37 protein-coding genes and 1 other annotated feature (1 of these 38 only partly in view) are annotated in these 44,522 nt (G+C 44.2%); of the genes, 16 read left to right on the top strand and 21 right to left on the bottom strand.

From position 1 onward, the window contains the following. Window positions 1-341 precede the first annotated feature (341 nt). The 3 genes from clpB to rluD all read right to left on the bottom strand — a co-directional run bounded on the left by clpB (window position 342) and on the right by rluD (window position 4,775). Window positions 342-2,915, bottom strand: coding sequence for an ATP-dependent chaperone ClpB (gene clpB, locus AB4585_RS02140; RefSeq protein ID WP_017062851.1), 2,574 nt, complete (start codon window positions 2,913-2,915; stop codon window positions 342-344). A gap of 142 nt (window positions 2,916-3,057) precedes the next feature. Next, window positions 3,058-3,798, bottom strand: a complete 741-nt coding sequence (pgeF, locus tag AB4585_RS02135; RefSeq protein WP_372169283.1) for a peptidoglycan editing factor PgeF — start codon at window positions 3,796-3,798, stop codon at window positions 3,058-3,060. 2 nt (window positions 3,799-3,800) lie between these two features. Then, window positions 3,801-4,775, bottom strand: coding sequence for a 23S rRNA pseudouridine(1911/1915/1917) synthase RluD (gene rluD, locus AB4585_RS02130; protein WP_017059364.1), 975 nt, complete (start codon window positions 4,773-4,775; stop codon window positions 3,801-3,803). A gap of 137 nt (window positions 4,776-4,912) precedes the next feature. Between rluD and AB4585_RS02125 the strand changes: the two genes are divergently transcribed. The 6 genes from AB4585_RS02125 (at window position 4,913) to yjjX (ending at window position 12,582) form a co-directional block, all read left to right on the top strand. Next, window positions 4,913-5,641 carry an outer membrane protein assembly factor BamD gene (locus AB4585_RS02125; RefSeq protein WP_017059363.1) on the top strand — a complete coding sequence of 243 codons (729 nt, stop codon included), beginning with the start codon at window positions 4,913-4,915 and terminating at the stop codon, window positions 5,639-5,641. A gap of 140 nt (window positions 5,642-5,781) precedes the next feature. Further along, window positions 5,782-7,206, top strand: a complete 1,425-nt coding sequence (locus AB4585_RS02120; RefSeq protein ID WP_372169282.1) for a transporter substrate-binding domain-containing protein — start codon at window positions 5,782-5,784, stop codon at window positions 7,204-7,206. A gap of 424 nt (window positions 7,207-7,630) precedes the next feature. Continuing rightward, entirely contained in the window at window positions 7,631-7,966 is a 336-nt protein-coding gene (gene hpf, locus AB4585_RS02115; RefSeq protein WP_004735034.1) for a ribosome hibernation-promoting factor, HPF/YfiA family, read from the top strand. Between the two features lie 110 nt (window positions 7,967-8,076). Further along, window positions 8,077-8,198: a sequence feature (Phe leader region), on the top strand. A 12-nt stretch (window positions 8,199-8,210) separates the two neighbouring features. Further along, window positions 8,211-9,386 (top strand): prephenate dehydratase, encoded by a 1,176-nt coding sequence (gene pheA / locus AB4585_RS02110; protein ID WP_372169281.1) that lies wholly within the window; start codon window positions 8,211-8,213, stop codon window positions 9,384-9,386. A 333-nt stretch (window positions 9,387-9,719) separates the two neighbouring features. Beyond that, window positions 9,720-12,098: a bifunctional diguanylate cyclase/phosphodiesterase gene (locus AB4585_RS02105; RefSeq protein WP_017059360.1), complete on the top strand. Its 2,379-nt coding sequence runs from the start codon at window positions 9,720-9,722 to the stop codon at window positions 12,096-12,098. Beyond that, window positions 12,061-12,582, top strand: a complete 522-nt coding sequence (gene yjjX / locus AB4585_RS02100) for an inosine/xanthosine triphosphatase (protein ID WP_017059359.1) — start codon at window positions 12,061-12,063, stop codon at window positions 12,580-12,582. Before AB4585_RS02105 ends, yjjX begins: the two co-directional genes overlap by 38 nt. Before the next feature lie 128 nt (window positions 12,583-12,710). On the opposite strand, the gene trpR is transcribed toward yjjX, so the two are convergent. Together trpR and sltY are read right to left on the bottom strand one after the other, a co-directional pair. Next, on the bottom strand, window positions 12,711-13,004 hold the full coding sequence (trpR, locus tag AB4585_RS02095; RefSeq protein WP_017059358.1) for a trp operon repressor: 294 nt from the start codon (window positions 13,002-13,004) through the stop codon (window positions 12,711-12,713). A gap of 172 nt (window positions 13,005-13,176) precedes the next feature. Beyond that, entirely contained in the window at window positions 13,177-15,126 is a 1,950-nt protein-coding gene (gene sltY / locus AB4585_RS02090; protein ID WP_372169280.1) for a murein transglycosylase, read from the bottom strand. Window positions 15,127-15,389: 263 nt separating this feature from the next. Between sltY and ettA the strand changes: the two genes are divergently transcribed. From ettA to AB4585_RS02075, 3 genes are all read left to right on the top strand, one after another. After that, entirely contained in the window at window positions 15,390-17,057 is a 1,668-nt protein-coding gene (ettA, locus tag AB4585_RS02085; RefSeq protein WP_017056147.1) for an energy-dependent translational throttle protein EttA, read from the top strand. A 90-nt stretch (window positions 17,058-17,147) separates the two neighbouring features. After that, entirely contained in the window at window positions 17,148-17,516 is a 369-nt protein-coding gene (locus AB4585_RS02080; RefSeq protein WP_372169279.1) for a PilZ domain-containing protein, read from the top strand. A gap of 49 nt (window positions 17,517-17,565) precedes the next feature. Beyond that, window positions 17,566-18,597 (top strand): M23 family metallopeptidase, encoded by a 1,032-nt coding sequence (locus AB4585_RS02075; protein WP_372169278.1) that lies wholly within the window; start codon window positions 17,566-17,568, stop codon window positions 18,595-18,597. A gap of 129 nt (window positions 18,598-18,726) precedes the next feature. On the opposite strand, the gene tyrA is transcribed toward AB4585_RS02075, so the two are convergent. From tyrA to nagZ, 3 genes are all read right to left on the bottom strand, one after another. Continuing rightward, complete coding sequence (gene tyrA / locus AB4585_RS02070) at window positions 18,727-19,854, bottom strand: bifunctional chorismate mutase/prephenate dehydrogenase (RefSeq protein ID WP_017056144.1); 1,128 nt, start codon at window positions 19,852-19,854, stop codon at window positions 18,727-18,729. 118 nt (window positions 19,855-19,972) lie between these two features. Beyond that, on the bottom strand, window positions 19,973-21,046 hold the full coding sequence (locus AB4585_RS02065) for a 3-deoxy-7-phosphoheptulonate synthase (RefSeq protein ID WP_017059354.1): 1,074 nt from the start codon (window positions 21,044-21,046) through the stop codon (window positions 19,973-19,975). A 246-nt stretch (window positions 21,047-21,292) separates the two neighbouring features. After that, on the bottom strand, window positions 21,293-22,282 hold the full coding sequence (nagZ, locus tag AB4585_RS02060) for a beta-N-acetylhexosaminidase (RefSeq protein WP_372074527.1): 990 nt from the start codon (window positions 22,280-22,282) through the stop codon (window positions 21,293-21,295). A gap of 121 nt (window positions 22,283-22,403) precedes the next feature. Here nagZ and AB4585_RS02055 point away from each other — a divergent pair, with 121 nt between their 5' ends. Together AB4585_RS02055 and murQ are read left to right on the top strand one after the other, a co-directional pair. After that, window positions 22,404-23,519: an anhydro-N-acetylmuramic acid kinase gene (locus tag AB4585_RS02055; RefSeq protein ID WP_372169277.1), complete on the top strand. Its 1,116-nt coding sequence runs from the start codon at window positions 22,404-22,406 to the stop codon at window positions 23,517-23,519. A gap of 45 nt (window positions 23,520-23,564) precedes the next feature. After that, window positions 23,565-24,485, top strand: a complete 921-nt coding sequence (murQ, locus tag AB4585_RS02050; protein WP_032546754.1) for an N-acetylmuramic acid 6-phosphate etherase — start codon at window positions 23,565-23,567, stop codon at window positions 24,483-24,485. A 117-nt stretch (window positions 24,486-24,602) separates the two neighbouring features. On the opposite strand, the gene AB4585_RS02045 is transcribed toward murQ, so the two are convergent. After that, window positions 24,603-24,953 carry a DUF2799 domain-containing protein gene (locus AB4585_RS02045; protein ID WP_017059350.1) on the bottom strand — a complete coding sequence of 117 codons (351 nt, stop codon included), beginning with the start codon at window positions 24,951-24,953 and terminating at the stop codon, window positions 24,603-24,605. 354 nt (window positions 24,954-25,307) lie between these two features. On the opposite strand from AB4585_RS02045, the gene AB4585_RS02040 reads away from it, so the two are divergent. The 3 genes from AB4585_RS02040 to btsR all read left to right on the top strand — a co-directional run bounded on the left by AB4585_RS02040 (window position 25,308) and on the right by btsR (window position 29,557). Then, complete coding sequence (locus tag AB4585_RS02040; RefSeq protein ID WP_372169276.1) at window positions 25,308-26,798, top strand: carbon starvation protein A; 1,491 nt, start codon at window positions 25,308-25,310, stop codon at window positions 26,796-26,798. Between the two features lie 264 nt (window positions 26,799-27,062). Continuing rightward, window positions 27,063-28,733: a sensor histidine kinase gene (locus AB4585_RS02035; protein WP_017070062.1), complete on the top strand. Its 1,671-nt coding sequence runs from the start codon at window positions 27,063-27,065 to the stop codon at window positions 28,731-28,733. 92 nt (window positions 28,734-28,825) lie between these two features. Then, a complete protein-coding gene (btsR, locus tag AB4585_RS02030) occupies window positions 28,826-29,557 on the top strand; it encodes a two-component system response regulator BtsR (RefSeq protein WP_132744213.1) in 732 nt (243 codons plus the stop codon). Between the two features lie 132 nt (window positions 29,558-29,689). Here the strand turns inward: btsR and ispH are convergent, their stop codons facing one another. The 6 genes from ispH to murJ form a co-directional block, all read right to left on the bottom strand. Then, complete coding sequence (ispH, locus tag AB4585_RS02025) at window positions 29,690-30,646, bottom strand: 4-hydroxy-3-methylbut-2-enyl diphosphate reductase (RefSeq protein ID WP_029235087.1); 957 nt, start codon at window positions 30,644-30,646, stop codon at window positions 29,690-29,692. Between the two features lie 188 nt (window positions 30,647-30,834). After that, a complete protein-coding gene (gene fkpB / locus AB4585_RS02020; RefSeq protein WP_017062866.1) occupies window positions 30,835-31,266 on the bottom strand; it encodes an FKBP-type peptidyl-prolyl cis-trans isomerase in 432 nt (143 codons plus the stop codon). 149 nt (window positions 31,267-31,415) lie between these two features. After that, a complete protein-coding gene (gene lspA / locus AB4585_RS02015) occupies window positions 31,416-31,916 on the bottom strand; it encodes a signal peptidase II (protein WP_004739521.1) in 501 nt (166 codons plus the stop codon). 157 nt (window positions 31,917-32,073) lie between these two features. Continuing rightward, entirely contained in the window at window positions 32,074-34,950 is a 2,877-nt protein-coding gene (ileS, locus tag AB4585_RS02010) for an isoleucine--tRNA ligase (protein WP_017059344.1), read from the bottom strand. Window positions 34,951-35,013: 63 nt separating this feature from the next. Beyond that, window positions 35,014-35,949, bottom strand: a complete 936-nt coding sequence (ribF, locus tag AB4585_RS02005) for a bifunctional riboflavin kinase/FAD synthetase (protein ID WP_017062867.1) — start codon at window positions 35,947-35,949, stop codon at window positions 35,014-35,016. 70 nt (window positions 35,950-36,019) lie between these two features. Further along, entirely contained in the window at window positions 36,020-37,582 is a 1,563-nt protein-coding gene (murJ, locus tag AB4585_RS02000) for a murein biosynthesis integral membrane protein MurJ (protein WP_372169275.1), read from the bottom strand. A 251-nt stretch (window positions 37,583-37,833) separates the two neighbouring features. On the opposite strand from murJ, the gene rpsT reads away from it, so the two are divergent. Continuing rightward, on the top strand, window positions 37,834-38,094 hold the full coding sequence (rpsT, locus tag AB4585_RS01995) for a 30S ribosomal protein S20 (protein WP_004739529.1): 261 nt from the start codon (window positions 37,834-37,836) through the stop codon (window positions 38,092-38,094). Between the two features lie 297 nt (window positions 38,095-38,391). On the opposite strand, the gene AB4585_RS01990 is transcribed toward rpsT, so the two are convergent. Beyond that, on the bottom strand, window positions 38,392-38,685 hold the full coding sequence (locus tag AB4585_RS01990; protein WP_004735028.1) for a metalloregulator ArsR/SmtB family transcription factor: 294 nt from the start codon (window positions 38,683-38,685) through the stop codon (window positions 38,392-38,394). Window positions 38,686-38,785: 100 nt separating this feature from the next. Next, a complete protein-coding gene (nhaR, locus tag AB4585_RS01985; RefSeq protein ID WP_017070067.1) occupies window positions 38,786-39,676 on the bottom strand; it encodes a transcriptional activator NhaR in 891 nt (296 codons plus the stop codon). 389 nt (window positions 39,677-40,065) lie between these two features. On the opposite strand from nhaR, the gene AB4585_RS01980 reads away from it, so the two are divergent. Next, window positions 40,066-41,211, top strand: a complete 1,146-nt coding sequence (locus AB4585_RS01980; RefSeq protein WP_017059340.1) for a Na/Pi symporter — start codon at window positions 40,066-40,068, stop codon at window positions 41,209-41,211. Window positions 41,212-41,766: 555 nt separating this feature from the next. On the opposite strand, the gene AB4585_RS01975 is transcribed toward AB4585_RS01980, so the two are convergent. The 4 genes in view from AB4585_RS01975 to ptsP are tightly spaced (at most 57 nt apart) and all read right to left on the bottom strand, a layout consistent with a single transcriptional unit that may run on beyond the window. Then, window positions 41,767-42,618, bottom strand: coding sequence for a thymidylate synthase (locus AB4585_RS01975; RefSeq protein ID WP_017059339.1), 852 nt, complete (start codon window positions 42,616-42,618; stop codon window positions 41,767-41,769). A 9-nt stretch (window positions 42,619-42,627) separates the two neighbouring features. Next, window positions 42,628-43,449: a prolipoprotein diacylglyceryl transferase gene (gene lgt / locus AB4585_RS01970; protein WP_017059338.1), complete on the bottom strand. Its 822-nt coding sequence runs from the start codon at window positions 43,447-43,449 to the stop codon at window positions 42,628-42,630. Window positions 43,450-43,506: 57 nt separating this feature from the next. After that, on the bottom strand, window positions 43,507-44,298 hold the full coding sequence (locus AB4585_RS01965; RefSeq protein ID WP_017059337.1) for a sulfite exporter TauE/SafE family protein: 792 nt from the start codon (window positions 44,296-44,298) through the stop codon (window positions 43,507-43,509). An 8-nt stretch (window positions 44,299-44,306) separates the two neighbouring features. Beyond that, on the bottom strand, window positions 44,307-44,522 hold the end of the coding sequence (gene ptsP, locus AB4585_RS01960) for a phosphoenolpyruvate--protein phosphotransferase (RefSeq protein WP_017059336.1). Its footprint extends 2,034 nt past the window's final position; 216 of the gene's 2,250 nt are visible here — the last part of the coding sequence; the start codon falls outside the window, past its right edge — the gene reads right to left on this strand; the stop codon is at window positions 44,307-44,309.

The raw sequence follows: 44,522 nt of genomic DNA, 5'->3' as shown, positions 1-44,522 counted from the left end.
TTAAATTGTTAAAGAGCTTTACTTGTTGAGCCTTCCTTTTAGTAAGGAGCCTCTCGAAGTGGACGGCCATTCTAGCGGATTAGATTCCAGTGTCAAACACTTTTTCCAGCTAATTTTTCAAAGCATCTTAAATGCTTATCACCGTCTTGTTACTCAGTTCAAACCGCTTGGTTATCCTTGGCAACGGAGGCGCATTATAGAGAGAATAATCCTTTATACAAGGCTAAAAACGAAAAAAAGCCGCCACCGGCGACCGTTCGAACACTATTCACACAAAGCGTTTAAAATAGGTACGATTAAGCCTTAATTTCGGCCAATCGTACCTACCGTTCTTACTTCAACTATTGGTGAGCAATAATGCGGTCGTTGTTTACTAATAGCTGCACTTTCTTATCTGGATTAATTTTTCCTGCCAGTATCGCTTTCGCTAACGGGTTCTCGACACTTTGTTGAATCGCTCTTTTCAAAGGTCGTGCACCATATACTGGATCAAAACCAACTTGAGAAATTAACTTGAGTGCTTTATCCGAAACTTCAAGCTCATAACCATTGTCTTCCATTCTCTTCTTAAGGTGCTCAAGCTGAATAGCGGCTATCGACTGAATGTGCTCTTGACCCAATGGATGGAACACCACGCTTTCATCAACTCGGTTCAAAAACTCAGGACGGAAATGTTTACCTACCACTTCCATCACTTCATTCTTTATTCCTTGGTAGTCGAGCGTATTGAAGTTCTCTTGAATTCTCGAAGAGCCAAGGTTGGATGTCATGATCACTACCGTGTTTCTAAAATCGACTGTACGACCTTGTCCATCAGTTAAGCGTCCATCATCAAGCACCTGCAATAAGATATTGAAAACATCAGGATGCGCTTTCTCTACTTCATCTAGCAAAATCACTGAATAAGGCTTGCGACGCACTGCTTCTGTTAAGTAACCACCTTCTTCATATCCAACGTAACCCGGAGGAGCACCAACCAAACGAGCAACAGAGTGTTTCTCCATAAACTCAGACATGTCGATACGCACCATTGCATCGTCACTATCAAACATGAAGTTCGCGAGTGTTTTACACAACTCCGTTTTACCAACGCCAGTTGGACCAAGGAATAAGAAAGATCCAATCGGCTTGTTTGGATCAGATAAACCTGCACGGCTACGACGAATCGCATTCGATACCACTTCGACTGCTTCCGCTTGGCCAATAACTCGCTTATGTAGAACACCTTCCATGTTAAGAAGCTTCTCTTTCTCGGCTTCTAGCATTTTAGAAACAGGTATGCCTGTTTGCTTCGATAGCACGTCTGCAATTTCTGCATCAGTGACCTTATTACGCAGCAGCGTCATTTCTTGCATTTCAGCTTGAGTCGCAAGATCTAACTGCTTCTCTAATTCTGGGATTCGACCGTATTGCAATTCAGACATTCGGTTAAGATCACCAGCACGTCTCGCAAAATCCATATCCATACGAGCTTGTTCTAGCTCTGACTTGATGTGTTGCGTGCCAGAAAGCGCGGCTTTCTCTGCATTCCACACTTCTTCAAGCTCTGCGAAATCTCGTTCTTTGTCAGAAAGCTCTTCTTGTAATGTTCGAAGGCGTTTTTCACTGGCTTCATCATTTTCATTGGTAAGAGCTTGCTGCTCGATCTTCAATTGAATGATTTTACGCTCGAGCTTATCTAGCGACTCAGGTTTTGAGTCGATCTGCATACGGATACTCGAAGCCGCTTCATCAATCAGATCAATCGCTTTATCCGGCAGTTGACGATCAGAAACGTATCGATGAGATAGTGTTGCTGCAGCCACGATTGCTGGGTCGGTAATTTCTACATGATGATGAAGTTCATAGCGCTCTTTCAAACCACGAAGAATCGCCACCGTGTCTTCAACCGTTGGTTCATCGACAAGCACTTTTTGGAAGCGGCGCTCTAACGCTGGATCTTTCTCTATGTATTGACGGTATTCATCAAGAGTCGTTGCGCCAACACAGTGGAGTTCACCACGAGCCAACGCTGGTTTTAGCATGTTACCGGCATCCATAGAGCCTTCACCTTTACCAGCGCCGACCATAGTATGAATTTCATCGATGAAGAGAATGATATTGCCCTCTTCTTTAGACAATTCATTGAGGACTGACTTCAAACGCTCTTCAAACTCACCACGATATTTAGCGCCAGCTACCAAAGCACCCATGTCTAATGAAAGTACGCGTCGGCCTCTTAAACCTTCTGGCACTTCATTGTTAATAATGCGCTGAGCCAAACCTTCAACGATAGCTGTCTTACCAACACCAGGTTCACCGATAATGACTGGGTTGTTCTTAGTACGACGCTGAAGTACTTGGATAGTACGGCGGATTTCGTCATCTCGGCCAATTACCGGATCCAGCTTGCCTTGCTCCGCTCTTTCAGTCAGATCGATGGTGAACTTCTCTAACGCTTGGCGTCGGTCTTCGGCATTTGGGTCATCAACTTTTTGACCGCCACGAACCTGCTCGATAGCTTGAGATAATTTTTGCTCAGTAAGACCTAGCTCTTTAAGCAGGTTACCTAAAGGGCCTTTATCTTCAATTGCGGCAAGTAGGAAGACTTCCGAAGAAATGTATGTGTCTTGACGCTTTTGTGCGACCTTGTCACATAGGTTGAACAAAGTACCCATTGCATTCGACAGTTGAACATCACCACCGATACCACTTACTTTCGGTACACGGTCTAATATTTCGCTTAGCTTTGAACGCAATTGAACCACATCAATATTCAGCATGGTGAGCAATGGACGAATTGCACTACCATCTTGATTAAGCAAAGACACCATTAGGTGCACAGGCTCTATATATTGGTGATCACGACCTAATGCGAGCGACTGAGCATCAGATATCGCAATTTGGAATTTACTAGTGAATCGATCGAGACGCATGCCAACCTTCCTACTCTTAGATATGTTTATCTTATGGTTAGAAGATGGATACGGTAACGCGGATTTTCAAGGGATAAGAATGAAGAATAGAGCTGTTATAAAAATATAAATGAGCTGGATGACTGGTTGCACTAGTTAAAGGTTACTCTAACCAAATAAAAGTAGCTTGGCGTCCAGTAATACCATCACGACGATAAGAATAGAACGCATCGGCATCAGCGAAGGTACATAGATTAGAGTCTGTCACAGAAGTTACACCAACTTTGTTCAGTCGTTGCGTTGCAAGCTGATACATATTCGCTAGCCATTTGCCTGGTTCAGCTTTGGCTTCAAATGCGAGCTTAGCTTGAGAGTCAAAACTAACGAAAGCTTCCAACACATCATCGCCTACTTCAAAAGCTTGTTTGCCTATTGCAGGACCAAGCCAAGCAATGATCTTATTCTCTGAACCTAAGTTTGAAAACTTTGCGACGGCATTTTCAAGAATGCCACCAGCAAGACCACGCCAACCAGCATGAACTGCAGCAACTTGAGTGCCTTTGGTATCAGTAAGGATTACAGGTAAGCAATCGGCTGTCATCGCAGAACAAACAACATCTTTAGCTGTGGTAAATGCACCGTCAGCATCAAGAATATCTGCCGTAGGGTGTAAAACCGTAACGACATCTGTTGAGTGAGTTTGATGTAGCCATACCGGAGCGGCAGGCATATTAGCGTGTTGCTTGAGCCAGGCTCTGTTGTTTTCAACAAGCGAAGCATCATCCCCAACATGCGTACCTAGGTTTAATCCTTGATACGCACCAGTAGAAAAACCATCAAAACGTGTCGAAGCAAATGCTTTCACGTTTTTTGGTGCATTCCAGTTAGGGATGATCATCGACATGATTAAATGTCGTCTTCCAAGTTTTCGCGCGCATCAACACGTAACGCTTCAGCCATCACGACCATGTCATTTGGCACAGGAGCGTGGAACTCAACTTCTTCACCTGTAATTGGGTGAACAAATTTAAGCATAACGGCGTGCAGTGCTTGGCGATCAAAAGAACGAATCATTGTTGTTAGTTCTTCAGATGCACCTTTTGGAATACGAGCACGACCACCGTATGCAACGTCACCTAGCAGCGGATGCTGAAGGTATGACATGTGAACACGAATTTGGTGAGTACGACCCGTTTCTAGGCGTAGACGAATACGAGTATGCTCGCGGAAGTGCTCAGCAACACGGTAGTGAGTTACCGCTGGCTTTCCTAATTCATTTACATCCATCAAGGTACGCTTAGTTGCATGACGGCTAATGCCTTTCTCTACCACACCACCAGCGGTCATTTTGCCAATTGCAATTGCTTCATATTCACGAGTAATACGACGCTTAGCAAGAGCACGCACAAGACGAGTTTGAGCTGGAACCGTTTTAGCCACAACCATAAGACCTGTTGTGTCTTTATCAAGACGGTGCACAATACCTGCACGAGGCACTTCTGCAATCTGTGGGTAATGGAAAAGCAATGCGTTTAGTATGGTTCCATCCGGTGTGCCTGCGCCTGGGTGTACAACCAGATCGCGAGGCTTATTGATAACCAATAAGTCATCATCTTCGTAGACAATGTTTAGAGGAATATCTTGTGCTTCCCAGCGCTCTTCATCTGCAAGTTCAGCTTGCAAGATGATCTCTTCACCGCCCAAAACCTTAACGCGCGGCTTTGTAATAACTTCGCCATCCACTTGGATTTTGCCGTCAAGAAGCCACTCTTTAATGCGAGAGCGAGAAAAATCGGTAAATAGTTCAGCGACAGCTTGGTCTAAACGTTGACCTAACTGGCTGCTTTTTACTGTGTCTGTTAATGTGATCTGCTGAGCCATATCGAACTTTTTTAAAAACCGTGAGACTAATACCCATTAGTATGGATAAAATAGAATAATTGCATCATTGTATCTGTTACTGGTTAGAAAGTAACGGAAGCTTACGAAATATTTAATTCAAGGAATCGACGCCTGACATGAAACACCTTACTTTATCGGGTCTATTAGCCGTATCACTCTTGGTTGGTTGTTCAAGTAGTGAAGAGATAGTGCCAGATGTACCACCATCGGTTCTCTACTCTGACGCTCAAGAATCACTGCAGAGCGGTAGCTGGCTTTCAGCAATAGAAAAGCTAGAAGCCCTAGACTCACGTTACCCATTCGGCGCCTATTCTGAGCAAGTACAGCTCGATCTGATTTACGCTTACTACAAAAATGATGACTTGGCACTTGGCCTCGCTACCATTTCACGTTTCCTACGTTTGAACCCAACGCATGAGAAACAAGACTGGGTTCTTTACATGCGCGGCTTAACGCACATGGCGCAAGACCGAAACTTCATGCACGATATTTTTAATATCGACCGTAGTGACCGAGATCCTGAACCAGTGAAACTTGCGTTTGCTGACTTCAAGCGACTACTCGAACGTTTCCCTAGTAGCCCTTATGCTGAAGATGCACAAAAACGCATGTTCGCACTTAAGAACCGCCTAGCAGAGTATGACTTAGCAACCGCTGATTTCTACCTACGCCGCGAAGCTTGGATTGCTGCGATCAACAGAACGCAAGAGCTGCAAAAAACTTACCCAGACACCATTGCTGCGCGTAAGTCTTTAGATATCCAGCTAAAAGCTTATCAACAACTCGGCCTAGATGACGCTGTGTTAAGAACAGAAAAGTTGATTGAGTTAAACCCACTACCTTAATCAAACCTCTTACATCTCAATCCTAAAAGCGCGCTAATTTACTAGCGCGCTTTTTTTCATCTACATATTGCAAACTTGATGGATCGCATAATACACGGTATCTTCAAAAGATAACTTTTAACAAAACATCAACATGGAGTGTGGATGTGAGTAGGTTGTTATTATTTATCTGGATATCGCTATTTAGCCACTTATCCTACGCATTAGAACTGTCTCCATTAAGCAATAAGCCTTACATGGGTGACTTGGATGTGCTCAAAACCAAAGGAACGGTTAGAGTGCTAGTGTCTGCCGATCTTGGTTTCTATTACATCGAGGATGGCAAGCCAAAAGGCATCGTGGCAGAAATGCTCTACCACTTTGAGAAAAGCCTTCGTAAGAAACATCCCTATCTCAATGTTCAAATCATCCCCGTGCAACGAGATGATCTACTTCCCTCTTTAGAGTCTGGCTATGGTGATGTCGCTGTCGCTAACCTAACGATCACCGATAAACGATTACGAACCATCGATTTTTCGGATCCGATGATTAAAGATGGTAAAGAACTCATTATCACAGGGAAAAAGGCCGAACCTATCACCGAAATCAAGCAATTGAGTGGCAAAGAGGTGTGGATACGAGCAAGCTCGAGTTACTTCGAGAGTGTACAAAGAGTTAATAAGGAGCTTAACGAGCTAGGTTTACCACCACTGCATGTCCACTTTATCGAGGAGTCATTACAAGACTACGAGCTGATAGAACTGGTTAACCAAGGTTATATACAAGGCACAATTCTGGATAACCATAAAGCCAAGCTCTGGATCGATGTAATGGAAAACATTCAGGTCCATAACGACTTACCTTTACGAGAAAATGGTCGTATTGCTTGGGCTTTAAGAAAAGACAGCCCTCAACTGAAGAAAGAGATAAACAAATACGTCAAGACCGCACGAACAGGCACCCTGCTTGGGAATGTCATCTACCAGAAATACATCGACAATACTCGCTGGTTAGGCCGAGCACTCAACCCCAATAAAGTAGACCGAGTAGCTAAACTCTCAGATGTCTTTGAAAAGTATTCGAGCAAGTATGAATTTGATCCTTTGATGATGTCAGCTCAAGGTTTCCAAGAATCAGGACTGGATCAGAGCCGGATTTCTCATCGCGGGGCTATTGGTGTGATGCAGGTATTACCGAGTACCGCCAAAGATAAAAACGTCAACATCAAGAACATCCATAAGGTGGATAACAACATCCATGCGGGTGTGAAGTATATGCGCTTTATCAAAGACCGATATTTTGACGACCCGGCAATATCACCCGACAATCAAATCTACTTTACCTTGGCTTCTTACAACGCTGGTCCTGCTAAGATCAGAAAGATGAGGAGCATTGCCAAGCACAAAGGTTACAACCCAAACATCTGGTTTAAAAACGTAGAAATCATCACTCGCAAATACGTGAGTAAAGAACCCGTAACCTATGTTGCCAACATCAATCGTTACTTCGTAATCTATAAACAATTACAAGCTATCAATGCTATCCGAGAGGACGGCACAGCGAGATTACTGAACACTAACGACTAGGATCGCCTCCATCCCAGAGCTGGGGAGCCAAAGGTATTAGGTAAAGCTAAAAAACACAAAAGCCGCATAAGAATACTTATGCGGCTTTTGTTTATCTAATTCTGAAGAAGCTTATGTAGCGACCTATATTACAAGACCTATATCACAAAACACTATTGAGTAAATTTCAATCAAGCACTTTCCATAGGCTGTAGGACGCCCCTAAAAACTGATTTAATTTTTAGCGAAGCCTTGCCTCCAAGTTATCGTTTTTCATAAGGATAACAAGCATTTTTCGCCAAAAAGATACTAAGACTTGCGTAAGATCACATTTGATTTTAATGCTTATCCCACCCAACCAAAACAAGATCTAGATCACATTCTTTATTCCTAAAAGTCGTAATCTGAAGTTAACCCATGAGGGATACAACAGAGGAAAACTTCTATGAAAATGAACATCACTGGTAAAAACATCGACATTACCTCTGCAATCCGTGATCACATAGAAAGCAAATTTAAAAAGCTAGATAAATGGCAAGTAGACATCATTGGCTGCCAAGCGAGCTTTAGCGAAGAACCAAACAAGAAGAAGAAATTTGAAGCGGTACTAACCGTACCAAAAGGCCAACTTGTTGCTTCATCAATCCATGACGACCTCTACGTAGCGATCAACGAAGTAGAACAAAAACTAGAGCGTCAACTCAACAAGCTACGCCATAAACCAGAAGCGCGCCGCGCTGAAAAGCCTGAAATCGAAGAGCTAGAAGCTGAAGTAGAATAAGGAAAGAGAACAGATTAAAAAATAGCGCCTCAGGGCGCTATTTTTTTGCTTGACGCTCGTAGCTCGCTTGCTTATTGTGTTTAAACATTCATAAAACAATCACTTTTTATGCACACTCAATCTTTGTTTATTTTTGACTTCTTTTTTCTTCCGTAAATCGGAGGCTAAGTCGTTTTAGAAAAACAAGTCAAAAACGAACAAGAAGCCTCCCACACTAGGGAGGCTTTTTTATAAGGACACATTTATGACTGACCGCTCAATTTCACTGGATGATATCCGCCTTCGTCTTAATGATTTAGACGACGAACTCCTGAAGTTACTTTCAGAGCGTCGCAAGCTAAGTATCGAAGTCGCTAAAAGCAAAGTAGAGACATCAAAACCAGTTCGTGATGCAGTACGAGAACAACAACTATTAGTTAAGCTGATCAACAACGGCAAAGATAAATACGAACTTGATGCGCAGTACATTACCAAGCTGTTTCACACCATCATCGAAGATTCCGTTTTACTACAACAGTCATACTTACAAAACCTAGCGAACCCGCAAAGCCGTAAACCATTGGCTCGCGTTGCATTCTTAGGTTCTAAGGGATCGTATTCTCACCTTGCGAGCCGCGAATACTTCAGCCGCAAGAATATGGAATTGATTGAGCTGAACTGTAATCACTTCAAAGAAGTCGCATCAACAGTAGAGTCTGGCCATGCCGACTACGGTGTCCTGCCGATTGAGAACACCAGCTCAGGTTCGATTAACGAAGTGTATGACCTACTTCAACACACAACGCTTTACATCGTTGGTGAGCTTTCTCAACCAATCGAACACTGCCTAGTGGCGAAAAGTGATATCCGTTTAGAAGACATCAAAACACTTTACTCGCACCCACAACCACATCAGCAGTGCAGCGAGTTCTTGAGCCGTCTTAAAGATGTAACCCTTGAGTCTTGTGCCAGCACAGCTGACGCTATGAAGAAGGTGAAAGATCTGGACGGTAATGACGTAGCTGCTATTGGTAATGCATCGAGCGGCAAGCTTTATGGACTTCAGCCAATTCAGGGTAACATTGCAAACCAAACAGAGAACCACACTCGTTTCATCGTTGTGGCGCGTAAGCCTGTTGAAGTATCGACTCAAATACCAGCGAAAACAACGCTCATCATGTCGACATCTCAAGAGGCGGGTTCTTTGGTAGAAACACTACTGATCCTGCAACGCTTAGGCATCAACATGACTAAGCTAGAATCTCGTCCTATCATGGGTAACCCTTGGGAAGAGATGTTCTATGTCGATTTAGAGGCGCATCTGGATTCAGATAATATGCAACAAGCGATAACGGAACTAACAGCCATTACTCGCCACCTTAAGGTGTTGGGTTGCTACCCAAGTGAGAACATCAAAGCGACTCAAGTTAAGTTGTCATAGCTGAAAGTGAGTATCAGCTTTTAGCTAACATAAGTATTTGGCCTACAGCAGGCCAAATACTTAAATCACCCTCTAGTCGAGTACTATTCTCGCTAAGAAAACTCACCCTAGCATGCCTGAAACACAATTCACTTGTTTCGCACATTCGGCACGCTTACTCTCTCCACTACTTGAGCCTTTCTAACAAAAACTCATTAGTGGCTTTTTTTATCAATAAAGACAAAACCTTACCCCCTTCACAGGAAATCATCGAACTACGTATAATTAATAGCGAGTAAGCATTAAGTAACATAAACTTATGCGCTTAATTTATAAATAGTGTTGTCATTAACTATGAAGCTAAGTACTAAAATCTTACTACTAATAGCCCCTGTGATACTGATCAGTACCGCGGCTTCTAGCTATATTATTTATTCGACGCAAAAAAGCAGTTTCATCAAACGCGAAGACAACGCACTTCAACTGAACATGGAAAAACTAGCCGGATACTTTCGCCAATCTCGTTCGTTCCTCAATAGCTACTCTTACACCTTGACCCAGAGTGATATGGTGAAGCGTTATTTTCTCACTGATCAAAATCTATCTCGCGATCTTGAACTGGTCAGTAATCTTCGAGAAGCCATTCATTTCCTGCAAGATGACGATGAAAGCTATACAGGTTTAGCGCTTCTTAATGGTGATCGAAAACTGCGTTATTACGCGGATAATAGCAATGACTCACGCACTCAGATTGACAGTAAGATATTGGAGTATGTTGACCTGCACTATCAAGACACCTTAGCAACATCGAGTACCAACTATATTCAAAACTCCCAAGGCGAAGGGATGTTGGTTCACTATGACAAGGTAGATAGAAAAGCGATTTTCCCAACCGTTAACAATCAACCCGACGATGTGTTCTTTGTTGTTGTCTCTGTCTCTCTCGACAAATTTAATGCGCTGAGAAAACAGATAGAGTTCGACTACCAAACCAGTTTATTCTTCACATCCATAGCGGTTTCTTTGGAAAATGATGTTACTCACTCAGTCAAGCTTGCACCAGAACTGTACGCCACGGTCGATCCGGCGCAATTCCTGTTGGAAAACAAGCTCGATTCAATTTGGAACAAGCTGAGTTTGTCGTTTGCACTGTCTGCGTTTGTAACTGTCGCTCTGCTACTCATGCTTCTGTCTCGCACTGTGATTACTCCAATAACACGGCTCGATCGACAGCTACAGCAAGTCGAAAAAAAACAACGTAAGAACATTGAACGCTTAGGCACTCGTGACGAGCTTGGCCGCCTATCACAGCGTTTTTATGACATGTATCAAGAGCTAGACAACACCTACCAGCAAACCAAGCTCTTGGCCGAAAATGATCAGTTAACTCAAATAGCCAATAGGCATCAGTTTCAAACCTTCGTTCAGCAATCGTTGCCAAAACCGAGTTCGAATACCGAAACCTGGGTTCTCTATTTTGACTTGGACAACTTCAAGTTTGTGAACGACAAATACGGGCATCAAATCGGCGACTCGATTCTGGTTTCTTTTGCTCAGCGTATTTCAGATATTTGTCGTCATTATAAAGAGGAATTCGACGCTCATTGTATGCCAGCCCGACTTTCTGGAGACGAGTTCGTTGTCTACATTAACGCTCCTAGTCACCGAGGAAATGTCGCGCATCGATTCTCGAACGATTTGCTCACTCCACTGCAAAAAGGCTTTGTCACCGAATCAGGCAGCTTTCCGATCACGGTCAGTATTGGTATTGCGACCTACCCTAATGATGGCAACTCAATCGAGAAGCTTCTGTCCAACGCGGATACCGCGATGTACCAAGCCAAGCGTGCCGGTAAAAACCAATTTGCTGACTATTCACGGGATTTAGACAAAGCCATTCAGCGCCAAGCAGACATTGAACGTGCGCTTAGAGGTAAGAATTTTGATGATGAATTCAGGCTCGTTTACATGCCCTACATGGATTCTACCGGGACTGATGTTATTGGCGTTGAGGTGTTATTACGTTGGAATTCAAAGCAACTTGGTTTGGTTCCACCGGATGAGTTCATTCCAATAGCCGAACAAACCGGGCTGTTCGAACATGTTGACCGCTGGGTAATACAGAATGCGTTTGCTTCATTCCATCGACTTCAGACTCAATTTGATCACTCGATTCAATTGTCGATCAACTTATCTTCTGCTGGCATTGAAACCACTCACCTTGCGGGTTTCATTAAAGAACACGCGGAGTTAAATCGAATTCCACCAAGCCTAATCGATTTTGAAATCACTGAAACCTTTTACTCAAACTCAGAAGGCTTCCCATTGCTGAATGAGCTGTCATGCATGGGTTATCGACTGGCGATTGATGACTTTGGTTCCGGTTACACCTCTATCACTCAACTGGTGCAGTATCCAACTCAGAAAATTAAATTGGATAAAGCGTTTTTGGATACCTTAATTGAAACCGATAACCAGAACATCGTAAAACCAGTTATCGGGTTGTGTCATGCTCAGGGGAAAAAGGTCACCGCCGAAGGGATTGAAACTCAAGACATGCACCAGTGGTTACAGGATGCACAGTGCGATATGCTGCAAGGCTATTACTTTGGTAAACCCATGCCACTAGAAGAGTTGAGTGACTGGTACCGACAACATCAACTCAATCTAATCGACAACAAAAAGAATCCGACACATGAAATCTGTAATCATCGCATCGCTGAACCCAGCTAAAATAAACGCCGTTAAAAGTGCGTTCTTATCTGCTTTTCCTGATACTGAATTTGATTTCAAAGGCATCAGCGTCCCTAGTGGTGTCGCCGATCAACCGATGAGCAATGATGAAACCTATCAAGGTGCCGTGAATCGAGTTCACAACGCAACTCAAGCTCAGCCTGATGCAGACTTCTATGTTGGTCTAGAAGCGGGAATAGAAACAAACGTCACCTTTGCCTGGATGGTGATCGAAACGAATGGCCAACGTGGCGAGTCTCGTTCAGCAAGTCTGATGCTGCCACCAGCCGTGCTTGAGAAACTAGAGCATGCAAACGAGTTAGGGGATGTGATGGATGAAGTGTTTGGTACCGACAATATCAAACAGAAAGGTGGTGCCATTGGCCTACTGACACATAACCAATTGTCACGCAGTTCGGTCTATCATCAAGCTTTAATTTTGGCTCTGATCCCATTTGTGAATCCTGAACACTTTCCTATTTAGTATTTGAGGCTTCCTTAAACTTCAAAAGATTCCAAGAACAATCTTCAGAAACAAAAAACGCTAACATCCAGTTAGCGTTTTTTATCGAATTCGTATTCATACTATCGCGTGATAGCTTAATTCCATTATTACTTTAGCAATAGGTCGGCGATCACGACTTTCTCTTGCTCAGATTTGGCCTTTAGCTCATTTGAGCCTCTGGTTATCGTCGCTACGCCTACGCCCAGCATTTGACTCACCTGTCGTTGAGACATATCGCCTTTCATCAGCTCACAGAAGATATTAATTCGAGCAACCAGAGCATCTCGCTCGTCTGGTGTCATCATCATAGTCAACAACAGCTCGTGCTGATCTTTTTCGACAGCCGTCTTTACCAAGTCCATCAGTTGTTGCCAATTATCATATTCAGGTTGTGATGCCATATCTCTACACTTACTTTTAAATTCTGACTTTAAAGAGTCGCTTAACGATTGAAAGCGTTTAACACTTTATACCGAAACACTTGATGCGATCCAATGTAAAAAGGCAGTAAGTGGAAATGGTTCGCACTCACTGCCTTTATTCTTACTCAGTTTCGGGCCAAATGCCGAAGGCTTAGTATTTCGTTTTTGCCTCATGGGGCGCTAAAAACGTCCCTTTCTCACCCAAGATATCTCGATAGTAGGTCTCAAACATCAAGATATTCTGAACGTAGCCACGTGTCTCTTTGAATGGGATCATTTCGATAAATGCAAAGGCATCGAGCTTTTCACCGCTGCGTGAACGCCACTGTTTCACACGGCTAGGTCCAGCATTATAAGCCGCAAACGCAAAGATACGGTTGTCATCATATTGAGCGAGTAAACCATCTAAGTAGTGACTGCCAATCTCAATGTTTTTGCCGACATCATAAAGATCATCGCTGCCCTGATACTTAATCTTATGTTTGTTCGCTGTGTATTGCGCCGTCTTGGGCATAATTTGCATAATGCCACGCGCGCCAACTGGAGAGCGAGCTTCTGAATCCATCGCACTCTCTTGTCTTGCTAAAGACATCAAAGTGATTGGATCGAGATCGTGCTTTTCAGCGTAGAAGTTAAACCACCACTTATGAGCAACAGGGAAGCGCAGCGCAATGTTATCCCACATCTTCGCAGAGATACTCGCTGTTACGGTAAAGTGATTCCAACGCTGTGTCGCAGCGTAAGCGGCAAGCATCTCTTTTTGCTCTTTATCTGCATTGGTCAGTAACCAGCGCCATTCACTTTTCGCTGCCGCAATTTTGTCTCGGTCAATCAGTTCACCAATACGCACCAAAGAGGTGTCGAATGGCTTCACTGTTTCAGCATTGTATTTAAGTGTCGATGTTGGATATTGAACTGGCTTACCTAACTGCTTAGCCGCAGCCACACTGTAGAAATTACGCTGACCCAAGATATCTGACAGTCGCTTATTGCCTTTGTCAGTATCGCCCGTCGCGATTTCAGCTCTGCCCTGCCAATATTGCCAACGAAGCGAAGCCTGATGTTTATCATCCAAGCGCGCTATCCACTCTTTCAAACCCGTCCAATCGGCATGTTGAATTGCTAAGCGAGCACGTCGTTCCAGCAGAACTTGCTTTGATGAACTCGCGAGCATTTTGTCGCGCCACACCATTAACTCTTCAGAGTCGGTGTTGATCAGACGAAACGTTAGGTAATCAGCGAGCTCTTGAGATTTCTCTTTCGAAAACTTCTGAGCCTTGATGACATCATCAAACACCTTTTGAGCACTGCTTGATGATTTCCTTGCTAGCTTCTCGAAAGCAAACTCGGTTTGAGCTTGGTAGAATTCATTCGCTGGATGTTTTTTAGCAAACGCGAGTACATTTTCAGGCTTGTTGTACAACGCCTTCATCTGCTTCGCTTGAGCAATTGACTCATCATGATCCAATTGCTTAATCAGATAGCTCATTAACTTACCGTTACGGCCCTCGAACGCTAGCAGCATTCTATCCAGAATCAGCTCATCAGTTCTTAGCCCAGCTTGATCCCAGCTTTTAAATAAAGGGTCACAAGCGTCATCAACACCACTACCACTCAACCAAAGTTGTTTAGCTCCTTTAAAGGCAAGCTCTTGGTTACCTTGCTCGTAATGCGCTCGATAATAAATACATTGGTATTTTTCACCGACAGGCTCTTTGGTTTGAAACTCAAGGATCGTCTTCCACTGTTTTTGAGAAGCCAATGAGTCCAAATAAGGTGCGCGCATTCGATTGGAGAAAGGCAATGCCTTGTTCTCTTCAATGAAAGCATCGACCTCAGCAGGTGTGCGATCACCTAAGCCAATCAGAAAGGCCCGATAATCTGTGTAAGGTGTTAAAGGGTATGTTTGAATTTTGTTACGCAGCGCGGAGTAAGCTTTTAGATCACGGCTGTCTAAAACATCTTGCGCTTTATCATAAACGTCACGCTGCATTTCAAGCTCGGATGCATTGCTAGCCATAGCGACCGGAGCCAGTGAAACCGAAGACAAAATTGCCGATGCAGCCACAGCAATTTTCGTATTACCAATGCGGAAAAACATTCGCTCTTTCCTTAGTGCGTGTATGAATACGTGAAGTCTATTTACGCCCGACATCACATCAAATGTAAAGGATTTGAGTGTAAATATTATTAATATTTAACACTTCGCCTCAGAAGCCCATTAAATATAGTTTTAATGACCAATGTGACAATAATAGGTAAGGATTAGTTCAAGAGTGGCTTTTCTGCCCTAGGAGTAACATCTTTGAGGATATTGGTATAAAATAGCAGACAATTTTGAACAATAATTAGGATCGATCGGCAATGGCTGAATACGTATATACCATGTCTCGGGTGAGCAAAACTGTTCCACCTAAGCGTCAAATTCTTAAAGACATTTCTCTTAGCTTTTTTCCTGGCGCTAAAATCGGTGTTTTGGGTCTAAATGGTTCAGGTAAATCTACCCTACTACGTATCATGGCTGGTATTGATACTGATATTGATGGTGAAGCACGTGCACAACAAGGCCTTAAAGTAGGTTATCTACCACAAGAGCCTGTGCTAGACGAATCAAAAACTGTTCGTGAAATCGTAGAAGAAGCGGTTTCTGACGTTGCTGACGCACTTAAGCGTATTGATGCGGTTTACGCAGCTTACGCAGAACCAGATGCAGACTTCGATGCACTGGCAAAAGAGCAAGGCGAACTAGAAGCTCTGATTCAAGCAAAAGACGGTCACAACTTAGAGACTGCTCTAGAGCGTGCTGCTGATGCACTTCGTCTTCCTGAGTGGGATGCGAAAATTGAATTCCTATCAGGTGGTGAGCGTCGTCGTGTTGCTATCTGTCGTCTACTTCTTGAAAAGCCAGACATGCTGCTTCTTGATGAACCAACCAACCACTTGGATGCAGAATCAGTAGCATGGCTTGAGCACTTCCTTGTTGATTACAGTGGTACTGTTGTGGCGATTACCCACGACCGTTACTTCCTAGACAACGCAGCTGGCTGGATTCTAGAACTTGACCGTGGTGAAGGTATCCCATGGGAAGGTAACTACACGTCTTGGCTAGAGCAAAAAGACGAGCGTCTTAAGCAAGAAAAAGCGGGCGAAAGCGCACGTCAAAAGACAATCGAGAAAGAACTTGAATGGGTTCGTCAAAACCCTAAAGGCCGTCAAGCTAAGTCTAAAGCTCGTATGGCTCGTTTTGAAGAATTGACAACTGGCCAATACCAGAAGCGTAACGAAACCAACGAACTGTTCATCCCGCCAGGTGAGCGTCTAGGTGATAAAGTTCTTGAAGTGAACAACCTGACTAAATCGTTTGGTGATCGCGTTCTTATCGACGACCTATCGTTCAGCATGCCTAAGGGCGCAATCGTCGGTATCGTTGGTGCCAACGGTGCAGGTAAATCAACACTATTCAAGATGCTAAGCGGTGCAGAACAGCCAGATTCAGGTACAGTTGAACTAGGCGAAACCGTTAAGCTTGCTTCTGTTGATCAGTTCCGTGACAGCATGGACGACACTAAGACAGTATTCCAAGAGATCTCTGAAGGCGCTGATATCATTAAGATCAACAACTTCGAAATCCCTGCGCGTGCTTACTGTTCTCGTTTCAACTTTAAAGGCAACGACCAACAGAAGATCATCGGTGAGCTTTCTGGTGGTGAACGTAACCGTGTTCACTTAGCGAAACTGCTAAAAGCGGGCGGTAACGTACTGCTACTCGATGAGCCTACCAACGACCTTGACGTTGAAACGCTACGTGCTCTTGAAGAAGCACTGCTTGAATTCCCGGGCTGTGCAATGGTTATCTCGCATGACCGTTGGTTCCTTGACCGTATTGCGACCCATATCTTAGACTACCGTGATGAAGGTCAAGTTAACTTCTACGAAGGTAACTATACTGAGTACACTGAGTGGCTTAAGCAGACTCTAGGCGCACAAGCGGCAGAGCCGCACCGTATCAAGTACAAGCGTATAGCTAAGTAAATAAGCTTGTATTTTGAACAAAGGCCGCGATAATAGCGGCCTTTGATATATCTGGCTTACGTGTAATGCATCGATATAGAGAGATTACTTATGGTTGAAAGACGTCAATTTTCACGAGTTATTTATCAAGTCCCGACTGAGATCTCACAAGGACACGTAAATGTATCAGGCTCAGTGCAAGACTTATCACTCCATGGTTTACTCATTCAATGCAATGAATCAAAACAACTTAGCCATGATGTCCCTGTTCAAGTGAGCTTTAAACTCGAAAACAGTGATATCAATATTCAGTTAGAAGCAACGATAGTCTCTACCATCAATACCTCAATGCGTTTACGCATAGAGCATTTAGATATTGATAGTATCAGCCACCTTAAGCGCCTTGTTGAGCTTAATGTTGGTGACGATGACCTGCTTTATAGAGAGATCGAACACCTTACCGACTTAGGCAAGGAATAATATCTCCATTACCCTTTTTCTATTAGAAGCATTTAGTTAATACAGAACCATGTCTAAAAAAGTGTCCATTACTATTCCCTCCAGTCAGGGGGAACAGACGTTTTACTTCGGCCGTAAAGCCGTGCTCATTTGCACTACTGCCATTTTTTCAGTACCGCTATTGATTGGCGGAGCGGCGTACATGCACTTCGAGAGTAAACAAGAACTCGCACTGCAAGCGGGTGATGCCCAACAGTTGATTGAAACACTGATTGTTGAAAAAGAACAAACAGAATTTCTTTATGCTGAGCAAGTAGAAACCAACCATTCGCTATCGCAAACACTGACCGAGAAAGAAGGCACGATTCAACTGCTTGGTAAGCGTGTATTCGATGTGGAATCAGTACTGGGGCTTGCTGATGAAGATCTGCTTACCGATGATATTTCTTTAGAAGATCGCATTGATGCGGCTGCAGTCGATTCAGCAGTAAGAGCCACAATGTTCCGCTTGATTCCAAACGACAGTCCGATGGCTTATCAACGTATATCTTCTTCTTATGGTAGCCGCACTAACCCTATTTCAGGGAAACGCCATGTACATACTGGTATCGATTTAACGTGTAAGCGTGGTGAAGATATCTTAGCACCAGCAGATGGTGTGATTGAAACCGTACGCCCAAGCAAGAAAGGCTTTGGTAACTTTATCACCATGCGCCATTCATTTGGCTTCATGAGCTCTTACGCGCATCTGCAAAAATTCAAAGTTCGCAGCGGTCAGTTTGTCAGTAAAGGTGATGTGATTGCGAGCTGTGGTAACTCAGGTAACTCAACTGGGCCACATCTGCATTATGAAGTACGCTTCCTTGGTCGCTCATTGAACCCTCAATACTTGATGGATTGGACACCAGAAAACTTCAATTACGTGTTTGAGAAAGAGAAAAAGGTGAAATGGGGCCCACTCGTTCAGCTGATTGATAACGTGGTTCGCTTGCAGATCAACCTAACTAACGTGCCTTACATCAGTTCAACTATCGACACAGTATCCAGCGATGATAACCGAGTATCGAACGAGAATAACAAAGAGCCTATCGTGACTAACTAGGTTTGTTCGTTTGGCCCATGATGATCCAAATGCATTTCGCCTACTATAGGCCAGATGCAATATCGGCATTCAACACAAACAAAAAGAGCGACCAAATGGTCGCTCTTTTTTATTTTTCAAACCACACTATTAACCGCGATGAATCGAGTCATGTGCTTGTTTTAACAGGCTTTGGCTCTCTTGTAAAAATTGTTGTGAGTAGTCACCAAACCAATCACTCACTTGGTTGAAGCTCTCAACAAACTTAGCCTTATCTTTGCCATCTAGAATTTCTAACGCTTCTCCGAAACAGCTATGGAAGCGTCGGATCATCTCAATATTCTCATCCGAAGAAAGAATGATATCGCCGTACAAGTTCGGGTCTTGAGCAAACAGACGACCAACCATCGCAATCTCAAGTCGGTAGATTGGCGAGCTTAGTTTCAGAAGTTGATCAATGTTCGGGTTCTCTTTACTCAGGTGCAAGCCGTAAGCAAAAGAGGTGAAGTGACGAAGTGCTTGAATCAAGGTCATGCCGTGATCGTGTTCAGCTGCATCCATCTGGCAAAGGCTCGCGCCCCAAATACCAAATTGATTCAGTAGCCATTGGTAACTTTCAGAACCACGACCATCACTGTAAACAATCACCTGCTTAGCAAGGCTAGGAACATCAGGGCCAAACATTGGGTGCAATCCAACTACTGGGCCTTGATGCATGTTCATCATTGCTTGTAGAGGTTTAGATTTAATTGACGTCAAATCACATAGAATACAATCGCTTGGTAGATTACCTAGCTTCGCAATCACACCTTCCGTTAGGTGAATTGGAACCGTAACAACCACAAGCCCAGCATTATCTAAGATTTCGTCGGCCTTATCCCAATCTTGGCTGCCAAGGATTTTTACTTCGTAGCCAGACAGTTTGAACATACGACCAAACAAGCCACCAAGTTGACCATTACCACCAACGATAACCACTGAACGTAACTCTGGGTTAAGACACTTAAAGCCAGAATCTTTCTCGCTGGCATAAGACTCACGCATAGTACGACGCAAAATATCTTCGATTAACTGTGGTGGAACCCCTATTTTCTCAGCTTCTTGACGACGAGATGCCAGCATCGCAGCTTCACGCTCTGGTACATAAATAGGTAAACCATGTTCACTTTTTACTTCGCCTACTTTCTCTACTAGAGCAAGGCGTTGAGCCAGTAAATCCAACATTTGTTTATCGACAGCATCGATTTGGTCGCGTAATTCGTTCAGTTCAACGGCCATTTTATTCCTTACTAATCTATAAGCCCGTGCCAATCTATAAGCCCACAATCACGTAGGTTCGCTAGCAACAGATCTTAAAATGCCCCATTAGATGAGGCACTTAAATTTAAAACTCTGACTAACCTTTCAAGCGGTTCTCTAAGAACGGGACTAATTCCGTATGTGCATGTTTCAATAGTGCCTCAGTTGAATCCCAATTGATACACGCGTCGGTAATAGAAACGCCGTATTTCATCTCATTGAGAGGTATATCCGAAGATTGGTTTCCTTCGTTAATATGGCTTTCAATCATCAGGCCGATAATCGACTTGTTGCCTTCACGAATTTGGTGAATCACATCTTCTGCAACTAAAGGTTGGCGACGGAAATCTTTACGAGAGTTCGCGTGGCTACAGTCGACCATTAGCGCTGCCTCTAAACCAGATTTACCCAGCTCTTGCTCACATTCGTGTACCGATACTGAATCGTAGTTCGTCTGCTTACCGCCACGTAAAATCACGTGACCATTTGGGTTACCTTGCGTTGTTAGTAGTGCAACCTGACCTTCGCGGCTGATACCCATGAAACGGTGGCTAGAAGAAGCCGCCTGCATTGCGTTGATTGCAGTGCCTAGGTTGCCATCGGTGCCGTTTTTAAAACCGATTGGCATTGAAAGACCACTTGCCATCTCACGGTGAGTTTGAGATTCAGTCGTACGAGCGCCAATAGCCGCCCAGCTGAAGGTATCTGCTAGGTATTGCGGGCTAATTGGGTCTAATGCTTCAGTCGCTAGTGGGATTTCCATCTCAGCGAGTTCAACAAGTAGTTCACGACCAACATGCAGACCATGCTCAATATCGAAAGTGCCGTCTAGATGTGGGTCATTGATCAAACCTTTCCAACCGACAGTGGTACGAGGTTTCTCAAAGTAAACACGCATAACAATATACAGTTGATCGCTAAGTTGCTCAGATAAGGCTTTTAGGCGTTTCGCGTACTCTTTCGCAGCTTCAATGTCATGGATAGAACATGGGCCACATACAACAAGCATGCGATGATCTTTCTTATGAATGATGTTTGCGATAGTTTGACGAGACTCTTGAATGAAACGACGAGCATTATCACTCAAAGGCAGTTTTGCTTTTAACTCCTCAGGAGTAATCAGTACCTGTTCGTCGATGATATTGACATTGCTTAATTCACTTTTCTGCATAACTCAACCTGTATATTTATTTTTACACCCAACATTTCCATTTGGGCTAACAATCTTTAAAAACACAATAACAGCTAAAAAAACGATTGCAAGTGTAAACAATAAAAAACATTAACTGTAAATTTTATATTACACATTAAATTTGGCTCACTCTAAGAGATAAATAGGTTTAAACCATGGATCACACATACAAAAAAGGCGATATTTATCATATCGCCTTATCTAAAATTATTATGTGTTTATTTATCACTCACTGCCTAGCATTCGCTTAATCGTCTCTGAGGTCCCTTTCCACCTAGCATCCGAGTGAAGTGTCGACAAATCAAAGCTGTGTTTTTTAAGCAATGAGTTGGCTAAAGGCACCTCTTGAATCGCTAAGTTATCCAGAGCTTCAATTTGTGCATCTCGTTTATTACACATCAACACCATGTCACAACCTGCATTCAAGGCCGCTTTCGCTCTGTCGGCTGGTCCACCCATTATGGCAGCGCCTTCCATCGTTAAATCATCAGAGAACACCAAGCCTTTAAACCCAAGCTGCTGCTTCAATACTTTCTGCAGCCAATACTGTGAACCGCTCGCAGGTTGATCATCATAGTGAGAGAAAACCACGTGAGCTGGCATCATGGCATCCAATATTCCAGCTTCAATTTGCGCCTTGAAGATTGCCATGTCTGTTTCAAAGATGTCGTCTCTAGGGTCATATGGCGTCTCTAAGTGTGAGTCAGCAATCACGCCACCGTGTCCAGGGAAGTGCTTGCCTGTCGTCGCCATGCCAACCGACTTCATGCCTTTGATGAAAGCGCTGCTATGACGAACAATAGTATCAATATCTTCGCCAAACGCTCGGCTACCAATCGCTTTACAGTCATGGCCTTTGTCTAATACTGGCGCAAAGCTCAGATCGATATCGTGGGCAATCAATTCTGCCGCCATCAGCCAGCCAGCCTGTTCTGCTAAATGTTCACCGTTATTCTTAGTCGCGAATTCTTGAGCAGCTGGGATAATTGAAAAGCCATCGCGGAAGCGCTGAACTCGACCACCTTCTTGGTCAACACCAATCAAAATAGGACGTTTCGCTACCTTACGAATTTCTTTGTTTAACGCCGATAACTGTTTGCTATCGTGGTAGTTTCGAGCAAATAAGATGAGACCACCAACAGTTGGGTGCTCTAAAATTTCTTTGTCTTCCGCAGTCAGTTCGTAGCCTGCAACATCAACCCACAACGGTCCCATATTTATCCCTTATTAAACCTAATTTCATAAACTTCCCGAGGTTATTCTCTTTAAATTTGCTTTACAATGTTTTTAAACCAATCTGTGGAAGACTTTAAGAATGCAGTGCAAGAGCTTAGGAATGGATCATAAAGAACTGTATATCGGTGTGATGTCAGGGACGAGTATGGACGGTGTTGATACGGCCTTAGTGTCGATTGAAGATACACGTATAATATTGCTTGCTCATGATGAGTTCCCAATGCCTGATGATCTCAAAGCGCGTCTACTTGAAGTCTGTATTGGTCAGAAAACCGATTTGATTGCCATTGGCGAACTCGACCACCAGCTTGGCCATCTGTTTGCTGATGCGGTTCTGCAACTTCTCGAAAAGTCAGGCACACCAGCACCTTCTGTAACTGCGATAGGTAATCATGGTCAAACAGTGTTCCACCAGCCAACAGGCGATTCGCCATTTACCATGCAGTTGGGTGATGCCAACATCATTGCCGCTAAAACACAGATTCAAACGGTTGCCGATTTTCGACGTAAAGACATGGCATTAGGCGGACAAGGTGCGCCATTAGTCCCTGCCTTCCACCATACTATTTTCCAGCCACAAGACAGCTCAGTTGTGGTGTTGAATATTGGTGGTATCTCGAATATTTCAGTGCTGCGCCCTAATCAGCCAACACTTGGTTATGATACTGGCCCGGGCAATATGTTGATGGACGCTTGGGTTGATAAACACACGGGCGATAAGTTTGACCGTGATGCCCAATTTGCGCTTAAAGGTCAGCTCAATCAAGCCTTTCTCGAACAGTTGTTAAATGAATCTTATCTATCTCAAATACCACCGAAAAGTACTGGTAGAGAACTATTCAACCTACCTTGGCTAGAGCAACAATTAACAGAATTTAAAGATCTTGCAGTAGAAGATGTTCAGCGCACGCTTTGTGAATACACCGCATTGACGATAGCCAATGAAGTGGAGACTTATCGCTTGGGTGACCAGCCTGCACTGTATGTGTGTGGCGGTGGTACACGAAATCCATTGTTGATGAAGAGGCTGTCTGAACTGCTTCCAAGTTGGGAGGTTGACTCAACCACCAGTAAAGGCGTGGACGCCGATTACATGGAAGCGATGGCTTTTGCGTGGCTTGCTCAACGTCATATTCATCAACTGCCAAGCAATTTACCAGAAGTGACTGGCGCAAGCAGAGCGGCCTCTCTAGGCGTTCTCTATCGTGCTGACTAAACAACTTTAGAACCATCATTTTAGAATCACCATTTAAGGATCATTATGAGTAACGACGCTCTCATATCAGCGCTCTCGCACCTCGTTTCGGAGGGGAGAAACCCTGACACTATGGATATTGATCTGCTCACCTCTCTCGAAGTGGTTGAAAAGATTAACCAACAAGACAAGCAAGTCCCGCTGGCGATTGAAGCGGAACTGCCACAGATCGCGAAAGCGGTCGATAAAATTGCTCATGTCTTTCAAAACGGTGGTCGACTGATTTATATGGGCGCAGGCACCAGTGGTCGATTAGGTGTGTTAGACGCCTCAGAATGCCCACCGACTTTCGGTGTTTCGGACAAAATGGTTATCGGCTTAATTGCAGGCGGACCAGAGGCGATTTTAAAAGCCAAAGAAGGTGCAGAAGACTCGCTAACTCTCGGCATTGAAGATCTGAAAGCGATTCAGTTTTCAGAAAATGATATCGTGGTAGGTATTGCTGCGAGCGGTCGCACACCTTACGTGATTGGTGCACTCAACTATGCCAATCAGCTTGGCGCAGTAACGGTTGCATTATCTTGTAACCCTGACTCTCCAATTGCTGAAATCGCTCAAATCGCAATTAGCCCGGTGGTTGGCCCAGAAGCATTGACTGGTTCAACACGACTCAAATCAGGTACAGCACAAAAGCTGGTGCTTAATATGCTGACCACTGCCAGCATGATTCGCATTGGTAAGAGCTACCAAAACCTTATGGTCGACGTAAAAGCGACCAATGAAAAGTTGGTTGCCCGCGCCGCTCGTATCGTTATCCAAGCAACGGAGTGCGATAAAGCACTGGCGGTGTCGACACTTAAAGCGACTGATTACGATGTGAAGTTATCTATTTTGATGATTCTAACAGGGCTAGATTTAGAGTTAGCCAAGGCTCAGCTTGATAAGCAAAATGGCTTCTTGAGAAAAGCCGTCGAGAATAATCAGTAATCTTAATTTGGCTTGTAGCTTCTCATTTAGACAGCTACTTCAACGACATACAAAAAGACCAGCACACACGCGGTACTGGTCTTTTTTTAGTTTTAATTTTTTATGGCTAGCTTGGGCTTAATAGTCGTTTGAGAACTCGTCCCAGCCGCGTTGCCATTCCATACGGAAACGTTGAGCGTCTTCCGTACCAGAACACACGCCTTCATACACCTGACCAGATAAACCAATCTGATAAGCATGGTTCGGATTACAATATTCAGTCACACCTAGGTGATAACCTTCTGTGTAACTCGCTTGATCGACTGCGCCAAGCTCAGTCATCTCTGAATACGAACGCTGAGTGTGGCCTTTGATACCATCACGATAGCCAATCTCTTGCCAATTGCCTTCAGCTGCTAAATCTTGAACATTGGCGCTGCATCCTGCAAGGCTAAATGCCACGGCGAATAGTACGATTATTTTTTTCATTTCAATCCTTTATATTGTTACTTCACCACTTTCTGACGAAGCGCTGCCTTTGTGGTGATTCTCCACTGAACGCCTATCGATGTCCACTTATTGTCTAATGTTCGCCACTTTAGGTTCATTCCGACCACTCAGAATCAATAGTCGCCGTTAAGCCAACTCAAACAACCTCTCTATAGAGCTAATAGGCCTCTCGATAGAAATATCGGCCACTCAGCACAGTGAACAAACCACTAAATCAGTTATAACACCGCTAAATTGGCTATTCGACCACTCACTCTCGTAGCGGAAGTTTCTTCTCATCGACTCCTTTAATATACACCCTGACTTAATTAATACATTCAGGGATAACAAATTATGATGTGGTTTCTTACCTGTGTCGCAGCACTCATTGGTGGCTACTTTATTTACGGTACCTTTATCGAGAAGATTTTCGGTATCAATGAAAAACGCCAAACACCTGCTCACACTAAGCAAGATGGCGTGGACTACGTTCCAATGTCGACACCAAAGGTTTACCTAGTTCAGCTGCTTAACATCGCAGGTGTAGGTCCAATCTTCGGCCCTATCATGGGTGCCCTTTATGGTCCAGCAGCAATGCTTTGGATCGTTCTAGGTTGTATCTTCGCAGGTGCAGTACACGACTACTTCTCAGGTATGTTATCTATCCGTAATGGCGGAGCTTCGGTTCCAACCATCACTGGACGTTACCTAGGCAATGGCGCAAAACACTTTATGAACATCTTTGCCATTGTTCTACTGCTTCTTGTTGGTGTGGTATTCGTATCTGCTCCAGCAGGTATGATCACTAACCTAGTGAACGACCAAACTGATTTCGCGATGTCTGCAACTACGATGGTTGTTATCATCTTTGCTTACTACATCATCGCAACGATTGTCCCTGTCGATAAAATCATTGGTCGCTTCTACCCACTGTTCGGTGCACTGCTTATCTTTATGTCTGTTGGCCTAATCACTGCGATTGGTCTATCTGACGAACACCAAATCATGGGGGGCTTTGAGATCAGCGACATGTTCACCAACATGAACCCGAATGACCTATCACTTTGGCCTGCTCTCTTCATCACTATCGCATGTGGTGCTATCTCTGGCTTCCACGCCACTCAGTCTCCTCTGATGGCGCGTTGTATGGAAAACGAGAAGAACGGTCGCTTCGTATTCTACGGCGCAATGATTGGTGAAGGCATCATCGCTCTAATCTGGTGTGCACTTGCTCTGTCTTTCTTCGGTTCGGTTGAGTCTCTGTCTGACGCAATTGCAAACGGCGGCCCAGGTAACGTGGTATACAGCGCTTCATTTGGTCTACTGGGTGTATTTGGCGGTATCCTTGCTTTCCTTGGCGTGGTTATCCTACCAATCACTTCTGGTGACACAGCGTTCCGTTCAAGCCGTCTTATCCTTGCTGAATACTTCAACATGGAACAGAAAACACTGCGTAACCGTCTACTAATGGCGTTACCACTGTTCGTTATCGGTGGCATCCTGACTCAAGTTGATTTCGGTATCATCTGGCGCTACTTCGGTTTTGCTAACCAATCAACAGCCGTAATGATGCTGTGGACAGCTTCAGCTTACCTACTTCGCCACAACAAACTGCACTGGGTAACAACAGTTCCAGCTATCTTCATGACGTCTGTGTGTATCACATTCATCCTGAACAACAGCCAACTGGGCTTCGGTCTACCAATGCAAATCTCAACCATCATTGGTGTGGTGAGTGCGCTAGGTGTTGCGGCTTACGTTATTAAAATTTCAAAAGGCAAAGGCGATATCGACCTAGCTGATGAAGAAGAGAAAGAAGCAAAAGGCGTCACCAAAACAGCCTAGTTCTTTAAGGCTCTTGGGAACAAGAGACCAATCTTCATAGAAAGAGATAAAAGAACAGCCAAACACAACTTCGCTTGCTCCCGTAATCACTCAGTGATTCGTGGAACCTAAGACTAAAGCCCGTCCACTGTGATGGGCTTTATTGTTTGTAGGCGTTAGTGCTTTCGACTCTGGGAAGCGAATATAGGCTACTAAAACACAAGCAAAGCTACCGTTACCAAGCAATGAGCTTTACACTTAACAAGCGTCTCAATAGGTGAAAATATGGAACTCATTCTCTCTCTGCTGCAACAAACCTGCGTCTACTTAGTGATTGCTTACATGCTGAGTAAAACCCCACTGATTCTCCCTTTGTTGAGCATCTCTTCACGCTTAGGCCATAAGATCAGCTGCTACGTTCTGTTCTCCCTATTCTGTATTATGGGCACCTATTTCGGACTGCAAATCAATGATGCCATCGCCAACACGCGAGCGATGGGCGCGGTAATGGGCGGTTTGTTTGGTGGTCCTGTAGTTGGCTTTGCGGTCGGCTTTACTGGCGGGATTCATCGCTATTCATTGGGTGGATTTACGGACTTAGCTTGTGCTATCTCAACCACAGCAGAAGGCTTGATTGGTGGCCTGCTGCATGTGTACTTAGTCAGAAAGAACAAAGCCAGTCAGCTGTTTAATCCGCTGGTAGTGTTCTCTGTCACCCTATTTGCAGAAATTATTCAAATGTTGATTCTGCTCGCAGTCGCCAAACCATTTGAGCAGTCCTACGCGCTTGTTTCCGATATTGCCGCGCCAATGATCATTGCCAACTCTGTGGGTGCAGCACTGTTCATGAGCATCATCCAAGACAGAAAGACCATCTTCGAGAAATACTCCGCCACCTTCTCACGCCGCGCACTGACCATTGCCGAACGTTCGGTGGGTATTTTGCATGGTGGGTTCAATTCCGATAACGCACAAAAAATCGTACGTATCGTTTATGAAGAGACCAACGTAGGGGCGGTAGCGATTACCGACCGAGAGAAAATCCTCGCGTTCGTTGGTATTGGTGATGAACACCATATTCCGAACACCCCGATTTCATCGCAAAGCACGCTCACTTCGATGGAACAGAACGACATCATCTACCTTGATGGCAAAGAGAACCCATACCAATGCTCCTTGTCGCAGGATTGTAAATTGGGTTCTGCGTTGATTATTCCATTGCGCGCGGGTAACGAAGTGGTCGGCACCATCAAGCTCTATGAGCCAAAGCTGAAACTATTCTCAACTATCAATATGTCGATGGGTGAAGGTATCGCTCAACTATTATCGAGCCAGATCCTATTTAGCAACTACCAGCAGCAGCAAACGCTACTGACACAAGCAGAAATCAAACTGCTGCACGCTCAAGTGAACCCGCACTTCTTGTTCAATGCGCTTAATACTATCAGCGCAGTAACACGTCGTGACCCAGATAAAGCTCGAGAGTTGATTCAACACCTGTCTCACTTCTTTAGAAGCAACCTAAAGCAGAACATCAACACCGTGAAGCTCAAAGACGAACTGGCACACGTCAACGCTTACCTGACCATAGAGAAAGCACGCTTTACCGATCGACTAGAAGTGGAATGGGATATCGACCCGCAGTTATATGAATCTCAATTGCCGAGCTTTACCCTGCAACCGCTGGTAGAAAACGCCATCAAACATGGGATATCTAATATGTTGGAAGGTGGCACAGTAAAGATCTACAGCGAACCTTTCGGAGGTGGATTCAAACTGATCGTCGAAGACAATGCAGGCAACTATCAGAAACCATCTCAAGATCATGTCGGATTAGGTATGGAGATTGTTGATAAACGACTCACTAATTTCTTTGGACAAGACTCAGCACTAAAAATAGAATCTCAACCACAGCAATTTACTCGAATGAGCTTTATCATACCTATACTAAAATAACGGTCTTTTCGTGGGTGATAGCTTCTCGGTAAGCATATTTAGAAGACATATATAGAAACAAGCAGGGATAGAATCAAGATGAAGATTGTAGGATGTTAAAAGCACTAGTTGTCGATGATGAGCTTTTTGCTCGCGAAGAGTTGATTGAGCTGCTGACTGAAACAGGAGAAGTGGAAGTCATTGGCCAAGCGAGTAATGCAATTGAAGGGCTAAAGCAAATCAACCTTCTCAAGCCTGACGTGGTGTATTTGGACATTCAAATGCCTCAGGTTACTGGGATTGAATTGCTGAGCATGCTTGACCCGGAAACCATGCCTTATGTGGTGTTTGTGACCGCCTACGATCAATATGCGATTCAAGCCTTTGAAGACAATGCCTTTGACTACCTACTCAAACCCGTCGAACCTTGTCGATTAAACAAGAGTGTTTGCCGTCTGAATAAGGTCATCAAGCAGAATCAGAAAGCGCCAGCACAAGACATCTCTGCGATTGCTCCCTGCCACTTAGAGCAGATTCCGTGTATTGGTCATAACCGCATTGTGATCATGGCAAGCCAAACGGTTGAATGCGCCTATTCTGATATCAGTGGCGTGCATGTTCGTAGCTCATCACAAACAGCAACCTCGCAACTAACCCTGAAGATCTTGGAAGAAAAGACCGATTTGATCCGCTGCCATCGACAATATTTGATCAACATAAAATCGATCCAAGAGATCAAGTTACTAGAGAATGGATTAGCCGAGATCATCACACTGACGGGCTTTGAAGTCCCGGTGAGTCGTCGCTATCTCAAGACGTTAAAAGAGCAACTCGGCCTCCAGTAAACAAATTTCAGGTTTAGATATAGCACGATCAAAAAAGCCAACGCATCAACGTTGGCTTCCTGCTGTTTACAAATCAATAGTGTTTGCAAATCGATAGTGTTACGCATCGATCTTGTCACCAATCAATAGAGATTAGTCGACTTGCTTAATCTGTAGCTCTTTTGGTACTTCAAAGAACATGTTCTCTTCACGACCTTGAATCTCTTCAACATCGGTAGCACCTAGCTCGCGGATACGATCTAAGATTTGGTTAACTAGCTCTTCAGGAGCAGAAGCACCAGCGGTTACACCGATTTTCTTCTTGCCTTCAACCCACTCAGTCTGAATGTCTTCAGGGCAATCAGTTAGGTAGCCAGGTGTACCTAGCTTCTCAGCCAGCTCTTTCAAACGTGTTGAATTCGATGAGTTCTTAGAGCCAACAACAATCACTACGTCGACGTCGTTTGCCATCTCACGCACAGCGTCTTGACGGTTTTGAGTCGCGTAACAGATGTCGTCTTTACGTGGGCCTTGAATCTCAGGGAACACTCGACGTAGCTCTTCAATCACATCTGCAGTTTCATCTACTGATAGCGTAGTTTGGCTAACATAGTGCAGGTTACTTGGATCATTCACCACGAGGTTCTGTACGTCCTCTGGTCTTTCAACCAAGTACATACCACCAGTTTGGCTCGCGTACTGACCCATAGTGCCTTCCACTTCAGGGTGACCTGCGTGGCCAATCAGTACCACTTCCATATGTTTGCGGCTCGCACGAGCAACCTCCATATGAACTTTAGTCACCAAAGGACACGTCGCATCAAATACCGTTAACTCACGCTCTTTCGCTTCTTTACGAACCGCTTGAGAAACACCGTGAGCCGAAAAGATCACGATGTTGTCGTCTGGCACCTCACTCAGTTCTTCGACAAAAATAGCACCACGCTGCTTGAGCCCCTCAACAACAAAGCGGTTGTGTACCACTTCATGGCGAACATAGATCGGTGGCTGATACATTTCGAGTGCACGCTCTACGATGCTGATCGCACGATCGACACCGGCACAAAAGCCACGAGGGTTAGCTAACATTATTTTCATTTCATTGCTCATCATTTACCGCGGTACTAAGGTTGCTTCTATAGAGTTCGCCGTCAGCGAGGTTCGCATTCTACAGTGAAGCGTCTAGACAGTGAAGCGTCTAGACAGTGAAGCGTCTAGACAGTGAAGCTCTGGGTGAGATCACAGCTGTAAGGCTATCTTATTCTAGCGTGAAGAAAGCTATTCTAACGTTAAGAGAGTTATTCTACCGTTAAGATATTGACGTCAAAGGTAACGTCTTGACCAGCGAGTGGGTGATTAAAATCAACCGTCACTGAATCACCTGCGATCTCAGTAATAATACCTGGAATTTCCATACCGTCAGGACCTGAAAATGCCATGATAGTGCCCACTTCAACTTCAGAGTCGCCAACAAACTTAGCACGATCCATATAGTGAATATGATCTGGGTTTGGCATACCAAACGCGTCTTCCGCCTTCAGTTCGATAGACTTTTCAGTGCCGGCTTCAAGTCCAAGTAAGCACGCTTCAAAGTTCTCACTTAGGCTGCCATCACCCATGACGAACTTCGCTGGTTTGCCCATGTTCTCCGTACTATCGGCAACTGAACCATCCTTCATTTTAATCGTAAAATGTAGAGTTACTGCTGAATCATTTTTAATTGCTGCCACGTTACTTTCCTTAGACTTCTTTATTATTTGAGGATGCGCTGTGCTTTGCTTCCTTGTTGACTGAAGCATAAAAAAAAGCGCCGTCGGAATCAACCGACAGCGCTTAGGGCTATTCTATTCTGTGAGTCATAGACTGACTTTGAAGCAAGCTATTTGCTTTCGTCTTTCTTACGGAAACCATCTAAGATGATCATCGCAGCACCGATACAGATTCCCATATCCGCTAAGTTAAATGCAGGCCAGTGGTAAGTGCCCCAGTAGAAGTCTAAGTAATCGACAACAAAGCCATGTACGACTCGGTCAAACACATTACCTACTGCACCACCAATGATGATCGCATAAGCAATGTTATTCCACTTCTCTGTTGCTGGTAGTTTGCTCATCCAGTACGTCAGCATACCTGTTACCGCAAATGCGATACCCGTAAATAACCAACGCTGCCAACCACTTTGATCACTCAAGAAGCTAAACGCTGCACCGTAGTTATGCACGTACAAAAAGTTAAAGAATGGCAGCACCTCAATACGGTTTGCCCAACCATAACCCATATTGTCCATGACAAAGAGTTTAATGCCGATATCAGCCAAGAAGACCAATAGAGCCAGCCATAACCAACGTACACCAGATTGTTTTAACGAAACTTCACTCATTTCTATTCCTAGTATTTACGAAGTTGGTATTCATTGTTAGTCACCTTACGTGACCTTGATTACCAACTTGGTTAAACACATTTCCTATAACTAAAAATAACCCCAGTTGATACTGGGGCTATGATTTTTACAAAAAGTTCAGTCTTTCTCTGAGTCGTTATGCGAACTTACGCACTTCGCCTTCACCGTCGATGTTCGACACACAACGACCACAAACTTTCTCGTGACCTTCGATAGTGCCTACATCTGGAGTGTGGTGCCAGCAACGGTCACACTTCTCAGCTTCAGTAGCCGCAACTTCAACGAATAGACCAGCAACGTCTGTCGCTTGCGCTGCATCAGACTTCTCGCTCAGTGGCTTAACAACAGCTGCAGAGGTGATAAGTACGAAACGTAGCTCATCTTCTAGCTTGTTGATTTTAGCCGCTAGTGCATCGTCAGCGTATAGAGTAACTTCAGCTTGCAGTGCACCACCGATCGTTTTCTCTTTACGAGCATCTTCAAGAAGCTTGTTCACTGCGCCACGAACAGACTGGATTTCAGTCCAGAATTCGTTGCTTAGCTCTTCGCCTTCTGCAAGACCAAATAGACCTTCGAACCACTCACCTGTGAATACGAACGTGTCGCGCTGCTCTCCAGTTGGTAAAGAGCTTGGCATTTCGTTCCAAATTTCATCTGCAGTGAACGACATGATAGGTGCCATCCAACGAACTAGAGCTTCTACGATGTAGTAAAGCGCCGTTTGACAGCTACGTTGAGCATGGCTGCCCTGCTTCGCTGTGTACTGACGGTCTTTGATTACGTCTAGGTAGAAAGAACCCATTTCGATAGAACAGAACTGCATTAGACGTTGAGTCACACCGTGAGTGTTGTACTCGCCGTATGCTTTAACAATCTCTTCTTGTGCAGCTTGAGCACGGCCAACAGCCCAGCGATCAAGTGCAACCATCTCTTCAGCAGGAACTAGGTCAGTTTCAGGGTTGAAACCGTTCAAGTTCGCTAGGAAGAAACGAGCCGTGTTACGAATACGACGGTAAGCATCCGCTGAACGCTTCAGGATTTCATCAGAAACCGCAACTTCACCCGTGTAGTCTGTAGAAGCAACCCATAGACGCAGGATATCTGCACCTAGCTTGTTGGTTACGTCTTTAGGAGCAACAACGTTACCGATAGATTTAGACATCTTACGGCCGTTACCATCCACTACGAAACCGTGCGTTAGTACTTGCTTGTACGGTGCTTCGTCTTTCATCGCGATAGATGAAATTAGAGAAGACTGGAACCAGCCACGGTGTTGGTCTGAACCTTCAAGGTAAAGATCAGCACTGTGAGTGCGCTCTTCGTTCGGGAAGTTGTACTCTTCACGAGAATCAACAACAGAGAAGTGCGTAACACCTGAGTCGAACCATACGTCTAGCGTATCCATTACTTTTTCGTACTTATCAGCGTCTTCTGCGCCCATAAGTTCAGCAGCGTCTACATCCCACCAAGCTTGAATGCCTTTCTCTTCAACTAGCTTCGCAACTTTTTCAATAAGCGCTGGGCTTTCTGGGTGAAGTTCTGCTGTTTCTTTATGAACAAACAAAGCAATTGGCACACCCCAAGTACGTTGACGAGAGATACACCACTCAGGACGACCTTCAACCATGCCTTCGATACGGCTTTGACCCCATTCAGGCAACCACTCAACACTCTTGATTGACTCTAGTGCTTTAGCACGTAGGCCAGCTTGATCCATAGAGATGAACCATTGTGGTGTTGCGCGGAAGATGATTGGAGTTTTGTGTCTCCAACAGTGTGGGTAGCTGTGCTCGTAAGCGTGGTGATGCAGAAGTGCACCTTTCTCTTTTAGAACTTCTAAAACAGAGTCGTTCGCTTTGAATACGTGCTGACCAGCAAATAGCTCTGTATCTGGCAGGTAAACGCCGTTAGAACCAACTGGGTTAGCGATTTCTAGGTTGTACTTTTTACCAACCACGAAATCTTCTTGACCGTGACCAGGCGCAGTGTGAACCACACCAGTACCTGAATCTGTTGTTACGTGATCGCCAAGAACTGCAGGAACAGTAAAGTCGTAGAACGGGTGGTTGAACTGAGAAAGCTCAAGATCAGCACCTGTAGCAAAACCAAGGTTGTGGAAGTGCTCGATACCTGCACGATCCATTACGTCTTTTGCTAGTTCAGAAGCAACAACGATACGTTGAGCAGGCTGGTCGCCATTCGCTTCAACTTGGATAAGCACGTATTCAAGATCATCACGTAGACATACTGCGCGGTTAGCAGGCAGAGTCCATGGTGTTGTTGTCCAGATAACGATAGAAATTTCGCCTTGACCCGCATGACCTTCAGCTAGAGTAAATTTCTCTAGAAGCGCCGCTTCGTCAGCTGCTGTAAATTTCACATCGATAGATGGAGAAACTTTATCTTTGTATTCAACTTCAGCTTCAGCCAGAGCAGAACCACAATCAGTACACCAGTGAACGGGTTTGAAACCTTTAAGAAGGTGACCTTTGTCTGCGATTTTGCCAAGAGAACGAATGATGTTCGCTTCTGTGCCAAAATCCATAGTGCGATAAGGTTTGTCCCACTCGCCCATGATGCCAAGACGTTTGAAGCTCTCTTTCTGACCTTCAACTTGACCCGCAGCGTACTTTCGACACTCTTCGCGGAATTCAGCCGCCGAAATCTTCTGACCAGGCTTACCTTTCTTCTTCTCAACCATTAGCTCGATTGGAAGACCGTGACAGTCCCAACCAGGGATGTACGGTGCATCAAAACCAGAAAGGGTCTTAGATTTGATAATAATGTCTTTAAGAATCTTATTCAGCGCGTGGCCAATGTGAATATCGCCGTTCGCGTATGGAGGGCCATCATGCAGTACGAAAGATTTTTTACCTTTCTTTGCCTTACGGATTTCGCCGTAAAGATCTTCTTTGTACCAACGCTTCAGCATTTCTGGCTCACGATTTGCCAGATTGCCGCGCATTGGGAACCCTGTTTCTGGTAAGTTCAGGGTATCTTTATAATCACTCATCGATTCTTAATTCCGTTATATTGGGCGAAGTTAGACATTATGTTAATCGGTGGAATCATCCGATTAATTCTTTAGCTGAAGCAGCCACACCCTTGCGGCTTCAGCATCCAATTCTATTTGATTCTTTAGTGCGTCGAACGATTCAAATTTTATCTCGTCGCGCAGTTTGTGCAAAAGTCGTACTTCTAACTGTTTACCATATAAATTGGCTTTAAAGTCAAAAAAATGCACTTCCAATTGCTGCCTTACCCCATTAACTGTTGGTCGTTGTCCAATATTAGCAACGCCACCGACAGGAACACCGTCGATATCCAAAGCTTCAACAACATACACTCCCGATACAGGAGAAACACAACGCTTTAATGGAATATTAGCGGTAGGGAAACCGATAGTTCTCCCTAGTTTTCGACCATGGGACACTCGACCACTAATACTGTAATCACGTCCTAACATGGTAGCACTTGCAGCCAAGTCATCGACCGCTAATGCATTTCGTATCTCAGTACTGCTTACTCGTAATTGGTTTAAGCAATAGCTTTGGGTGCTGACCACCTCAAAACCGTACTTCTCGCCCGCCTCTTTGAGCATAGCGAAATTACCGGTACGACCTTTACCAAAGCAAAAATCGTCACCAACCACCAAGAACTTCACACCAAGCTTATCAACCAAAAGATCCTTAATGAATGCTTCCGCGGATAAACTTGCAAAATACTGATTAAAATTAACACACAATAAGCGACTGATATCTAGCTTACTCAGTTGCACGTATTTGTCTCGTAAACGAGTTAAACGTGCTGGCGCTCTATCTCGGGCAAACAGCTCCATAGGCTGCGGTTCAAACGTCATAACAACAGAAGGTAGCCCTAATGCTGCAGCTTGTTTAGAAACCTGACTCAAAACCTCTTGATGTCCTAAATGAACACCATCGAAGTTACCTATGGTTAATACACAGCCATGATGCTGCGCTTTAATATTGTGTATACCTCGGATCAGTTCCATTATGATCAGCTAAAACCTGTTATTTGCATCATTTATTGTGTGAAACCGACGGATTATATACTAATCAGTATTAATCTGTCGCTGCTTTTAAATGTTTTACTCGGATACCTAAAATCAGTACCGAAACAATATAAACAAAGCCACCAAGTCCAATCAAGCCAGTTAATGTCAGCGCTCTCTGGCTAAAGCTCCATTCAAGCCAATGTTGCATATTATCCAGCTGCCATAAAATAGCCGCTACCATCACCACACCTGAGATAATTAATTTGGCACTGAACAACAAGGTTGTCTTAGTTAATTGATACACACCCGCAAGGTGCAATCCTCGATATAACAAGGCCATATTCACAAAGGCAGACAGTGCCGTCGCAATCGCCAAACCCACATAGCCATAAAAATAAGCAAAGATCGCGTTAAACACCATATTGGTCACCATAGCGATAATGCCGTACTTAACCGGTGTTTTGGTATCTTGGCGAGAGTAATAGCCCGGAGCTAAAACTTTAATCAGCATGAAATTAAGCAAGCCTGATGCGTAAGCTACCAATGACATCGATGCTTGCTGTACATCGTGTGGAGAGAACTCACCACGCATAAATAGCACCATCAACATGGGGTTAGCTAAAACGATAAGACCTAACATCGCAGGAATACCAAGCAGCAACACCATGCGCACGCCCCAATCCATGGTATGCGCGAACCCTTCCCCTTGAGCATCTACGTGTTTACGAGACAAAGCAGGAAGAATCACAGTCGCAATCGCGATACCGAATAAACCGAGAGGAAATTCAAGCAGTCGGTCTGAGTAGTACAACCAACTGATAGAGCCTGTTGCGAGGAAGCTGGCAATAAAGGTATCAAACAATAAGTTGATTTGGCTGACCGATACACCGAACAGAGCAGGGATCATTAATGTGCGGATCTTAACCACACCCGGGTCTCTCCATCCCCACTTCGGCTTAACCAACACACCCGCTTTGATCAAGAAAGGCATTTGGAAAAGGAATTGGACTAAGCCACCAAGAAACACACCAATAGCCAAACCAATTTCTGGTTGTTCTAAATTAGGTGAGATAAACCATGCAGCGCCTATGATCATCACGTTCAAGAACACAGGAGTAAAAGAAGAGACCGCAAATTTACCTAATGTATTAAGAATGGCACCAGATAAAGCGACGAAGGTGATAAACCATAAATAAGGAAAGGTAATCTTGAGCATAAAGCTCGCTAGCTCAAATTTGGGTGCTGATGGGCCATCATTTAGCCAGTCGATAAACCAACCCGCACCAAACATCGCGGTGATCACGCCAGAGCCCAATACCCCGATGACGGTGACAATAGAAACTAAAACCCCGAGCGTCCCCGACACCTTAGCAATTAAATCTCGTGTCTTATCTTTATCACCTGCGGCGTGATATTCCGTTAATACAGGAACAAACGCTTGAGAAAACGCACCTTCTGCAAAAAGTCGACGTAAGAAATTAGGAATTTTATTAGCGAAGAAAAATACGTCGGCACTCGCTCCTGCCCCCATCAAATTTGCTACTACTACATCACGTACTAGCCCCAATACACGGGAAACAAAAGTCATTGCGCTGACAATCAGGCCTGACTTTAATAGTCGTTTACTCACAGAAACCTCTGACACTGGTTGATTACTTTCAAGCGAGGATAAATACTATCCTGTCCTAAGAAGCATATTTATTAGCATTGGTCTAAAAATGCTGTTAGAATCCCCGCCATCTTAACCGCGATGACCTTTCCATACCAAAGTTTGTTTGGCTACGATTGGTTTTTGCACAAATCATTTGACAATTAAGCGCTAATGAGGGATAGTCCTCGCCCTTAAATTGTCACCGAACTAAGTTTTTGGGAGTTAGACCCTTGGCAAACAGTAAATCTGCTAAGAAGCGCGCTATCCAAGCTGAGAAACGTCGCCAGCACAATGCTAGCCGTCGTTCTATGATGCGCACTTACATGAAAAAGACTATCGCAGCTATCGCAGCTGGTGATAAAGAAGCTGCAACTGCTGCTCTTGTAGAAGTTACACCACTTCTTGACCGTATGGCGACTAAAGGCCTTATTCATAAGAATAAAGCTGCACGTCATAAGTCTCGTTTCGCTGCTGCAATCAAAGCTCTTTAATAGAAATTTGATTACAACGCAAAACGAAAAAAACCGGCCTAGGCCGGTTTTTTTATATCTAAATTTTGAGTAACGCTTTTATTTTACGTGCTAACAGCCGTTTTTCTGACCGATAAACAATTTAAGCAGATAGATAAAACAAACAATCAGAAAAATAAATAGAGAAGCAAATTGGTACGTAGATAGGTAGATAGATAGGTAGATAGATAGGTAAACACTAACGTTCAATGTGAAATGCTAACACTTCCTTGTGTCATTCTATCGCTGATAAGAAATCCCCCTCCCACCAGCAATAAGCTACTTGCAGTAAATACCATGCAGTAGGTTAATCATCGCTTTTACTTCTTCACTACTCAATGTGTAATACACAGTTTGAGCTTCTTTGCGAGTTTCGACCAAACCATCTCTTCTCAACCAAGCAAGATGTTGAGATAAAGCAGACTGACTCAGTTCCAACTTGCCACACAACTCCCCAACCGACAGTTCAGTGCCATGTAATAGGCACAAAATCTGTAAGCGACGCTCGTTAGCCATGGCTTTGAGTAGAATCACAGCTTGTGCTGAGTTCTTCTCCATCTCTTTTAAGTTCATAGTTTGGCTCCCTACAACCTTTACGCCAACTACGGGCTATCAGTATTTCCGGCATATTGCGGAGTTATGATAATCGATATCAATTCATTAACAAACTATCTCACTCGAACAATTTGCTAAAATCTGCGTCACATACGTTTTTTACTGCTGGATGTTGGATCATCCTCTCAGCAAATATGACGTAGTACTCCTCTTTTAACTCTTCAATACCGCCTAATAGTTGCAGTGATGTGTCGTCTTCCACTTCAGACATATAAAGCGTCGGTGCTAAAAATATTACGTCATGATGGTAACGAGCAAAAGCCTTCATCAATGCGGCATCATCAAACTCACCTAAAATATCTGGCTTAAGCCCTTGTCTATCAAACCATTGCAGCACTTTACGACCCATTGAGGTTCGGCTGCCAGGGATCAAAAGCTTTCTTTGCTCCAATACAGCAGGGAAATTAACCCCTTCAACCTGACCTGAACTAAAAAAGCTCATTCCACTCTCACCCAGCTTTTTACTGAACAGGCCCGGGCTTTGACTAGAGTCCACCGGACAGTCAGACAAAATCATATCGAGCTTATGTTGAGAGAGTTGCTCAAGTAGCATTTCATGGGTCGATTCAAAACAGCGCAAGTGAATGCTGTTATCTGGAGGGATGGTCGACATCAGTATCTTACTGACGAGTCTTTTAGAGAGCGCATCCGCGACGCCAACATCAAACAGAATATTGGAGTGCTGGCTGTAATTCACGATGTCCAGCATCTCGTAACTCAGGCCAAACATACGATCGGCATATTTAAAGACCAGTTGCCCAAGCTCTGTAGGCTCAACACTTCGGCCATTACGCTTGGTCAACTTGCCATCCATGCGTTCTTCTAAGGCTTTTATCTGCCCCGTTACCGTTTGTGGTGTTAGGAATAGGGCTTCTGCAGCTTTAGTAACAGAGCCTTGCTTGCAAACCATCCAGAAGTAATACAGATGGTTGTAGTTGAGATGCGACATAGATGTGCCGTAATAAAAGAGTAGATACCCTTTTATATCAAATATGACACCGCCACTCAACAAACTCGGAAAAACCTAACCAAACATAGATTTACCACTTATTTTTTAGAAGTGTCTGATTTCATAATGTAATATTTCATCGATTATTTTCAATTTTTTTCTAACTTTTAAGATCTATATCACCTATAGAATTTCCATTAAAAAACAATTTAAAACAACAACTTAAAACAACCACATTAGCAATTGGAATATTTAAAGAGTAAATCATCACAAAAAAGTCGCACCTAAACCAAAATGTAATATTACTGAAATATTTCCCCTCTAACATCACGCTCAGATTAAACAAACAGACCAAACACAGACTTAAACGGTCCAATGGAGAAAACATTATGAACCAAGCTACTACTGCAGCAGCGCCTATCTCGAGCACTACTCGTTGGCTACGCTGGGCTAACTTGGCATTCATGCTTTACCTACTATTACTTTCAGTTTCAATGGTTGGTACAGGCTTCAAATGGGCAACAGGCGAGCAAGCAAAGGTTCTTTTCGAATTTGCTTCACACCCAGTTGCAGGCTTAATGATTGGTTTAGTAGCAACAGCGCTTATTCAATCATCAAGTACAGTTACTTCAATTATCGTTGGCCTTGTGGCAGGTGGTTTACCTGTTGAGCTAGCAATTCCTATGATCATGGGTGCTAACATTGGTACTACGGTAACCAATACGCTAGTTAGCCTTGGTCACGTTCGTTGTAAAGAAGAGTTCAAACGTGCATTCGCAAGTGCGACAATCCACGACTTCTTTAACCTATTAGCCGTTGCTATCTTCCTACCACTAGAGATGGCGTTTGGAATTCTAGAGAAAATTTCTCACTGGTTAGTATCACCGATGCTAGCAACAGGTGATATGAGCATGGGTGGTCTTAACTTCATCAAGCCAATCACTAAGCCTGTTGTAAGTGCGATTAAAGAACCACTATCAACGTTTGGCGACACTGTTGGCGGCATCATGCTTATCGCTCTAGGTATCGCAACTATCTTCGTAGCTATTACTGTAATGGGTAAGCTGATGAAGAGCCTAATGGTTGGTCGTGCTCGTGAGATTCTAAAGAACGCAATCGGTCGTGGTCCAATCCACGGTATCGCTTCTGGCTCTATCGTGACTATCCTTGTTCAGTCTTCTTCTACGACAACAAGCTTGATGGTTCCACTAGTAGGTTCAGGTGTTCTTAAAGTACGTGACGTTTACCCATTCACTCTGGGTGCAAACATCGGTACATGTATTACGGCTCTACTTGCAGCTACAGCAGTGTCTGGTGAGTTCGCAGTATTCGCACTACAAATTGCTCTAGTACACTTGGTGTTCAACATCATGTCAACGGTATTCATCTTCGGTATCCCGTTCCTACGTGAACTTCCAGTTAAAGCGGCAGACATGATTTCAGACATGGCTGTGAAGAACAAAGCTGTAGTGGCTGGTTACCTTGTTGCGGTATTCCTTGTACTGCCTGGTAGCGTGTTAGCTCTTACCGCTTAATAGCAAAATAAACATCGCTTATAGCAAAGCCCGCTACCTCCTAGGTTGCGGGCTTTTTCTTTTTAAGAGCAGATACGGGATTCGGGTAAACGAGTAACGAAGAGCTAAAATCAAATTCGAGATATGAGTAAGCTTGTGACAAGAGCTGAAACTGATACGATATAAGAGTAAATCGGTAAGGTAAGCATTACTCACCAAAGAAGTCCGTTCTAGCTCTTCGTATCCCGCATCTCGTTTACCCGCATCTATATATTTCCGTCATTCCCTACAGCGAGGAACGAGCGTGATAGGGAATCCCACAAACACACCACGAAAGAGACTCCCAACTCCTTCCTTCGTCAGTCTAGGGAATGATGAATCGAAAAAAGATTCGAGATGCGTGTAAGCGAGTATCGAAGAGAAAGAGCCAATGCGCGTTGAGAGTATACGAGTAACATAAAGCATCACACAGCATATGATTTCTCTGCTCTTCGAATCTCGATTACTCGTCACTGTAACTTAGATACAAAAAAGGCTGCACAGAGGCAGCCTTTCAATCAAACAAAGCGAGTGAGATTAAACCGAGAATGGGTACTTAATCGCTTCGTGGCATTCGTAACCTTCAACCCAGAAGTCATCCATCGTTACCCATGTTTCCAAATCTTCTAGAGACTTAATCTGAGGATTGATATGGAATGTTGGGCCAGCTAACGGCTCACGCTTTAACTGGATATCACGCATAGGTGCAAGTTGATCTTCGTAAATATGAGCATTTACTAGCTTATGGTAAGCCACGCCAGCTTTCTTACCCGTGATTTGCGCCATGATAGCTAGGAAGACATACACTTGAACCATGTTGAAGTTCAGGCCTAGGGGTACATCGCAAGAGCGCTGAGTGCTGTTTAGGTACAGAGTATCACCAAGTAGTGAGAAGTGATGGCTGTACATACACGGACGCAAACATCCCATGTGGAACTCACCTGGGTTGTAGAAGTTTAAGATCTCGCCGCGGTCATCAATACCGTTAGTTAGATCATCAACAATCTTCTTCAGTTGGTCGATATGACCGCCGTCAGGTTTTGCCCATGCACGTCCTTGAACGCCATAAACACGGCCCATGTCATCTTCACCCTTGCGGTAAGGGTTATTCAGCCATGCTTCATTCAGGTTAGAATTCGCATCCCAAGTTTTAGTCCCTAGCTTACGAAAATCTTCAGCATTGTCGTAACCACGGATATAGCCAAGCAGCTCAGCAACTGCGGCTTTCCAAAAACTCTTACGCGTTGTTACCAGTGGGAATTGGTTATTACCAACATCATATTCAAGGTCAGCATTGATCACGGTTAGGCAACGCTTGCCCGTGCGTTCATTTTCAATCCAAGTACCGTCATCAACGATACGCTGACAGAGATCTAAATACTGTTTCACACCAATTCCTTACTTCGTTTGTTGTGGTAATTCGTCTTTGTAGTGACCACGCTTGTATGCCCACACCATCATCAGCACACCGATGATAACCATTGGCAGTGACAAAATTTGTCCCATAGAGATAAATCCACCGAACAAACCTAGGTGAGCATCAGGTTCACGTACGTATTCTACTAAGAAGCGGAATGTACCATATCCTGCTAGGAATAACCCTGATACAGAACCAAGAGGACGCGGCTTTTTGATAAACCAGTTCAAGATGAAGAACAGCACAATCCCTTCAAGTGCCATTTCATAAAGCTGAGATGGGTGACGAGGAAGTGGACCACCGTTAGGGAACACAATCGCCCATGGCACATCAGTCACACGGCCCCAAAGCTCGCTGTTCATGAAGTTACCTAAGCGTCCCATGCCTAAACCAAATGGCACCAATGGTGCAATCATGTCTGCCACACCAAAGAAGGTTCGACCGTTCTTTTTGGCATACCAAAACATGGCAGTAATAACACCAAGCAAGCCACCGTGGAAAGACATACCGCCAGTCCATACCTTAAATAGGTACAGTGGGTCTGCTAGGAAAAGGTCAAAGTTGTAGAAAAGTACGTAGCCAATACGACCACCCAACACCACACCTAGAAAGCCAGCAAACAGTAAGTCTGATACTTGCTCTCGAGTCCAACCACTACCCGGTTGATCAGCTCGGCGATTTGCTAACCAAAGAGCAAACATAAAACCGACAAGGTACATTAGGCCGTACCAACGAACTGAGATTGGTCCTAGTTCAATAAGAACAGGATCGATATTTGGGAATTCGATAAAACCCTGAGACATACTTGGCTCTCTATCTAAATTGATTAACGGTTAGCTCAATGACTAACAGAAAAGACACTACAGCAGCATTGTGGCTGCTATAAACATTAAAAATACCGCAAAGAATTTCTTCAGCACAGGGGTTGGCAATTGAGTGGCCAGTTTCGCACCCACTCGAGTGGTCAAAACTGAGGTACAAGATATCGCGATCAAAGCCGGTAGATAAACATAACCCAAGCTATACGCAGGAAGATCATCGACAGAAGATCCATGCCAAATGAAACCTAGCATTCCCGAAATCGCGATAACACAACCGCATACCGAAGATGAGCCGACGGCTTTACGCATTTCCACACCGTGATGGTTAAGGAAAGGTACCGATAAAGACCCACCGCCAATGCCCGCTAAGCTTGATACCAAACCAATCCCGCCGCCACACAACACGGTTTTAGCTGAACCCGGCATCGATTTTTGGCTCTTGGAGCGAATCGACAATAGCATTTGCAACGCCAACACCAAAACAATCACACCAAAGACTTTTGGTAAGTATTGAGCTGGAATTACATCGGCCACGAAAGAGCCGAGGAAGCCACCTATCACCACACCTGGCATCAACCATTTAACGACAAACATCTCTACGTTACCCAACTTTAGATGGTTAATCGCAGACGATCCCGACGTAACGATGATGGTTGATAGCGAAGTAGCCAATGCCATTTGCATCGCAAACTCTTGGGGGATACCCGCTTTAGGAAGCAAAAACAGTAAGGCAGGAACAACCAGCAAACCACCACCAATGCCTAGCAAGCCTGCTAAAACACCAACAATAGCACCAAGGCCCGCTAACAAGCCTATCAGTTCATATGACACGTTAAATCCTATTTTTTACCTGCTCGAATGAAGCCTGTAAATTCACGCTCTTCGAAATAGTTCAGCATCATACTATAGATGTCACTACCATACGGTTTTGAAAGTGCCTTATTTGCCAAATCCTGTAATTCAGCCAAGTTCGATTGACGAATCAAATATTTGGTTCTTGCGACATTCGAGGTATTCATACTTAACGTCTCATACCCCAATCCAATCAATAGCAG

The sequence above is a fragment of the Vibrio sp. 10N.222.49.C9 genome (assembly GCF_041474985.1).
Lineage (GTDB): Bacteria > Pseudomonadota > Gammaproteobacteria > Enterobacterales > Vibrionaceae > Vibrio > Vibrio crassostreae_C.
This window is presented reverse-complemented; position numbering and strand designations above follow the sequence as displayed.

Excerpts from the sequence above, each read along its gene's own strand:
- hpf (WP_004735034.1), top strand. The coding sequence starts at position 7,631 with ATGAAAATGAACATCACTGGTAAAAACATCGACATTACCTCTGCAATC.
- pgeF (WP_372169283.1), bottom strand. The coding sequence starts at position 3,798 with ATGTCGATGATCATCCCTAACTGGAATGCACCAAAAAACGTGAAAGCA.
- AB4585_RS02055 (WP_372169277.1), top strand. The coding sequence starts at position 22,404 with ATGGATCATAAAGAACTGTATATCGGTGTGATGTCAGGGACGAGTATG.
- nhaR (WP_017070067.1), bottom strand. The coding sequence starts at position 39,676 with ATGTCGCATCTCAACTACAACCATCTGTATTACTTCTGGATGGTTTGC.
- AB4585_RS02040 (WP_372169276.1), top strand. The coding sequence starts at position 25,308 with ATGATGTGGTTTCTTACCTGTGTCGCAGCACTCATTGGTGGCTACTTT.
- ileS (WP_017059344.1), bottom strand. The coding sequence starts at position 34,950 with ATGAGTGATTATAAAGATACCCTGAACTTACCAGAAACAGGGTTCCCA.
- AB4585_RS02125 (WP_017059363.1), top strand. The coding sequence starts at position 4,913 with ATGAAACACCTTACTTTATCGGGTCTATTAGCCGTATCACTCTTGGTT.
- murQ (WP_032546754.1), top strand. The coding sequence starts at position 23,565 with ATGAGTAACGACGCTCTCATATCAGCGCTCTCGCACCTCGTTTCGGAG.
- lgt (WP_017059338.1), bottom strand. The coding sequence starts at position 43,449 with ATGTCTCAGGGTTTTATCGAATTCCCAAATATCGATCCTGTTCTTATT.
- ribF (WP_017062867.1), bottom strand. The coding sequence starts at position 35,949 with ATGGAACTGATCCGAGGTATACACAATATTAAAGCGCAGCATCATGGC.
- lspA (WP_004739521.1), bottom strand. The coding sequence starts at position 31,916 with ATGAGTGAAGTTTCGTTAAAACAATCTGGTGTACGTTGGTTATGGCTG.
- AB4585_RS02035 (WP_017070062.1), top strand. The coding sequence starts at position 27,063 with ATGGAACTCATTCTCTCTCTGCTGCAACAAACCTGCGTCTACTTAGTG.
- nagZ (WP_372074527.1), bottom strand. The coding sequence starts at position 22,282 with ATGGGACCGTTGTGGGTTGATGTTGCAGGCTACGAACTGACTGCGGAA.
- pheA (WP_372169281.1), top strand. The coding sequence starts at position 8,211 with ATGACTGACCGCTCAATTTCACTGGATGATATCCGCCTTCGTCTTAAT.
- AB4585_RS02045 (WP_017059350.1), bottom strand. The coding sequence starts at position 24,953 with ATGAAAAAAATAATCGTACTATTCGCCGTGGCATTTAGCCTTGCAGGA.
- rluD (WP_017059364.1), bottom strand. The coding sequence starts at position 4,775 with ATGGCTCAGCAGATCACATTAACAGACACAGTAAAAAGCAGCCAGTTA.
- AB4585_RS02065 (WP_017059354.1), bottom strand. The coding sequence starts at position 21,046 with ATGCAGAAAAGTGAATTAAGCAATGTCAATATCATCGACGAACAGGTA.
- yjjX (WP_017059359.1), top strand. The coding sequence starts at position 12,061 with ATGAAATCTGTAATCATCGCATCGCTGAACCCAGCTAAAATAAACGCC.
- AB4585_RS02105 (WP_017059360.1), top strand. The coding sequence starts at position 9,720 with ATGAAGCTAAGTACTAAAATCTTACTACTAATAGCCCCTGTGATACTG.
- btsR (WP_132744213.1), top strand. The coding sequence starts at position 28,826 with ATGTTAAAAGCACTAGTTGTCGATGATGAGCTTTTTGCTCGCGAAGAG.
- trpR (WP_017059358.1), bottom strand. The coding sequence starts at position 13,004 with ATGGCATCACAACCTGAATATGATAATTGGCAACAACTGATGGACTTG.
- sltY (WP_372169280.1), bottom strand. The coding sequence starts at position 15,126 with ATGTTTTTCCGCATTGGTAATACGAAAATTGCTGTGGCTGCATCGGCA.
- ettA (WP_017056147.1), top strand. The coding sequence starts at position 15,390 with ATGGCTGAATACGTATATACCATGTCTCGGGTGAGCAAAACTGTTCCA.
- clpB (WP_017062851.1), bottom strand. The coding sequence starts at position 2,915 with ATGCGTCTCGATCGATTCACTAGTAAATTCCAAATTGCGATATCTGAT.
- AB4585_RS01990 (WP_004735028.1), bottom strand. The coding sequence starts at position 38,685 with ATGAACTTAAAAGAGATGGAGAAGAACTCAGCACAAGCTGTGATTCTA.
- AB4585_RS01980 (WP_017059340.1), top strand. The coding sequence starts at position 40,066 with ATGAACCAAGCTACTACTGCAGCAGCGCCTATCTCGAGCACTACTCGT.
- AB4585_RS02080 (WP_372169279.1), top strand. The coding sequence starts at position 17,148 with ATGGTTGAAAGACGTCAATTTTCACGAGTTATTTATCAAGTCCCGACT.
- tyrA (WP_017056144.1), bottom strand. The coding sequence starts at position 19,854 with ATGGCCGTTGAACTGAACGAATTACGCGACCAAATCGATGCTGTCGAT.
- AB4585_RS02075 (WP_372169278.1), top strand. The coding sequence starts at position 17,566 with ATGTCTAAAAAAGTGTCCATTACTATTCCCTCCAGTCAGGGGGAACAG.
- ispH (WP_029235087.1), bottom strand. The coding sequence starts at position 30,646 with ATGAGCAATGAAATGAAAATAATGTTAGCTAACCCTCGTGGCTTTTGT.